The organism is Nocardia barduliensis (assembly GCF_013315795.1).
GTDB classification, from domain to species: Bacteria; Actinomycetota; Actinomycetes; order Mycobacteriales; family Mycobacteriaceae; genus Nocardia; species Nocardia barduliensis.
The window spans coordinates 1-57,671 of sequence record NZ_JABLTE010000028.1 but is presented as its reverse complement, the minus strand read 5'-3'; the positions used below and the strand labels follow the sequence as shown (position 1 = coordinate 57,671).

General features: G+C 68.7%; 46 protein-coding genes (1 of these 46 running past the window's edge). 32 read left to right on the top strand and 14 right to left on the bottom strand.

What is annotated here, in order from left to right; translation table 11 throughout:
- The 3 genes in view from HOV91_RS14645 to HOV91_RS14635 are tightly spaced (at most 5 nt apart) and all read left to right on the top strand, a layout consistent with a single transcriptional unit that may run on beyond the window.
- A protein-coding gene (locus tag HOV91_RS14645; RefSeq protein ID WP_174185930.1) for an ATP-binding cassette domain-containing protein crosses the window boundary here: on the top strand, nt 1-714 show its 3' portion. Its footprint begins 270 nt before the window's first position; only the last 714 of its 984 coding nucleotides appear in the window; its start codon lies beyond the left edge, outside the window; the stop codon is at nt 712-714.
- The gene (locus tag HOV91_RS14640; RefSeq protein ID WP_174185929.1) at nt 711-1,535 is read left to right on the top strand and encodes an ABC transporter permease; all 825 of its coding nucleotides are present in this window, start codon (nt 711-713) and stop codon (nt 1,533-1,535) included. Before HOV91_RS14645 ends, HOV91_RS14640 begins: the two co-directional genes overlap by 4 nt.
- A 5-nt stretch (nt 1,536-1,540) precedes the next feature.
- The gene (locus tag HOV91_RS14635; protein WP_438822663.1) at nt 1,541-2,410 is read left to right on the top strand and encodes an ABC transporter permease; all 870 of its coding nucleotides are present in this window, start codon (nt 1,541-1,543) and stop codon (nt 2,408-2,410) included.
- A gap of 30 nt (nt 2,411-2,440) precedes the next feature.
- On the opposite strand, the gene HOV91_RS14630 is transcribed toward HOV91_RS14635, so the two are convergent.
- Nucleotides 2,441-3,631, bottom strand: a complete 1,191-nt coding sequence (locus HOV91_RS14630) for a lycopene cyclase family protein (protein WP_174185927.1) — start codon at nt 3,629-3,631, stop codon at nt 2,441-2,443.
- Between the two features lie 232 nt (nt 3,632-3,863).
- Between HOV91_RS14630 and HOV91_RS14625 the strand changes: the two genes are divergently transcribed.
- Genes HOV91_RS14625 through HOV91_RS14615 form a run of 3 tightly spaced genes read left to right on the top strand, consistent with a single transcriptional unit; the run spans nt 3,864 to nt 6,518 of the window.
- A complete protein-coding gene (locus HOV91_RS14625; protein WP_174185926.1) occupies nt 3,864-4,868 on the top strand; it encodes an alpha/beta hydrolase in 1,005 nt (334 codons plus the stop codon).
- Nucleotides 4,869-4,881: 13 nt separating this feature from the next.
- Nucleotides 4,882-5,817: an esterase/lipase family protein gene (locus HOV91_RS14620; RefSeq protein WP_174185925.1), complete on the top strand. Its 936-nt coding sequence runs from the start codon at nt 4,882-4,884 to the stop codon at nt 5,815-5,817.
- Nucleotides 5,818-5,864: 47 nt separating this feature from the next.
- A complete protein-coding gene (locus HOV91_RS14615; protein ID WP_174185924.1) occupies nt 5,865-6,518 on the top strand; it encodes an ATP-binding cassette domain-containing protein in 654 nt (217 codons plus the stop codon).
- Nucleotides 6,519-6,596: 78 nt separating this feature from the next.
- On the opposite strand, the gene HOV91_RS14610 is transcribed toward HOV91_RS14615, so the two are convergent.
- On the bottom strand, nt 6,597-7,073 hold the full coding sequence (locus HOV91_RS14610; protein WP_174185923.1) for a hotdog fold domain-containing protein: 477 nt from the start codon (nt 7,071-7,073) through the stop codon (nt 6,597-6,599).
- A gap of 519 nt (nt 7,074-7,592) precedes the next feature.
- Here HOV91_RS14610 and rpsJ point away from each other — a divergent pair.
- From rpsJ to HOV91_RS14550, 12 genes are all read left to right on the top strand, one after another.
- Nucleotides 7,593-7,898, top strand: coding sequence for a 30S ribosomal protein S10 (rpsJ, locus tag HOV91_RS14605; protein ID WP_003938093.1), 306 nt, complete (start codon nt 7,593-7,595; stop codon nt 7,896-7,898).
- 14 nt (nt 7,899-7,912) lie between these two features.
- Complete coding sequence (rplC, locus tag HOV91_RS14600; protein WP_043719739.1) at nt 7,913-8,578, top strand: 50S ribosomal protein L3; 666 nt, start codon at nt 7,913-7,915, stop codon at nt 8,576-8,578.
- A complete protein-coding gene (gene rplD / locus HOV91_RS14595; protein WP_174185922.1) occupies nt 8,575-9,264 on the top strand; it encodes a 50S ribosomal protein L4 in 690 nt (229 codons plus the stop codon). The genes rplC and rplD overlap by 4 nt, the downstream gene beginning before the upstream one ends.
- Nucleotides 9,261-9,566: a 50S ribosomal protein L23 gene (rplW, locus tag HOV91_RS14590; protein ID WP_014981657.1), complete on the top strand. Its 306-nt coding sequence runs from the start codon at nt 9,261-9,263 to the stop codon at nt 9,564-9,566. Before rplD ends, rplW begins: the two co-directional genes overlap by 4 nt.
- 33 nt (nt 9,567-9,599) lie before the next feature.
- Nucleotides 9,600-10,436 (top strand): 50S ribosomal protein L2, encoded by an 837-nt coding sequence (rplB, locus tag HOV91_RS14585; RefSeq protein ID WP_043687244.1) that lies wholly within the window; start codon nt 9,600-9,602, stop codon nt 10,434-10,436.
- A 15-nt stretch (nt 10,437-10,451) separates the two neighbouring features.
- Nucleotides 10,452-10,733 (top strand): 30S ribosomal protein S19, encoded by a 282-nt coding sequence (rpsS, locus tag HOV91_RS14580; RefSeq protein ID WP_043719741.1) that lies wholly within the window; start codon nt 10,452-10,454, stop codon nt 10,731-10,733.
- Nucleotides 10,730-11,158, top strand: coding sequence for a 50S ribosomal protein L22 (rplV, locus tag HOV91_RS14575; RefSeq protein ID WP_174185921.1), 429 nt, complete (start codon nt 10,730-10,732; stop codon nt 11,156-11,158). The genes rpsS and rplV overlap by 4 nt, the downstream gene beginning before the upstream one ends.
- Nucleotides 11,159-11,953 (top strand): 30S ribosomal protein S3, encoded by a 795-nt coding sequence (rpsC, locus tag HOV91_RS14570; RefSeq protein ID WP_043687258.1) that lies wholly within the window; start codon nt 11,159-11,161, stop codon nt 11,951-11,953.
- A gap of 3 nt (nt 11,954-11,956) precedes the next feature.
- Nucleotides 11,957-12,373 carry a 50S ribosomal protein L16 gene (gene rplP, locus HOV91_RS14565; protein WP_040864842.1) on the top strand — a complete coding sequence of 139 codons (417 nt, stop codon included), beginning with the start codon at nt 11,957-11,959 and terminating at the stop codon, nt 12,371-12,373.
- On the top strand, nt 12,373-12,612 hold the full coding sequence (rpmC, locus tag HOV91_RS14560) for a 50S ribosomal protein L29 (RefSeq protein WP_040864843.1): 240 nt from the start codon (nt 12,373-12,375) through the stop codon (nt 12,610-12,612). Before rplP ends, rpmC begins: the two co-directional genes overlap by 1 nt.
- Nucleotides 12,609-12,881, top strand: a complete 273-nt coding sequence (gene rpsQ / locus HOV91_RS14555; protein WP_043719750.1) for a 30S ribosomal protein S17 — start codon at nt 12,609-12,611, stop codon at nt 12,879-12,881. The genes rpmC and rpsQ overlap by 4 nt, the downstream gene beginning before the upstream one ends.
- A gap of 263 nt (nt 12,882-13,144) precedes the next feature.
- On the top strand, nt 13,145-13,927 hold the full coding sequence (locus tag HOV91_RS14550) for a phosphatase (RefSeq protein WP_174185937.1): 783 nt from the start codon (nt 13,145-13,147) through the stop codon (nt 13,925-13,927).
- 2 nt (nt 13,928-13,929) lie between these two features.
- Here the strand turns inward: HOV91_RS14550 and HOV91_RS14545 are convergent, their stop codons facing one another.
- Nucleotides 13,930-14,853, bottom strand: a complete 924-nt coding sequence (locus HOV91_RS14545; protein ID WP_174185920.1) for an NAD-dependent epimerase/dehydratase family protein — start codon at nt 14,851-14,853, stop codon at nt 13,930-13,932.
- A 266-nt stretch (nt 14,854-15,119) separates the two neighbouring features.
- Here HOV91_RS14545 and HOV91_RS14540 point away from each other — a divergent pair, with 266 nt between their 5' ends.
- Nucleotides 15,120-15,599: an EXLDI protein gene (locus tag HOV91_RS14540; protein WP_174185919.1), complete on the top strand. Its 480-nt coding sequence runs from the start codon at nt 15,120-15,122 to the stop codon at nt 15,597-15,599.
- A 38-nt stretch (nt 15,600-15,637) separates the two neighbouring features.
- Nucleotides 15,638-17,821, top strand: a complete 2,184-nt coding sequence (locus HOV91_RS14535; RefSeq protein WP_174185918.1) for an MMPL family transporter — start codon at nt 15,638-15,640, stop codon at nt 17,819-17,821.
- A gap of 180 nt (nt 17,822-18,001) precedes the next feature.
- Here HOV91_RS14535 and HOV91_RS14530 read toward each other — a convergent pair whose 3' ends face one another.
- The 6 genes from HOV91_RS14530 to HOV91_RS14505 all read right to left on the bottom strand — a co-directional run bounded on the left by HOV91_RS14530 (nt 18,002) and on the right by HOV91_RS14505 (nt 24,139).
- The gene (locus HOV91_RS14530) at nt 18,002-20,728 is read right to left on the bottom strand and encodes a hypothetical protein (RefSeq protein ID WP_174185917.1); all 2,727 of its coding nucleotides are present in this window, start codon (nt 20,726-20,728) and stop codon (nt 18,002-18,004) included.
- 336 nt (nt 20,729-21,064) lie between these two features.
- A complete protein-coding gene (locus HOV91_RS14525) occupies nt 21,065-21,808 on the bottom strand; it encodes a CPBP family intramembrane glutamic endopeptidase (protein WP_174185916.1) in 744 nt (247 codons plus the stop codon).
- A 53-nt stretch (nt 21,809-21,861) separates the two neighbouring features.
- Nucleotides 21,862-22,791, bottom strand: coding sequence for an RluA family pseudouridine synthase (locus HOV91_RS14520; protein WP_174185915.1), 930 nt, complete (start codon nt 22,789-22,791; stop codon nt 21,862-21,864).
- A gap of 49 nt (nt 22,792-22,840) precedes the next feature.
- Nucleotides 22,841-23,422, bottom strand: coding sequence for a putative glycolipid-binding domain-containing protein (locus tag HOV91_RS14515; protein WP_174185914.1), 582 nt, complete (start codon nt 23,420-23,422; stop codon nt 22,841-22,843).
- A gap of 4 nt (nt 23,423-23,426) precedes the next feature.
- Nucleotides 23,427-23,879, bottom strand: a complete 453-nt coding sequence (locus tag HOV91_RS14510; protein WP_174185913.1) for a TIGR03667 family PPOX class F420-dependent oxidoreductase — start codon at nt 23,877-23,879, stop codon at nt 23,427-23,429.
- A gap of 122 nt (nt 23,880-24,001) precedes the next feature.
- Nucleotides 24,002-24,139 carry a hypothetical protein gene (locus tag HOV91_RS14505; RefSeq protein ID WP_174185896.1) on the bottom strand — a complete coding sequence of 46 codons (138 nt, stop codon included), beginning with the start codon at nt 24,137-24,139 and terminating at the stop codon, nt 24,002-24,004.
- A 409-nt stretch (nt 24,140-24,548) separates the two neighbouring features.
- Here HOV91_RS14505 and HOV91_RS14500 point away from each other — a divergent pair, with 409 nt between their 5' ends.
- A complete protein-coding gene (locus tag HOV91_RS14500) occupies nt 24,549-26,393 on the top strand; it encodes an ABC transporter ATP-binding protein (RefSeq protein WP_174185912.1) in 1,845 nt (614 codons plus the stop codon).
- Nucleotides 26,390-28,126, top strand: coding sequence for an ABC transporter ATP-binding protein (locus HOV91_RS14495; protein WP_174185911.1), 1,737 nt, complete (start codon nt 26,390-26,392; stop codon nt 28,124-28,126). The genes HOV91_RS14500 and HOV91_RS14495 overlap by 4 nt, the downstream gene beginning before the upstream one ends.
- A gap of 72 nt (nt 28,127-28,198) precedes the next feature.
- On the opposite strand, the gene HOV91_RS14490 is transcribed toward HOV91_RS14495, so the two are convergent.
- On the bottom strand, nt 28,199-28,906 hold the full coding sequence (locus HOV91_RS14490) for a siderophore-interacting protein (protein ID WP_174185910.1): 708 nt from the start codon (nt 28,904-28,906) through the stop codon (nt 28,199-28,201).
- 112 nt (nt 28,907-29,018) lie between these two features.
- Nucleotides 29,019-29,489: an MTB12 C-terminal domain-containing protein gene (locus tag HOV91_RS14485; protein ID WP_174185909.1), complete on the bottom strand. Its 471-nt coding sequence runs from the start codon at nt 29,487-29,489 to the stop codon at nt 29,019-29,021.
- Nucleotides 29,490-29,642: 153 nt separating this feature from the next.
- On the opposite strand from HOV91_RS14485, the gene HOV91_RS14480 reads away from it, so the two are divergent.
- From HOV91_RS14480 to HOV91_RS14435, 9 genes are all read left to right on the top strand, one after another.
- On the top strand, nt 29,643-30,929 hold the full coding sequence (locus tag HOV91_RS14480; protein ID WP_312884614.1) for a SidA/IucD/PvdA family monooxygenase: 1,287 nt from the start codon (nt 29,643-29,645) through the stop codon (nt 30,927-30,929).
- A gap of 72 nt (nt 30,930-31,001) precedes the next feature.
- Nucleotides 31,002-31,937: a methionyl-tRNA formyltransferase gene (locus HOV91_RS14475; RefSeq protein ID WP_174185907.1), complete on the top strand. Its 936-nt coding sequence runs from the start codon at nt 31,002-31,004 to the stop codon at nt 31,935-31,937.
- Between the two features lie 72 nt (nt 31,938-32,009).
- Nucleotides 32,010-37,079, top strand: coding sequence for a non-ribosomal peptide synthetase (locus tag HOV91_RS14470; RefSeq protein WP_174185906.1), 5,070 nt, complete (start codon nt 32,010-32,012; stop codon nt 37,077-37,079).
- 333 nt (nt 37,080-37,412) lie between these two features.
- A complete protein-coding gene (locus HOV91_RS14465) occupies nt 37,413-41,993 on the top strand; it encodes a non-ribosomal peptide synthetase (protein WP_174185905.1) in 4,581 nt (1,526 codons plus the stop codon).
- Nucleotides 41,994-42,113: 120 nt separating this feature from the next.
- Nucleotides 42,114-42,872, top strand: coding sequence for a thioesterase II family protein (locus HOV91_RS14460; RefSeq protein WP_174185904.1), 759 nt, complete (start codon nt 42,114-42,116; stop codon nt 42,870-42,872).
- A 16-nt stretch (nt 42,873-42,888) separates the two neighbouring features.
- Complete coding sequence (locus tag HOV91_RS14455) at nt 42,889-44,211, top strand: beta-ketoacyl [acyl carrier protein] synthase domain-containing protein (RefSeq protein ID WP_174185903.1); 1,323 nt, start codon at nt 42,889-42,891, stop codon at nt 44,209-44,211.
- Nucleotides 44,204-48,535, top strand: coding sequence for a nocobactin polyketide synthase NbtC (nbtC, locus tag HOV91_RS14450; RefSeq protein ID WP_438822662.1), 4,332 nt, complete (start codon nt 44,204-44,206; stop codon nt 48,533-48,535). The genes HOV91_RS14455 and nbtC overlap by 8 nt, the downstream gene beginning before the upstream one ends.
- A gap of 40 nt (nt 48,536-48,575) precedes the next feature.
- Nucleotides 48,576-52,076 carry a non-ribosomal peptide synthetase gene (locus HOV91_RS14440; protein WP_174185902.1) on the top strand — a complete coding sequence of 1,167 codons (3,501 nt, stop codon included), beginning with the start codon at nt 48,576-48,578 and terminating at the stop codon, nt 52,074-52,076.
- Nucleotides 52,077-52,200: 124 nt separating this feature from the next.
- Nucleotides 52,201-53,289, top strand: a complete 1,089-nt coding sequence (locus tag HOV91_RS14435) for a DUF6545 domain-containing protein (protein WP_174185901.1) — start codon at nt 52,201-52,203, stop codon at nt 53,287-53,289.
- Here the strand turns inward: HOV91_RS14435 and HOV91_RS14430 are convergent.
- Both HOV91_RS14430 and HOV91_RS14425 read right to left on the bottom strand, forming a co-directional pair.
- The gene (locus tag HOV91_RS14430) at nt 53,264-54,643 is read right to left on the bottom strand and encodes a SagB family peptide dehydrogenase (protein WP_174185900.1); all 1,380 of its coding nucleotides are present in this window, start codon (nt 54,641-54,643) and stop codon (nt 53,264-53,266) included. The two genes, HOV91_RS14435 and HOV91_RS14430, sit on opposite strands and share 26 nt — an antisense overlap.
- Before the next feature lie 13 nt (nt 54,644-54,656).
- The gene (locus HOV91_RS14425; protein WP_174185899.1) at nt 54,657-55,637 is read right to left on the bottom strand and encodes an ABC transporter substrate-binding protein; all 981 of its coding nucleotides are present in this window, start codon (nt 55,635-55,637) and stop codon (nt 54,657-54,659) included.
- A 276-nt stretch (nt 55,638-55,913) separates the two neighbouring features.
- On the opposite strand from HOV91_RS14425, the gene HOV91_RS14420 reads away from it, so the two are divergent.
- A complete protein-coding gene (locus HOV91_RS14420) occupies nt 55,914-57,047 on the top strand; it encodes a DUF6545 domain-containing protein (protein WP_174185898.1) in 1,134 nt (377 codons plus the stop codon).
- On the opposite strand, the gene HOV91_RS14415 is transcribed toward HOV91_RS14420, so the two are convergent.
- Nucleotides 56,996-57,436 (bottom strand): nuclear transport factor 2 family protein, encoded by a 441-nt coding sequence (locus HOV91_RS14415; protein WP_174185897.1) that lies wholly within the window; start codon nt 57,434-57,436, stop codon nt 56,996-56,998. The two genes, HOV91_RS14420 and HOV91_RS14415, sit on opposite strands and share 52 nt — an antisense overlap.
- Nucleotides 57,437-57,671 lie beyond the last annotated feature (235 nt).

The window sequence follows — 57,671 nt, the reverse complement described above, 5'->3', positions numbered from 1 at the left end:
ATGATGACCGGTCAGTACGCGGCGCTGGACGAGAACCTCTCCGGCCGGGAGAACCTGGAACTGTTCGGCAGGCTGATGGGCTTGGGCAAGTCCGCGGCCCGCAAGCGCGCCGACACCCTGCTGGAGGAGTTCGACTTGGTGAGCGCGGGCCGCCGTGCCGTGCGCCACTACTCCGGCGGCATGCGCCGCCGCGTCGACATCGCCTGCGGCCTGGTGGTGCGTCCCGAGGTGGTATTCCTGGACGAGCCGACCACCGGCCTCGACCCGCGCAGCCGCCAGGGCGTCTGGGACCTGGTGACCGCGCTCAAGACGCAAGGCATCACGGTGCTGCTGACCACGCAGTACCTGGAGGAAGCCGACGTGCTCAGCGACAACATCATCGTCATCGACAAGGGCACGGTGATCGCCGAGGGCACCGCCGACGAACTCAAGGAGAAGACCGGCGGCAGCTACTGCGAAGTCGTGCCACTCGACCCGAAGAAGCTGCGCACCGCCGCGTACGCGCTCGGCGACCTGGTGCCGCCCGCGGTCATGGCCGACCTCGACGGCGGCGATCGGCTGTCCATCCCCGCGCCGGAGGGCGCCGCCACGCTCACCGAGGCGTTGCGCAGGCTCGACAGCGCGGGCGTCGACCTGGCCGACATCGCGCTGCGCCGCCCCTCGCTCGACGACGTGTTCCTGTCCATCACCGGTCACTCGGGCGGGCGCGCGTGACCACTGCGACCGCGCCGGAGCACCCCGGGGCCGAGGTGAGCCTGTTCGCCGAGCTACCGGCGGCGCGGCTGTCGTCGTTCGCGCAGTGGCGCGCGCTGACCGGCCGGATCATCTGGACCATGGCCACCAAGGGCGAGCTGATCGTCGCGATGGTCACGCCGCTGGTGTTCACCCTCGGCTTCTACCTGCCGCTGCGCTACGTGATGAAGTTCCAGGGCGTCGACTACGCCCAGTACGTCATGCCGATCATCGTGTTGCAGACCATGGCCTTCACCATGATGTCCAACGCGCAGCTGGCCGCCTTCGAGGCGATGACCGGGCTGAGCACCCGCCTGCAGACCATGCCGATCGGGACGCTGGTGCCGTTCACCGCGCGCATCTGCGCGGGGCTGGTCCGCTCGGTCACCTCGCTCACCGCGGCGGTGCTCTTCGGGCACCTGATCGGCTTCCGCTTCGACGCGGGGCTCGGCCAAGCCGTGCTGTTCTGCACGTTCTCCCTCGGCGTCGGCACGGTGCTGGCGATCGGCGCGGACGCGCTCGGCAGCCTGACCAAGAGTCCGGAGTCGCTGAGTCAGGCGCTGACCCTGCCGACGCTGATCTTCGGCATGCTCTCCTGCGGGTTCGTGCCGGAACGCAACTTCCCGGAGTGGATTCGTCCCTTCGTGCGCAACCAGCCGATCTCCCAGTTCTCCTTCGCCCTGCGCGACATGGCGGCCGACGGCGTGACCTGGCAGGTGTTGTGGGTGCCGCTGGTGTGGCTGATCGGGCTCGCCGCGGCATTCGTTCCTTTGGCGATCTGGGCGAGCGTGAGGCGGTCATGAGTTCGATGGAATCGACCGTGGAGCGCACCGCCCAGCAGGCCGACGAGGCCGAGATCCGCGCGAGCGAACCGCTGCCGGTGGTCCGGGCGAAGCCGGAAGGCTCGCTGGTCACCTGGGCGGTGCAGAGCCTGATCCAGTGCAAGCGGCTGCTGCTGGTCTGGGCGCGCGATCCGGCCACGACCATCCAGACGCTGGTGTACCCGGCGCTGACCTTGCTGATGTTCTACATCGTGCTGAACAAGCCGGTCTCCGGGGCCACCGGCATGCCCGCCGTGTACGGAACCGTTCCGCTGCTGACGCTGGTCGCCGCGATGTCCGGTGCGGTGGTCAGCGCGCTCGGCTTCAAGACCGAGAAGATGACCGGGCTGCTCGGCCGGTTCTGGACGATGCCGGTGCATCGTGCGGCCGGATTCACCGGCCGACTGCTCGCGGAGGCGGTCCGCGTCCTGGTCACCACCCTGTTCGTCGTGGCGGTGGGACTGCTGCTCGGCTTCCGTTTCGATCAGGGGCCAGCGGCGGCGGTGGCGTTGATCGGCATCCCGGTCCTGTTCGGGGTCGCCTTCGCCGTACTGGTCACCGCGCTGGCCACCGTGTCCGAGGGCGTGATGCTGGTGAACATCATCGGCATCATCAACACGCTGCTGATGTTCTTCAACTCCGGTTTCGTGCCGGTCTTCGCCTACCCGATCTGGTTGCAGGACGTGGTGGCCAACCAGCCGATGAGCTGTGCCATCGATGCGATGCGCGGCTTGTCCTACGGTGGCGCGGTCGCCGAGCCGCTGATCAAGACGCTCGCCTGGACGCTCGGGATGATCGTCGTGTTCGCCTATCCCGCGGTCCGCGGATACCGGCGGGCCGCGGAGACGGGGCCTTAACCGCGAGCCCGCGCCGTGCGCCGGTGCTGGTCACCGGCTTTCGGCCGCCTCCCGCGGTTCGGCGAAGTCGTAATCCAGCCAGCGATCCCGGTTGGTCCAGCCCACCAGGTCGTAGCGCCAGCGGAACGGCCAGGTGTGCGCGACCGTGCCGAACAGCACGCCGCCCAGCGCGATGTAGTCGTCATGCGCGGACAGCAGCGCGCGCCGTCCGCGCGGGGAGGCGCTGAAGAACGCGTCGAACATGGCGATGGACTGTTCGGTGGTGAGCCTGCCGAGGCCGTAGAGGCCGCGCATGCGCATCCAATACACCAGTCGCGCGCGCGGCGGCCACAGCGCGGCGATCGGGTCGCGGCCCTGGCGCAACGCGGTGATCGCGGTGTCCACCAGAGCCAGCGAGTCGGCGACGCTGTAGCCCGTGCACGGGTGCATCATGCCGCCGCGGGACCCGAACGGAACAGCGCGCGCCGTACCCCGGCGCGGCGGCGGCTGGTCGAGCGGGTAGTGCGCCGCCTCGCTCGATTCGGCGCCGGTGAGGCGGATGCCGTGCGCGGCTAAGCGGTGGAGCGTGCGTTTGCGCAATTCGCGCTGCGGCATGCCGCCTCGGAGGCCGAGGCTGGTCTCCTCGAAGATCACCGTGCCGTCGCCCAGTGGCACGGCGTAGAGGAACGACGGCGGCTCGTCCGGGCCCGCGCCGTTCTCCGGTCGCCAGTCCAGCAATAGCCCCTCGCCATCGGCGACCATCGGCGCGGCGGTCTCGGCGTCTACGAAGATGCCGTGCGCGCTCGCCGCCCGGCGCCGCCCGAGCGCGGGCAGCCCGCGAGCGTCGAACACGGCGGCGGCCCGGTGCACCGTGCCGTCGGTGAGTTCCACTTCGTGCGCGTCCACCCGGGTGGCGCGGCCCGCGACGACGGTGGCGTCGTCGAGCGCCAGCGCCGCGTGCAGACCGGGCTTGGACAGCACGCAGTAGGGGCGGTCGATGCGGTGTTCGGTCTTCGTCCAGACCGTGGGCGCCGGGATGGTGGTCGCGACGGCCGTGGACGGCAGCCAGTCCGGCAGTTCGTCCACCCAGCAGGAGAACGTGGGCGGCCACAGCCGGTCCGGGCGGGGGTCGACGGCGGTGACCGACAGCCCGGCGCGCATCGCGCGGTGCGCCAGCGCCCGCCCTGTGGGACCGAGCCCGACCACGCACACATCGACTTCCCGGCCCGCGCTGACACCCATAGGGGCATTCAATCCGCTCGGCCGATACGAGCGCAACCATCCGAAGCGCACCTGCCCAAGTAATTCGGGTCTCGCCATATCGGAATAAATCGGCGTCGGGACGGGAGAATTCCACTTCCGCGCGTGCCCCCAGAATCAGTGGCCCAGCAACTTCAGTCGTGAAATGGATTGCGGCGCACCATACCGTGGGCTCGGAGCGCGAAGCGTTCCGGGATTCGGGATAAGGGGAGTCATGAGAGGAAGCCACTTCCGCCGGCTGGTGTTGTCGGCGGTGGTCGTCGGTGCCGCCGCATCGACGGTCGTGTCGGTGCAGGCGTCTGCGGCGCCCGCGGAGTCTTCGATCGTGTCCGTGCAGGAGCACGATGCGCGGAACCTGACATTGACGGTGCATTCCGCCGCCATGGATCTCGATATTCCGGTGGAAGTGCAGCGTGCCGCGGATACGAGCGTGCCGCGTCCGGTGCTGTACATGCTGCTCGGCGCGGCCGGTGGCATCGACGGCTCCACGTGGGCGACGAAAACCGATGCGATGCAATTCCTCGCGGACAAGAACGTGCACGCGGTCACGCCGATCGGCGGCATGTTCAGCTATTACGCGGACTGGCAGAAGGACGATCCCAGGCTCGGGCGCCAGAAGTGGAAGACCTTCCTGAGCAGCGAACTGCCGCCGCTGATCGACAGCTATCTGGCCACAAGCGGGCGCAACGCCGTCGCGGGCTTCTCCATGTCGGCGACGACGACGCTGGCGCTCGCGGCGACCACCGGTGACCTGTTCTCCAGCGTCGCGGCCTACAGCGGTTGCGCCCAGACCAGCGATCCGATCGGCCGCGAGTTCGTCCGGCTCACCGTCGAAGAGTGGGGCCTGGCCGAGCTCGACAACATGTGGGGACCCGCGGGAGACCCGCAATGGAAGGCCAACGACCCGTACGTGCATGCCGAGGGGCTGCGCGGGAAATCGATATACATCGCCAGTGGAAACGGCATGCCGGGTGTCTACGACCAGTACGGCGGAAAATACTCGCTGAACGGCCCGTGGGGTTTCGCCAATCAACTCGTGGTCGGCGGCGTCATCGAGGCGGCCACCAATTACTGCTCGCACAACATGAAAGACCGGTTGGACAGCCTCGGCATCCCCGCGCGATACAACTTCCGGCCCGAAGGCACCCATTCCTGGGGCTATTGGGAGGACGCGCTGAAGGACTCCTGGCCGACCCTGGCCGCCCCTTTGGGAATCTGATCGGGAATTCGAGATGCCTCTTCGCTTCCGGGCCGCGCGAGTCGCGGGCCTGATGATGGTCGCGGTCTGCGCCGCGCTGCTGCACGCGCCGAACGCGGCCGCCGTCCCGGAGACGCCACCACTGGACGGCGCCAACGATTGGTCCTGCCTGCCCACCCAGGCACGGCCGGAACCGGTGGTGCTCGTGCACGGTTCGGGTACCGATATCGGCCGCAGTTTCGCCCTGCTCGCGCCCGCCATCCGGGCCGAGGGGCACTGCGTGTTCGCCGCGAATCTCGGAGCGGCGCCCGGCGTCGTCGACGCGGTGAGCGGGCAGACCGGTTCCAGTTCGACCGGCATCGGGCCGATCGGCGCCGCTCTGCTGGGACGCGCGCTCTACGGCGTGGCCGACATCGACCGGATGGCGAGCGAACTCGCCGAAGTCGTGCGTTCCGTCCGGGAGACGACCGGTGCGAGCCGGGTGGCGCTGGTCGGCCACTCCACCGGCGGCACCGTGATCCGGCAGTACCTGCGGGCCCGCGGCGCGGACGCGGTCGCGCAGGTGGTGACGCTCGGCACGCCGTATCGCGGCACGACCTGGGACGGGTTGCGCGCGGGCTACCCCGACCTGGCCTCGCTCGGCCTGGGCAACGCGCAGATCGCGGCGCAGGTCTTCGGGACCCCGGGCCAGCAGCAGGTGGTCGGGTCACCGCTGCTGAACCGGTTGAACGCGGGGGGCGAGACCGTGCCCGGTCTCCGGTACACGGCCATCGCCTCCCGCGCCGACCAGGTGATCACGCCGCAGGACACCGCCCTGCTCGCCGCCCCCGCCGCCGCCGACCGGAACCTCTGGCTCCAGGACGGCTGCCCCGGCAACACCGCCGACCACAGCGGCATGCTCGAAGACCCGCGCGCCGCCGCCGCCGTCCTCTCGGCGCTCGCCGGTGATCTGCGCGCGTTGCCCTGCTGATCCACCGCCGCCGGACAAGATCGTCAACACGAAAACGGAGTAACTCGGTGGGTCTCGGCATTACTTGTAGCGGGCTCCGCCGCGAATTCGCGGGAGTCGCCGTAGTCGACGATGTGACGTTCGAAGCGCCTGCGGGCCGAGTCACCGCGGTAGTCGGTCCGAACGGTGCGGGAAAGACGACTTTGTTGTCGATGCTCGCCGGTCGGTTGCGACCGCACCGTGGGTATCTGCGCGTGGAGGACGCGGACCCCAGTGTCGAGCCGTGGGTGGTCCGATCGAAAGTCGGCTGGGTGCCCGACGTGCACGAAGGCAACGAGACCTGGACCGTCGCACAGACTTTGGAATACTCGGCGAAAATCGCGGGTCACAGTGCGGAGGCGGCCGCGCGCCTCGTCGATCGGGGTACGCGTCTGGCACGCTTACGCGACCTGTCCGCCAAACCCGTTCTCCGGCTTTCCCGGAGCGAGAAGAAGTGGATGGGCCTGGCCAGGGCGCTGGTCTCCGATCCGGCGGCGCTCGTGCTGGACAACCCGATGGCGGACCTGGATGACGGCGGCCGCCGCTATCTCGCCGAAACGCTGCGCGCTCTGGCGCGGCAGGACATGACGATCGTCGTCTCGGCATGTGCGAAAGACCGGCTCGCCGGCTGCGCGGAGCGGACTTTGCATATCGACCAGGGTCGAGTCGTCGCGACCGAATGACCTACGTACCCGGACAGGACGGTCCAGGGCCGGAATTCGAAACCGGGCCCCGGAGATGGACCGCCGGGTCGGCCGCGACTACTTGGGCGTGACCCAAGTGGTGATGTCGGCGTGCACGACCTCGAGTCCGTGCTTGTCGTAGATCGAGACCGGCACCAGCAGCTCCCGGCCCTCGGTGATGCTCGCGAAATCGGGGATCTCCGGCAGCTTCGCCACGGCCCGCAGCCCCGTCTCGGCCTTGGCCAGGTACTGGACGTTCATCGCCTTCGGAATCCACCGGTGCGTCGCGGGCACCGTCGCCTCGCTCAGCATGCCCATCGCGACCTCGGCCAGATTGCACGCCGCGATGGCGTGAAAAGTGCCCAGATGGTTGTGGATGCCGAACCACTTCGGCGACGTCACCTCGCACAGCCCCGGCTCGAGCCGGACGACATTCGGAAGCACCGTGCCGAAGTAGGGCACCCGAGCCACCATCCCGAGCGAGAACAGGGCATGTCCCAGCCGGTTGTCCGGCAGCTTCTTCCAGCCGCGGTAGGTCACGGTCTCTTTGGTCATGCGGGAATCTTACTCAAAAGTAAGTTAAGCGTGCGGGGGTGGGCGCGGCAGACCGATTTGAAGTGGCTCGTGGGCGTCGTGCATACTGTTCGGGTTGCCTTGCACCGGGCCGCGTCTGTTTCCCTGTGAAACGGGTGGTCGGGCGGGGCGAGCAGTACCCATCCTGTACCTCGCCGGGTTTCCGGCGTGGGTACGTCCGGGACGATGTTCCAGGTTCGAGACGCAGTGCGATCCGAGGCCGAGGAATGAGTGGAAGGGCGACACGCCCGACCGCGTGGACCGGAGAACCATGACAGATGAACAGCGGCGAGGATCGGGCATGCCCGGTCAGGAGTCTCCACTGTGTCGGATCTGCCCGATCGAGGGCCCCGCGTAGTCGCGCGGGCCGCCTCCTCCGGGTTCGACCCGCCCGGGCTGGGACGTCTTCGTGTGTTCGGGCTGTGCAAATGAGGGTGGTCCAGAGTGCTGGTGTAGCCGGCTTCCGGATCACGAAGGAAAGCGGAGAAAAGGACACTTAGCGTGGCGGGACAAAAGATCCGCATCAGGCTCAAGGCCTATGACCACGAGGCGATCGACGCATCGGCGCGCAAGATCGTGGAGACGGTGACCCGCACCGGGGCACGCGTCGTCGGCCCGGTGCCGTTGCCGACCGAGAAGAACGTGTACTGCGTCATCCGTTCGCCGCACAAGTACAAGGACTCGCGCGAGCACTTCGAGATGCGTACGCACAAGCGCCTCATCGACATCCTCGACCCGACGCCGAAGACGGTGGACGCGCTCATGCGCATCGACCTGCCGGCCAGCGTCGACGTCAACATTCAGTGACGGGGACTCGAGACATGACTGACAACAAGAACAGGCCGGCCGCCGGCATCCTGGGCACCAAGCTCGGCATGACCCAGGTCTTCGACGACAAGAACCGCGTCGTTCCCGTGACCGTCATCAAGGCCGGGCCGAACGTCGTCACCCAGATCCGCACCGTGGAGCGCGACGGCTACAGCGCCGTCCAGGTCGCTTTCGGCGCCATCGACCCGCGCAAGGTGAACAAGCCGGTCTCCGGCCAGTTCGCCAAGGCGGGCGTCACCCCGCGCCGCCACGTCGCCGAGATCCGCGTCGCGGACGCCTCCACCTTCGAGGTCGGCCAGGAGATCAACGCCGACGTGTTCGAAGAGGGCGCCTACGTCGACGTCACCGGCACCAGCAAGGGCAAGGGCTTCGCCGGCACCATGAAGCGCCACGGCTTCCGTGGTCAGGGCGCCTCGCACGGTGCCCAGGCCGTGCACCGCCGTCCGGGTTCGATCGGCGGCTGCGCCACCCCCGGCCGCGTGTTCAAGGGCATGCGCATGTCGGGCCGGATGGGTAACGACCGGGTCACCACGCAGAACCTGTCGGTGCACAAGGTGGATGCCGAGAACGGCCTGCTGCTGATCAAGGGAGCGATCCCGGGTCGCAAGGGCGGCGTCGTGATCGTCAAGAGCGCCGTGAAGGGTGGTGCGCACGCATGACGACCTCAGCTGTGAACACTGAGAAGAAGTCGGCAAATCTCACGCTGCCGGTCAAGGAGATCGGTGGCAAGACCAACGGCACCGTCGATCTCCCCGCGGAGATCTTCGACGTGACCGCCAACATCGCGCTGATGCACCAGGTCGTCGTGGCCCAGCAGGCCGCGGCCCGCCAGGGCACGCACGCCACCAAGACCCGTGGCCAGGTTCGCGGCGGTGGCAAGAAGCCGTACCGGCAGAAGGGCACCGGTCGCGCCCGCCAGGGTTCGACCCGCGCGCCCCAGTTCACCGGCGGTGGCACCGTGCACGGCCCGCAGCCGCGCGACTACACCCAGCGCCTGCCCAAGAAGATGAAGGCCGCCGCCCTGCGTGGCGCCCTGTCCGACCGGGCGCGCAACGAGCGCATCCACGTGATCACCGAACTGGTGTCGGGCCAGGCCCCGTCCACCAAGACCGCCAAGAGCTTCCTGGCCGAGCTGTCGGACCGCAAGAAGTTCCTGGTCGTCGTCGGCCGCGAAGACGTCGCCGCGTGGAAGAGCGTGGCGAACCTGCAGAACGTGCACCCGATCGCCCCGGACCAGCTCAACACCTACGACGTGCTCAACAGCGACGACGTGGTGTTCAGCGTCGAGGCGCTCAACACGTTCGTGCACGGCCCGGCCGAGGCTGCACAGGAGGAGAGCAAGTGACCACCATCGCCGACCCCCGCGACATCCTGCTGGCGCCGGTCATCTCCGAGAAGTCCTACGGGCTGATCGAGGAGGGCACCTACACCTTCCTGGTGCACCCGGACTCGAACAAGACGCAGATCAAGATCGCCGTGGAGAAGGTCTTCGGTGTGAAGGTGACCAGCGTCAACACCGCCAACCGTCAGGGCAAGCGCAAGCGGACCCGCTTCGGTTACGGCAAGCGCAAGGACACCAAGCGCGCGCTCGTGACCATCTCGGCCGACAGCAAGCCCATCGAGATCTTCGGAGGCCCGGTCGCGTAAGCGCCCGGGAATCCAGAAAGCAGAGAAGAACTCATGGCAATCCGTAAGTACAAGCCGACTACGCCGGGCCGTCGTGGCGCCAGCGTCTCGGACTTCGCCGAGATCACCCGGTCGGAGCCGGAGAAGTCGCTGCTGCGTCCGCTGACCAAGTCCGGCGGCCGCAACGCCCACGGCCGGATCACCACCCGGCACCGCGGCGGCGGGCACAAGCGCGCCTACCGTCTGATCGACTTCCGTCGCCTGGACAAGGACGGCATCCCGGCCAAGGTCGCGCACATCGAGTACGACCCGAACCGCACCGCCAACATCGCGCTGCTGCACTTCGTGGACGGCGAGAAGCGCTACATCATCGCCCCCAAGGGCGTGACGCAAGGCACCCGCATCGAGTCCGGCCCGACGGCTGACATCAAGCCGGGCAACAACCTGCCGCTGCGCAACATCCCGACCGGTACCACCATCCACGCGGTGGAGCTGCGTCCGGGCGGCGGCGCCAAGCTGGCCCGCTCGGCCGGTATGAGCATCCAGCTGCTGGGTAAGGAAGGCCCCTACGCCACGCTGCGTATGCCCTCCGGTGAGATCCGTCGCGTCGACGTGCGCTGCCGCGCCACCGTCGGCGAGGTCGGCAACGCCGAGCAGTCGAACATCAACTGGGGCAAGGCCGGCCGCATGCGCTGGAAGGGCCGCCGCCCCACGGTCCGTGGTGTCGTCATGAACCCGGTCGACCACCCGCATGGTGGTGGTGAGGGCAAGACCTCCGGTGGTCGCCACCCGGTCTCGCCGTGGGGTCAGCCGGAAGGCCGCACCCGCAAGCCCAACCGTCCGAGCGACAAGCTCATCGTCCGCCGTCGCAAGACCGGCAAGAAGCGCTGAAGGAGGAGGTAAGAAATGCCACGCAGCCTCAAGAAAGGCCCGTTCGTCGATGACCACCTCCTGAAGAAGGTGGACGTGCAGAACGAGAAGGGCACCAAGCAGGTCATCAAGACCTGGTCGCGTCGTTCGACCATCATCCCCGATTTCATCGGGCACACGTTCGCGGTGCACGACGGCCGCAAGCACGTGCCGGTGTTCATCTCGGACAACATGGTCGGGCACAAGCTCGGTGAGTTCGCGCCGACCAGGACGTTCAAGAGCCACGTCAAGGAAGACCGGAAGAGCAAGCGGCGATGAGCGAAGCGAAGAGCAATCAAACACTGCTGACGACTCCGTCGAACCCGACTGCGCGCGCGACCGCCAAGCACGTTCGCGTGACCCCGATGAAGGCACGCCGTGTCGTGGACCTGGTCCGCGGCAAGCGCGTCGAGGACGCCCTCGCCCTGCTGAAGTTCGCGCCCCAGGCCGCGAGCGAGCCGGTCGCCAAGGTCGTCGCCAGTGCCGCGGCCAACGCCGAGAACAATCTCGGCCTGAACCCGGCCACGCTGGTCATCTCGACGGCCTACGTCGACGAGGGTGCGACCCTGAAGCGGTTCCAGCCGCGTGCCCAGGGCCGCGCGTTCCGCATCCGCAAGCGCACCAGCCACATCACCATCGAGGTCGAGAGCATCCCCACCGCCGGTGGATCCCCTCGTAACCGCCGGAAGGGAGGGGCAAAGTAAATGGGACAGAAGATCAATCCCCATGGCTTCCGCCTCGGTATCACCACCGACTGGAAGTCGCGTTGGTACGCGGACAAGCAGTACGCGGACTACGTGAAGGAAGACGTCGCGATCCGCAAGCTGCTGGCCACCGGCATGGAGCGGGCGGGCATCTCCAAGGTCGAGATCGAGCGCACCCGTGACCGCGTGCGGGTGGACATCCACACCGCGCGTCCGGGCATCGTGATCGGCCGCCGCGGCGCCGAGGCCGACCGCATCCGCGCCGAGCTGGAGAAGCTCACCGGCAAGCAGGTGCAGCTGAACATCCTCGAGGTCAAGAACCCCGAGTCGGATGCGCAGTTGGTCGCCCAGGCCGTCGCGGAGCAGCTGTCCAACCGTGTCGCGTTCCGTCGCGCGATGCGCAAGGCCATCCAGTCGGCCATGCGTTCGCCGAACGTCAAGGGCATCCGGGTGCAGTGCTCGGGCCGCCTCGGCGGCGCGGAAATGTCGCGCTCGGAGTTCTACCGCGAGGGTCGGGTGCCGCTGCACACGCTGCGCGCCGACATCGACTACGGCCTCTACGAGGCCAAGACCACCTTCGGTCGCATCGGTGTGAAGGTCTGGATCTACAAGGGCGACATCGTCGGTGGCAAGCGTGAGCTGGCCGCCGCTGCCGCCGCGCCCGAGCGTCCGCGCCGGGAGCGGCCGAGCCGCCCGCGTCGGTCCGGTTCCACCGGCACCACGGCGACCAGCACCGAGGCCGGGCGCGCCGCCACCGCGGTGGCCGACGCTCCGGCAGAGACACAGGAGGGCTGACGCATGCTGATGCCTCGCAAGGTGAAGCACCGCAAGCAGCATCACCCGGGTCGTTCCGGCATGGCCAAGGGCGGCACTTCGGTGGCGTTCGGCGAGTTCGGCATCCAGGCGCTGGAGCCGGCGTACGTCACCAACCGGCAGATCGAGTCGGCGCGTATCGCGATGACTCGCCACATCCGCCGTGGCGGCAAGATCTGGATCAACATCTACCCGGATCGTCCGCTGACCAAGAAGCCCGCCGAGACCCGCATGGGTTCGGGTAAGGGTTCGCCGGAGTGGTGGGTCGCGAACGTCAAGCCCGGTCGGGTGATGTTCGAGATGAGCTACCCGAACGAGGAGACCGCTCGTGAGGCCCTGCGCCGCGCGATGCACAAGCTCCCGATGAAGTGCCGGATCGTGACCAGGGAGGAGCAGTTCTGATGGCTACCGGAACACCGGCCGCAGAGCTCCGCGAGCTCACCGAAGAGGAGTTGGTGGCCAAGCTGCGCGACTCCAAGGAAGAGCTGTTCAACCTGCGCTTCCAGATGGCGACGGGTCAGCTGGACAACAACCGTCGTCTGCGCGTCGTCCGTCACGAGATCGCGCGCATCTACACGGTCATGCGTGAGCGCGAGCTCGGTCTGGCCACCGGACCCGCTGGCAAGGGAGATGCCGCATGAGCGACAAAGCAGAAGGGCAGCGCGGCACCCGCAAGGTGCGTGTCGGTTACGTTGTCTCGGACAAGATGAACAAGACGATCGTCGTGGAGCTGGAAGACCGTAACCGGCACCCGCTCTACGGCAAGATCATTCGCACCACCTCGAAGGTGAAGGCGCACGACGAGAACGAGATCGCCGGCATCGGTGACCGCGTTCAGCTGATGGAGACCCGTCCGCTGTCGGCCACCAAGCGCTGGCGTCTGGTCGAGGTCCTGGAGAAGGCCAAGTAAGCCTTCCCCACGGCGTGAAACCCGAAGGCCCGCCTCCCGTTCCGGGAAGCGGGCCTTCGCCGTGCCGGGGTGGCGCCCGAAATCGGCGAATGCCGTTGGAACCGATCCCGATGGGTACTGTCGTGTTGTGCCGCGGGCAGCGGACGGCCACACGTCCACCGGGCTCCAGGCATGACCGGAACGGTGATCGGTCGCAGCTCGCGGCCGATGTGGAGGTGTGAGCGGTGGGGAATGTGACTCGACCAGGCCGACCCGATGACCGGATGCTGCTGCGGGAGCATCTGCTGAAGACGCGAATCGCGGGGGACGTCGCGACTCCGCGGGAGGGGAACCTCTCGAATTATCGGAAGATGGTCGAGAAGAATCCGAGGTACCAGTTCGGGCTGGAACTGCGGGATCGGACCTTCGACGAGACCTTGGCGATGATGGCGCGACTGTGCGGGGTCAGTTCCGACCCCCGTCATCTGCGCGGGCCCGACACCATCGACGCGGACCTGACCCTCGACGCGCTCGACGCGATGGGCGCGCGGATCGGGCTCGCGGCTCGTCGTCGGGAGACCGTGCTCCTGGCGACCGGGCATCCGGACACGCTCATGGGCGTCTATCGCGCCGTCGAGGATGCCTTGCGCGCGGCGGGTTGCGTGGTGCCGACGCCTGCCACCGGATGGTCCTACCAGGTTCTTACCTCCACCGGGCCGCAGTATCGCGAGATCGTCTACAGCTCAGGGGTTGCCGCGCTCGGCAACGACGGTCAGCTGAAACACACTCATGACCCGCACCCGATGCGCGCGGTGTTGCGGGAATTGCGCGACGCCGACCCCAGCCGCTGGCCCGACCTGGTCATCGCCGATCACGGCTGGGCCGGGGCGGCGGGGGAGGCGGGCATCGAGACCGTCGGATTCGCCGACAGCAACGACCCCGCGCTGTTCGCCGGTCAGGACGAGGGCAAGATCGCCGTCACAGTTCCCCTCGACGACGGTGTGCACCCCGACTACTACCAGCCGCTGACCGCTTACCTGCTCGACCGGGCCGGCCTGGGACAGTGACCTCAACCGGGCTCGGGCGAGTTCCATCGGTCGTCACGTGCCGCATGCCAGGTGTCGCGGACGATGGTCTCCAGATCGGAATGCCGCGGATACCAGCCTAGTTCGGCGGCCGCCTTGGCGGGATCACTGATCAGCGCGGCCGGTTCGGGCGCGGGTGGCCGGTGTACCAGGCGGATTCGACGGCCGGTTCGCCGCTCGACCGCGGCTACGACGTCGAGGATGCTGCTGCCGTGGCCGCTGCCGATGAGGTACTGCTCGAAACCGCCCGGCGGTGAGGTGTTCCCGACGCACGCGACGAATGCGGCTGCGGCGTCGACGACGTGCAGATAGTCGCGAACCGCGCTGCCGTCGCCGTTGACTTCCAATGCCGAACCATTCGTCGCGGCGGCGAACGTGCGGGGGATCAAGCGCGTGGGGTCGGGGTCGGCGCCGCCCGCCACGTTCATCAAGCGCAGCACAGTAGCGGACAAGCGGCCGGTGTGCGCCTGGGCGCGGATGGCCCACTCGGCCGCCGACTTGCTCGCGGCGTACGGGTGCGGCGGCGCGTCGGGTAGCCGCTCTGTCATCGGCTGGCGCTCGGGGGCGCCGTAGATCGAGCCGGTCGAGGCGAAGACGATCCGAGCGACTCCCGCCGCGGCCATCGCGTCCAGCAAGGCGACGGTCCCGCCGGTGTTCACGCGAAAGTACCGCAGCGGATCGGCCACCGACTCTCGCGCACGGGTGAGCCCGGCCAGATGGCAGACCGCCGCGACGCCATCGAGCACCTCCCGAAGCGTGGCTTCGTTCAGCAGGTCGGCGACCCGAGTCGTAGCCCCACCGGCCGCCGCGCCCCGCACCATCGCGATCGGCTCGTGCCCCGCTCTGCCCAGCAGATCGACAACCGCTCGGCCCAGATAGCCATTTGCTCCAGTGACGAGGACGCGCACCCCACGATCCTGTCATCGCGGAGTCCATCCGCACCCTCGACCGACGCGCCTTGCGTCCCCTGGGCCGTTACTCCGGTTCCGGAGGCGTCACCTGAGACCGGCTGGGCGTGTGGGCTTGCGCTATACGTATACATCTACTTATAGTGAGACAGCGGCTCCGGCTATCTGAGAACATCGAATCCGTACATGGAGAGGTGGATTCCAGACGGGCCGGTTGGCGGTAGACGCATGCCTGAATGCGCACTCATCTATGAAACGGGGAAATCATGACCACCGATCCGAACGCTCGGAGCGAAGCGGACGCCGTCGATGAGTCGGCCCACGGCGTCGCCTTGGTGAAGGAGTCCGCCGCACCGGGCGAGGCGGACGAAATTCGCGAGATCGTGTTGCGGGTGGGGCCGGGCGGCGGGCGCAGGCAGCGCTTCTTCGGCAGGCTGCTGGGTGAATCCCGGGAGTACACCAAGGTCGGGATGAACGTGGTGCGGGTCTATGTGAGCCGCAAAGGCAAGTTCGTGGTGCATCGGCACGAGACGAACTGGCGCGAAATATCCGTCGCGGTCGACTGGACCGAATGGAAGAATTGGCGCGAGCTGCTCAGGGTCGGCAGCGGCGAGCGTGAGTGGGGTGACTACACGGTGGAGATCGTGGACTCGCCCACCGAACTGCAAGGCCGGATTCCGGAGCACATCTACCGAACGGTCGTCGATGTGGCCGAGAACCCGACCGCGCAGGACCTGCCGATCTGACCGCCGCTTTCACGAATCCGGAAAGGATTTATTCGCAGATGTTCGCACGACTGGGGGCCGTGGTGGTCCACAATCCGTGGAAGGTGATCGGCCTGTGGGTGCTGCTCGCCATCGCGGTGGTGGCCTCGGCGCCGGAATTGAAATCAACCACCGACCAATCCGCTTTTCTTCCCTCCCATTACGAGTCGATTCAAGCGCTGGAGTTGCAGCAGAAGGCGTTCCCGGAGAGCTCTGCCCCGGCGGCGATCATCGTGTTCGCCCGGGAGGACGGCACGGCGTTGACCGAGGCGGACGCGGCATCGGTCGTAGCGATCGGCAACGACCTGCGCAACGCGCAGATCAAGGACGTCACCGCGATGCAACCGACGCCGCCGTCGGAGAACCGCCTGATCCAGATCATCGCGGTGCAGATGACGAAGGTGACGAGTCCGAACGACACCACGCAGGGCGACGCTGTCAAGGCGCTGCGCGCGCAGCTGAAGGAACGCGTCGCGAGCACCGATCTGAAGGCGGGCATCACCGGTCAGGCTGCGCAGGTGCTGGACCAGACGGAATCCAGCGAGAAGGGCATGGCGATCATCGGCGTCGCCACCATCGTGCTGATCCTCGTGCTGTTGCTGGTCATCTTCCGCAGCCCGGTGATCGCGTTGCTGCCGATCGTGGTGATCGGCGCGATCTCCAGCATGGTCGGCGGATTGATCGCCATGGTGGCCAAGGCATTCGATCTGCAGATCGACTCCTCGGTCAATGCCATCCTGGTGGTGGTGCTGTTCGGTGTCGGCACCGACTACATCCTGTTCCTGATGTTCCGCTATCGCGAGCGGTTGCGTGCGGGCGAGGACTCGAAGACCGCCATGGTCAGTGCGGTCACCCGGGTCGGTGAGGCGATCACCTCCGCGGCCGGCGCGGTGATCATCGCGTTCATGGCCCTGGCGCTGTCCTCGCTCGGTTTGTTCCGTGCGCTGGGTCCGGCGTTGGCGATCGCCGTGGCGGTCGCGCTGGCGGCGGGGCTGACGCTGGTGCCCGCGGTGGTCTCGCTGCTGGGCACCAAGGTGTTCTGGCCCTCCAAGGCCTGGCGCAGCGAGCCGAAGGGCGCGCGGTTCGCCGCGGTCGGCAACGCCCTCGGCCGACGGCCCGGTGTCTTCGCCGTCGCCTCCGGCGGTGTGCTGGTGGTGCTGGGCGTCTTCGCCTTCGGCTTCCACCCGACGTTCGATCTCAGCTCCGGATCGACCTCGGAGGCGTCGGAATCCGTCGTCTACAGCAAGGAACTGGTCAAGGGCATGCCTGCCGGGACCACCCAGCCTTCGGATGTGCTGTTGCAGTCCGGCGAGGCGTTGAGCGCCGATCAGCTCACCGCCTACCGCAACGCCCTGGCCGGTGTCCCCGGTGTGGGACAGGTGGCCGAGCCGCAGCTGTCCGCGGACAGGACGATCGCCGACTTCGCCGTGACGCTCAATGCCGCGCCGGAATCGGACGCGGCGCTGGAGACGGTGAAAGGCCCGCTGCGGGATACCGCGCACTCCGCGGCCCCTGCCGGTGCGACGGCGGCTGTCGGTGGCTTGACCTCCGTGTTCGTCGACTTCCAAGACGCGATGGCGCGGGACTACGCGATCGTGTTCCCGGTGGCGGCGATCCTGATCATGATCGTGCTGGGGCTGCTGCTGCGCAGTTTGGTTGCGCCGTGGTACCTGATGGCGTCGGTGTTCCTCGGATTCGCCGCCACGCTGGGCGCCGCGGTGGTGGTGTTCCAGCACGTCCAGGGCGAGTCCGGGCTGATCTTCACGTTGCCGGTGATCATGTACCTGTTCGTGGTCGCGCTCGGCACCGACTACAACATCCTCATGGTCGCCCGGCTGCGGGAAGAAGCACGCGAGGGCAACGAACCGAAACAAGCCGCCGCCCTGGCCGTGCGGCACACCGGCCCGACCATCGCGGCGGCCGGGTTGATTCTGGCGGGCACGTTCGCGTCGATGATGCTGGCGGGCAACAACGTCCTCGCGCAGATGGGTTTCGCCATCTCGGTGGGCATCGCGATCGCGGCCTTCGTCATGGCGATGTTCTTCACGCCCGCGCTCACGGCGCTCATCGGGCACAAGGCGTGGTGGCCGGGCCACGGTGACCAGAAGCCCGACGGTTCGGCACCGGTTGCCCGCGCTGCCGGGTCTTCGGCCGCCGAGAGCCGGGGACAGGAGCCGCTGAACACCGGCGACCGGCGCGGCTGAGTACATCGGAAACAGAGCTGTGCACCCGAAACCTCGGGTGCACAGCTTTTTCGTGCGTGTCCTCGGGGCGCCGGAAGCGTTGAGCTAGGGAGGGCTACGCCTCCCCGGCTGTCGGGAGCTGGTCCGCTTCTCCAGCGGGCCGGAGAAAGCGGTCCGCCGTTGGGCGCGCGATCGGGAGGCTCAGCCGATGGCGGCGTAGGGACGATGGACCTTGATCGCCGAGTCCAGAACGCGAGTGACCGCCGAGCGGGAGACACCGAGTTCGTTCGCGATGGCGGGGGTCGAACCGCCCTGATCCGCGAGCGTCAGAATCTCCCTGACCTCCTCGATGGGGAGGTTGGACAGGCGTCGGTTGGTGATGGCCCGTGCGATCGCGGAGATCTCGTCGTCGTCGGTGTCGGCTTCCTCCGGCTCGGTGGGGAATTCGTCGTCGTCCTCGTCGTCGGCATCGAGGATCGGCGTCGGTTCGACGCGCGGGTATACCGGCTCCGGGGTTTCCTCTAGCGCCAGTTGTTCGCTCTCCGCGTCGGCGGAGCGGTCGCTCTGCTCGGCGGACAGCGACTTTCCGCGTTTCGCCGCGCGCGGGGCGGTGGCGTTCGGATGCACCTGCGCGGCCGTGTCGGTGGTCGCGGGCATGGGCTCGGCGGCTCCGGATCCGTGGTGCCGGGCGGCGTCGTTGCCATGACGCGCGCGATCGATCGGGCCTTGGCCTCGATCGTGATTCGCATGCGCCGGTGCCACATTGATCACCCGTGCCACGGACGGCTCGTCCAATTCGAATCCGTCGTGCAGGTCGGCGAGTGAGATCTGCTGGGGCGCGGATGGGTGGGCGAGGTCGAGACGCGGCCCTTCGCCGAGGGAAACGGGGGCTTCCGCTCGGCTGAGCGCTGCTTGCTGTGGAGCGACTGGGAAACGCTGCGCGGTGCTTCGGGTCAGGTGTTCGGCGGCGCCGTCCGAGACCTTCTCGGCGATCAAATGATTCGGTGCCGGAGCCGTTACTTCCTGGCCGTTGACGTGCCCGTGCTGTCCATTGCTGGTGGGGTTGACGGCCGCGCCGTTGAGACTTGAAACGCTGTCGACCTGCGAAACGTGCGCATCGGCGGTCGTGGAGAACTCGGCGGGATGCGCATCGGCGGTCGGGCGAACGGTGTGGCCGTCGGTCGGGAACGAGTGCGCGTTGCCGTTGGTGGGGATTGCGATGTGGCCGTGGGTGGCCGGCTGACCGATGTGCCCGTCGGTCGGGAAGGACTGGGCGCTGCTCTCGGCGGGGATCTGAACGGTATGGCCGTTGGTGGCCGGATGAACGGTGTGGCCGTTGACCTGCGCGTTGCCGAGGGTGTGCGTCTCGCTGGTATGGCCGTTGCTGTTCGGGCGAATGGTGTGCCCGTCGATCCGCGGGGAATTCGCGTTGCCATTGGTCTGGGCGGGGTGGCCGTCGGCATGATCCGCGCGCCCGTTGACCTGTCGGGGATGCACGTTGTCGTTTGCGGACGTCTCGAGGGTGTGGCCGTTGGTGGCTGGATGAACGGTGCGCCCGTTGACCTGCGGGGAGTGCGAGTTGCCGTTGGCGGGTGATTCGACGGGGTGGCCGTTGGGGGCGGGGCGAACGGTATGTCCGTTGTTGCGCGGGTGGTACGCCTTGCCGTTGAGGGAGGTTTCGCTGATCTTCCTGTCGATCGGCAGGACGGTGTGGCCGTTGACAAGGAGGTCGTGCGTGTGACCGTTCACGACGGCCTCGACCGGGTGACCGTTCGGAGTCCGCGGATCAGCGGCACCGTTCGGTCGGCCCGCACGGCCGTTGAAGGACCACTCGTCAGTCGGGTCTGAAGTGGTGGAGCGGGCGCGCAGGGCGCCGTTTCTCACCATCGCGACCGGGAGCTGATCCACTTCGGGCTGACCGAAACCCTGACCGCCGACCGGCGCGGTGACGGCGTGACCGTTGGTCGCCGACGGCTCTCCACGGTCGGTGCCCGCCGTGACGTGCGTGTCCGACGCGGCGGACTCGTCGCGCCGGATCTCCCGACGATGGGCCAGTGTGTCGGATCGACCGCCGTTGGCCGTGCCAGCTCCCTCGAGCGAGTGGAAACCACCGCCATCCGGCGTGCCGGGGGCATGGTGGGCGTCGATCCGGATCGTCTGCGGCTCCCGGTCGACAACCGGTGCGCCGTCGATCAGCACCGCGTAGCGCGCGGAAACCCAGGCATGCAGCCAGATCACGACGCCGACCATCACGGGAGCGATCGCGTACTCGACGGCGCGACCGAGGTTGCCCGCGGCGAGATGCGGTCCGGTGTTCAGGGCGACGGTGGTACCGAGCAGCGCCGCCTCGAAGAAGATCACCTTGCCGCGCGCCAGTTCCCGGCCCCACCGTGCCGCCGTCGTCGCCGCCACCATGATCGTGATGATCGGTATGGAGATCATCGCCTCGATGCCGTAGCTCAACCAGTACAGCGGATCCGACATATCGCCGCTCGGCACCAGATTGTGCTGCACGTTGACACCGGCCCACACCATGCCGAGCACGACGACGGCGATCAGGGCGCGCGAGGACCATTCCGCCCGCCGATACAGCTGCGCCAGTCGCGCGTCCTCGCTGGAGGCCCGTCGCCGCGCCGCCAGGGCGCGCCGGTGCCAGCGGGCGTCGGCGTCCTCGGAGCGGCGCAACGCCGCGGCGGACTTCCGATCACGCCGCTCGGCGGCCAGTTCCGCCTCGATCGCCCGGCGCCGCTGCTCGCGGCGCTGCGCGCGAATCCATTCCGCCAGCTCGCGCTCCGCGGCGATCTCGCGTTCGGACAGCACTTCCAGCAGCGCCGGGTCGAGCTGTAGCGGCAATTTGCCGCGCGCGGTCTCGACTTGCTGTGCCAGCGCGGCAATCTCGGAACGACCGTTCGAGGGTTCGTCGGGCATCGCGAGCCTTCCCAAGAGCAGGTGTCATGTCGAGGTGGTGGAGACATGATTGCTCGAACATATGTGTGATCGGAGTGAGACTAAACCGACCTCTCGTCGTGGTCAATGCGATGCACACTGCGCCGGTGGCGACACGCCGAGCTGTCGAAATCGGCGTCGCGGCTCGAATATTTGGGTGAGCGGCCCTTTTGCCGACGCACCCGCGTGTCGAAACTCAGTTCGAATTCGCGCCGCGCCGACGCGGAGACTTTTGCCGCTTCAGGTCGATCACTCCTGCGTGACCGATAGCGGTTTCCGGTATGTCGGCCGAGACGACGTGGACCCGGCGTCGCGGAATCAGGCAAGCGTGGTGTGCCAGACGAGGGCGGCCGCCAGCGCACCCGCGCCGTTGACCGACCAGTGCAGGGCGATCGGAGCGAGCAGACTGCCGCTGCGGTGGCGCAGCCAGGTGAACACCACCCCGGCCGCCGCCGTCGCCACGACGGCGAGCAGGATCCCGATGATCTGCCCGGCGAGGCCGCCGCCGACGATGCCGCTCAGCCCTTGGTTGCCCGAGGTCAAGCCGAACGAGGAGGCGATGTGCCAGAGGCCGAACAGCAGGGAGCCCGCCGCGAAGACGCCGCGCGCACCGTACGCGCGGTGCAGCGTGCCGTGCAGCACACCGCGGAAGGCCAGTTCCTCGGGGATCACCGTTTGCAGCGGGATGACGATCATCGAGGCGATCAGGGCGCCCGAGATGGTCGCGTAGCGATCGGCCAGGAAGAAGGGCCGGGTCAGCGGGAGCGCCGCCCCGATCGCGACGACCGTGAGGACCAGCGCCACCGCGCCGAGTGCGTAGCGCGAACCGCGCCGCCAGTGCCGAGGCGAAAGGCCCAGCTCCGACCAGCCGAGACCGCGCCTGCGGACCAGTGCGAGCAGCGCGATCGCCGCGGCGGGCACGGTCACGATGCTCGCCCAAGCGGTGGTGAAGTGCGCGATCAGGTTGGTGCCCGCCAGGACGACCACCACGACGGCGACATCGATGTAGGCGTGCATTCTGCCGCGTTGCTGGACTGTTGCTGCTAGGTCTGGATCGGACATCCCGGCCCAGTGTACGGACCTGCAACAGGTTCGCTACGCGCCGCCCCGCGCCGTCAACCCGCCCACCCGTGCGGATCGGTCCAGGCCTGCAACGTGCGGGTGGTCTCGAAGCGGCGCGGCTCGCGGGTGACCGGATCGGTGAACTCGAGCGAGGAGGCCAGCAACTGTAGTGGCCTGGTGAAGTCATGGACGGGTTTGTCGGTGAGCACCGGGTAGAAATCGTCGCCGAGGATGGGAATGCCGAGGCTGTTCATGTGCAGGCGTAGCTGGTGGGTCCGGCCGGTGTGCGGGCGCAGCCGGTAGCGGCCCAGCCCGTCGCGGTGCTCGAGCAGTTCGATCTCGGTTTCCGCGTTGGGTTCGCCCGGTACCTCCTGGGCCGCGAGCACCTGCTTCTGCTTGACGATCCGGCTGCGCACCACGCGGGGCAGGGTGAGATCGGGGTCGAACCGGGCGATCGCCTCGTACTCTTTGCGCACGGTGCGCTTGTGGAACATGGTCTGGTACGCGCCGCGGCGGGCCGGGTCGACCACGAACAGCAGCAGGCCCGCCGTGACGCGGTCGAGCCGATGTGCCGGGACCAGATCCGGTAGGTCCAGCTCCCGGCGCAACCGCACCAGTGCGGTCTGCAAGATGTGCTGACCTCGCGGGATCGTGGCAAGGAAGTGTGGTTTGTCCACCACCAGCAGATTGTCGTCGCGATGCACGACGGGGATGTCGAAGGGGACCACCGTCTCCTCGGGGAGATCGCGATGGAACCAGACCGCGCCGCCCGGTACGTACGGCGCGTCGGGGGCGATCGGCCCGTCCAAGTCCACGATGCCGCCCGCGTGCAGCAGTTCATCGATCCGTGTGGCGGGGACCCGGGGGAGGCGCTCCACCAGATGGTCCCGGATGGTCGCCCAGTGGCCCTGCTCCGGTAGTCGCAGCCGGGCCGGGTCCAAGCCGTGCCGCTTCGGCAACGGCGGTTGTTGCCGCCTTCTCATCGGTATCGACCCTAGCCGCCGACTCGACGCGGGCCGCGCCGGCCGCGCCTCAGTGGGCCCGGATCGCGATGCCCGGATAGTCGAGCACCAGGCCCGACTTGTCGTACGCCAAGGTGCACGCGAAATCGAACTCCGGGGCCGCGTAGTCGAACCGCGGTCCGTGCTCGCCGTCGACGATGCGGTGGTAACGCTGTTCCAGCCGCGCCACCGCGGCGCCGGAGGCGTACACGTAGGCCGCGGGTGCGTCCGCGGCCTCCCCGGCCTCCGGCGCCGACCTGCGCACGGGCAGGGCGTTGGTCAGCGCGGAGGACTCCAGGTCCACGTCGAGGCAGCCGTCGAGCAGCGGCGCGGGCATGCCGTCCAGCAACCAGGACCCCGCGCCGTCGGCCTCCAGCACCAGCGTGTTCCAGCCGCCCGGTTTGCGCACGGCCACCTGGGCCCGGCGGGTGTGCCATTCGGTGTCGAGCGCGATCCGGTAGTCCACCGCCCATGCCGCGCCGTCCTCGACGGCTGTCGTGCAGCCGTCGATCAGCACGCCCTGCTCGGTGACCCGGAAATAGGCCACCTCGAACCCCTCGCGAGCGGTCCGATGCCGCCAGGCGGCGGTGGGCGGCGGCGGCGCGAACATCATCGGCTCAGAATCCGCGCAATCGATCCGGGGTGATGCGCAGCGCGACCGAGTATTCGGCGTAGAACTGCTCATCGGTCATGTCGAGCGAGCGAAGGCCCTCGGCGTACTTCGCGGTGAAAGCGGCGATTTCGGCCGCATCGGGCCACTGTTCGGCCACCCGCGCGGTGCCGGTGAGCACGACGACGTCCCCGCCGGTCTCCGTGCTGTTCAGGTTCAGGGCGACGCGCGGATTGCGCTGGATATTGCGCACCTTCGGTTTGCCGGGCTGGCTGAAAATGAGGAATTCACCGTCGCGCCACTGGAACCAGACAGGGTTCGGTTGCGGTGTGCCGGTGGGGCCGACGGTGGTCAGCCAGAGGACGGACTCGCGGTTCAGCCGTTCGGCGACTTTCGCGCCGAATTCGGTCTCGGTGTCGACGACGGGGGCGGCGGATCGATCGGATGCCGTTGTGGTCATGGCAGGGACAACGCCGTGGCGCACCGCGCGATTCCATCCCGCGCACCGAAACCGATCCGGCACGCGGGAACCGGACTTCGCCCGTCCCGGTATTCGCGGGCACGTTCGCCGAACGCGTTCCATTACGGTGTGGCCCGCTCGTCCAGCACCATCAAGCGAGCCTCGACCAGCGTCCTGCGTGCGCGGCGCCGCACCCGGCACAGTTCCACGCTGCAATCCAGGTGTACCTGCATGGCCCGGTGCGCTTGTCCCGCGGTCAATTCACCGGGATCGCGCGTGCAATTCGACAGAACCGAAAACAACTCCGTGCCATACATATCGATACTCCTGCGCTCCGATGGTTCGCTTTCGCTCGAAGTTAGCGATGCGTACGGGCTATCGGACCAGGATGCGCCGCCGTTCACGGAGGTTTTCCCGGCGCGTCGGGAGTTCGAAAACCGCTGGTCCGTAAGGCGTTTCGCACATTGACGAGATAAGTCGAGAAGGACAACGCCAGGTGGGCCGCCGACCCTGGCGTCCGGCATCGGCATCGAGCGACGCCGACGGTGCGCCGCGCTGCCGTGGCGGCACGCCCCTACCGCATCTTAGTAAGTTAGCCTAACCTTCCTTTGTGATGACGATGGGTGGACGCCGGCGCACTGCGCCGGGAAGGTCGGGAGGCGAGGTCAGATGACGGTCGAGGTCGCGCCGCCTGCGGCGGAAACGGGAAACCGGCCGCCCAAGGCGGTGGCGAAAGAACGCAAGCGGCAGGAGGCGCAAGCGCGCAAGGAGATCCTCGCGCCCGTGCGCGGCCCGCTGAACGTCGCGAGCATCGTGATGGCGGTCGCGTCGGTGTGCACGGTCGTGCCGTTCGTGCTGATCGTGGAGGCCTGTAGCGAACTGCTCGACGAGCAGGTGGACTCCGATCGGGTGTGGCGTCTGCTGACGATCGCGGTGCTGGTGCTCGTGGTGCGCGCCTTGCTCCAAGCCGGTGCGCTGACCTGGACGCATCTGCTCGACGGAAAGTATCAGCTCGATGTGCGCCGCGCGCTGGCGGACAAGCTGACCCGGGTGCCGCTGGGCTGGTTCGGCGACCGCAACTCCACCGAGGTGAAAAAGTACCTCCAGGACGATGTGGAGGCGCTGCACTATCTCGTGGCGCACGCCAGGCTGGAGTTCGTGGGTGCGCTCGTCGTCCCGCTCGTCACCCTCGGGTACCTGTTCGGCGTCGACTGGCGGCTCACCCTGGTACTGCTGATCCCGCTGGTGGTCTACGCCGTCGCGCTCAGCAGGATGATGGATCAGGACAGTCGTGACCGGCTCGCCATCTACACCCGGTGGGAGAATCGCGTTCAGGAGAGCACTGTCGAATTCGTCGACGGCATCCAGGTGGTGCGCGCCTTCGGTCAGGCGGGCAAGGCGCACACCGAATACCAGGAGGCGGTGGACGCCCAGGCCCGCGCCTTCGCCCGGTGGAAGACGCCCATGATCCGGTTGCAGGCGGTCTCCGACATCGTCATCACGCCGGTCTTCATGATGCTGGTGATCGTCCTGTCCGGGCTCGCCGCGGTCGGACTCGACTGGGTGGAACCGCTGGATGTGCTGCCGTTCCTGCTCGTCGGACTCGGTCTCGGCGGTTCGCTGCTCGGGCTCGGCTTCGGCGGGCAGGCATTGCGCGCGGCGGGCGCCGCCGCGGTGCGCCTGCACGAATTGCAGCAGACACCCGAGTTGGCGACCGGGACGGCGGCGGAATCGGGAGTGCGGGATCAGGCGGGAGTGGTCCGCTTCGAGTCGGTGACCTTCGGCTACCGCGAGGACCGCCAGGTGCTGCGCGGGATCGATCTCGAACTTGCCCCCGGCACCATCACCGCGCTGGTCGGGCCGAGCGGCTCCGGCAAATCCACGCTGGCCAAGCTGTTGCCCCGGTTCTACGACGTGACCGGAGGCCGGATCACGATCGGCGGCCGCGATATTCGCGACTACTCCACCGAGCAGTTGTATCGCACGGTCGGTTTCGTCTTCCAGGATGTCCGTCTGATTCGCGGCTCGATTCGGGACAACCTCGCGATGGCCAGGGCGGACGCCACCGACGACGAACTCGAGCGCGCCGCGCGGGCCGCGCAGATCCACGACAAGATCGTGTCGCTGCCGCGCGGCTACGACTCCGAGATCGGTGTCGACGCGACGCTTTCCGGCGGCGAAGCACAGCGGCTGTCGATCGCCCGCGCGCTGCTCGCCGACAGCCCCGTGCTCGTGCTCGACGAGGCAACCGCCTTCGCCGATCCCGAGTCCGAGGCCGCGGTGCAGGACGCGCTGGCGGCGCTGGTCGCCGGACGCACCGTCCTGGTGATCGCGCACCGCCTGCACACCATCACCGGCGTCGACCGAATCCTGGTGCTGGAGAACGGACTGCTGGTCGAACAGGGCGACCACCGGAGCCTGCGTGACGCGGGCGGCACCTATCAGCGTCTTTGGGAGATCAACGAGGCGGCGCTGGACGCGGTCGCGCTCGTCGAAAGCGAGGAGACTCGATGATTCGCAAGCTGCTCGGGCTCGTTCCCGCCGAATACGCGGGGCTCACGCCCACGTTGCTGGCGGTGATAATCGGGCAGGCGCTGAGCCAGTCCGTCGCCTACCTGCTGCTCGTCCCGGTGCTCGAGTCGTTGTTCGACGGCGACCTGGACCGGGCGTGGACGTGGGCGCTGCTGATGACGGTCGCCGTCGCGGCCATGGCGATCTTCGGTTACTTCCAGACCGCGGTGGGGTTGCGCATCGCGGTCGGCATGCAGCGCGGTCTCCAGACCAGGATCGGTGACCATCTCAACGCCTTGCCGCTCGGCTGGTTCGAGACCCGCAGCGCGGGTCCGCTGTCGCGAATGGCGGTGGAGAACGTGCGGGAAATCCAAGGCGCGGTGGCGTATCTGCTGGCCCGCGTGCTCAACGGCATCGTCGTTCCGCTCGGTGTCGCGGTGGGCATGCTGCTCATCGATTGGCGGATCTCGTTGGCGATGCTGCTGGCGGCCCCGGTGTTGTTCCTGGTGAACGGCCTGGCCTCGCGCGCCTACCGCAGCTCCGACGAACAGGCGCACGCCGCCGCGGCCGAGGCCGACGCCCGGGTGCTCGAATTCGCCCAGGCGCAACCGGTGCTGCGGGCCTTCGGCGCCGTCGGCGCGGGCAACCGGGCACTGGACGCGGCGCTGCGCAGGCAGCGGTCGGCGACCGCGCGCCAGGTGTTCACCGCCGTCCCGGGTTTGATCGTGTTCGCGCTGTCGGTGCAGGCGGTCTTCCTGGTGCTGGCCTATGTCGTGGTCGGCAGGGCTACCGGAGGGGCGATCTCGGCGGCCGCGGCGATCGCGCTGGTCGCGGTCAGTTCCCGGTTCATCGAACCGTTGAATCAGGCGGCCCAGCTGGGCAACGGGCTGCGCGCGGCGGCCGCCGCGGTCGGCCGGGTCGGCGATCTGCTGGCCGAACCCGTTCTGCCCGAGGCGCAGTCCCCGGTGACTCCGGGCGTGCCCTCGGTGGTCTTCGACAATGTGAGCTTCGGCTACCGTCCGGGCGAGCCGGTGCTCAGCGACGTGACCTTCAGTGTGCCGTCCGGTACCACGACGGCGATCGTCGGACCCAGCGGTGCGGGGAAGACCACCCTGCTGCGGCTGGCCGCCCGGTTCTACGACGTGGACTCCGGTCGCGTCGTGGTCGGCGAACACGATGTGCGCGAGCAGCCTTCGGCGACGCTGTTGAGCCAGCTGGCCCTGGTTTTCCAGAACGTCTACCTGTTCGATCGTTCGGTCGCCGACAACATCAGGATCGGCAAGCCGGAGGCGACCGACGCGGAGGTGTGGCGTGCCGCGCAGGCCGCCAGCGTGGACGAGATCGTCGAGCGTTTGCCCGAGGGGTTGGCCACGCCGGTCGGCGAGGGCGGCGCGGCGTTGTCCGGTGGTGAGCGGCAGCGGGTTTCGATAGCTCGGGCACTGCTCAAGGACGCCCCGATCGTGCTGCTGGACGAGGCGACCAGTGCGCTCGATCCGCACAGCGAGGCGGTGGTGGTGCGCGGTGTGCACGAAGTGACCAGGGGCAAGACGGTGATCGTCGTCGCGCATCGCCTGGCCACCATCGCGCACGCGGATCAGATCCTGTTCGTCGACGGCGGCCGGATCGTCGAACGCGGCACGCATGCCGAACTGCTGGCGCGCGGGGGTCGCTACGCCGACTTCTGGAACGAACGCTCCCGCGCCGCGGGGTGGCGTCTGGAACCCGCCGCGGTCTGACGGTCCGGATAGACCTCGCCGCCCGCTACCTCTGGCAGCGGGCGGCGTTGTCGTCTCGGGCCTCGGCGTGGACTACTTCCAGTAGGCCTGTGCCTTGATCGCCGTCTTGGGCAGGCCGTGGGTGTTCTTGAGGGTCTTCACGATCGAGCGGGTGGTGGAGAAGTCGCAGGCCACCCAGCCGAACGCGTCTTTGGCGCAGGTGATCTCCTGGGCCTGCTCCCGCAGCAGCCTGCCGTTGTCCACCCGCTGCAACCAGGTCACCTGATGATGCGGCTTGTTGCGAACGGGAAGCGTCCGATCGGATTCGTACTGCCATTCCAGCCAGACCCGGGCCGGGGCATCGCCGATGGCGTCGAGGAGCGAATTGATCGCGGGCAGCGAGGCGGTGTCGCCGAAGACGACGTATTCACTCGGCGGGGTCTCCGGCAGCTCGAACTTCGAGCCGAGCACGCTGGCGTCGAGCGGGTCGCCGACGGCGGCGTTCCTGGCCCAGTCCGCGGCCGGACCGTGGTGCAGGGCGAATTCCATCCAGAACCGGTCGCCCTCGGGATCGGGGTCGACGAGGGTGAACGCCCGGTGATGCAGCTTGTCGCTTCCCTCCTGGGGAATCCACACGCGAATCCACTGGGTGGGATGCACGGGATGTTCGGCCAGCAGCCCACCGGCATCGAAGCCGAGTCGTACGAATTTGTCCGTAACCTCTTCGGTCGATGTCACAGTGAGCCGGTAGTCCTTGCCGCCCCACGCCTTGACCACGACGCCGCTGAATCCTCTGCTCATGCAACTGAGGTTAGCCTAAGAATACTTGGCGGTCACGCCGTAGGACGCATTCGGTCCGAAACGCGGAAGTGCCCCGCATGACGCGGGGCACTTCGCCTGTCGCGGTGAGTGTTCAGCAGCCCGTGCCGACGAAGTTGCCGATGTTGCACACCGACTCCTGGGTCAGCTTCCAGGTGCCGTCGACCTGCCGCCAGGACAGGTCGAAGTACCACGGTTCGTAGCCCTCGGTCGAGGTCAGGAGTTTGGCGCGGAGCAGGTCGCCGTCGTTGGTCACCGGGCCGACGACATCCCACCGCCAGCTCGCGGGGGCGACCGCGATCAGCGCCGCGGCGCGATCGAAGGCGGGCAGGCCCGCCTCGCCGGTCTCCAGTTCGGCGGCCCTGGCCGCGCGCGAGGCCCCCGCGTTGAAGAGGATGGCCACCTTGGCGCGCAGCTCGCCGGTGCCGGGCGCTTTGGTGTGCAGGGGGGTGACGAGCGGGGCGGCCTGGGCGACCGTGGTGGTGGCGACCGTACCGAGGGCGCCGGTCAGGACCGAGGCGGCAACCGCGAGCGCGCCGAGGGTCTTTCGGCTGATTCCGATCATCTGTTCTTTCCAATCATTCGGGTGTGCGCTCACCCATGGCCGAGTCGAGCGCGCGCCTTCACTGTAAGGTAAGCCTATGCAAACATAGACGCGCAGGTTCGGTCGATGTGGGCGTGCCCACGGGTGCGGCGCGAGTCGAGAGTGGGAGTAGCAGTGGGAACGCTTGTTGTCATCGGTGCGGGTCCGAAGGCGTTGGCGGTGGCGGCCAAGGCGCATGTTCTGCGCGAACTCGGGCTGCCAGCGCCGCGCGTCGTAGTGGTGGAAGCCCAGGCGGTAGGCGCCAATTGGCTGCCGAGCGGTGGCTGGACCGACGGGCAGCATCGGCTCGGCACCAGTCCGGAGAAGGACATCGGCTTCCCCTATCACTCCACCTGGGCGCGGGGTCGCAACCGGGCCATCAACGAGGCCATGATGGCCTACAGCTGGACCTCTTTCCTGATCGATCAGGGCACCTACGCCGAGTGGATCGACCGCGGCAGGCCGAGTCCCCAGCATCATGTCTGGGCGAAGTACCTGCAGTGGATCGCTCGGGCGATCGATCTCGAAATCGTCCTCGGCACAGTGCGGTCCATCGCGGCCGCGGCCGAAGGGTGGCAGGTCACCGCGGTCGACGGCGCGGGCGACGCGACCGAGATCGAGGCCGACGGTCTCATGATCACCGGGCCGGGCCGCAGTGCGAAAGCGCTGGCCAAGCATCCCAAGGTGCTGAGCATCGCGGAATTCTGGGATCTGGCGGGCAAGCGCAGCCTTCCCGTCGCCTCCCGGGTCGCCGTGATCGGCGGCGGCGAGACCGCGGGTTCGGCGCTGGACGAACTGATCCGCCACGGCATGCTGTCGATCTCGGTGATCTCGCCGATGGCGACGATCTACACCCGTGGCGAGAGCTATTTCGAGAACTCCCTTTTCAGCGATCCGATCAAGTGGGGGTCGCTGAGTATCGACGAGCGCAGGGATGTCATCAGGCGGACCGACCGCGGGGTGTTCTCGGTCCGGGTGCAGGAGAGTCTGCTCGCCGACAACCGCGTGCATCACATGCAGGGCCGGGTGGTGCGGGTGGCGGATCAGGACGGCGCCGTCGCGCTGACGTTGCGCAACGAGATGCGCCCGGATCAGGTGCACACCGCCGACCTGGTGATCGACGCGACCGGCGGCCGGCCGCTGTGGTTCCTCGAGTTGTTCGACGCGAATGCCGCGGACCTGCTCGAGCTCGCGGTCGGCGGCGAACTGACCCAGGCTCGGATCGAGACCTCCATCGGTTACGACCTCGCGGTGTCGGGCCTGGACAGCAAGTTGTACCTGCCGAATCTGGCGGCCCTCGCCCAGGGGCCGGGCTTCCCGAATCTCAGCTGCCTGGGGGCGCTTTCGGACCGGGTGCTGCAAACGGCGACGGTCCGGCAGGCCGCGGCGCGCCGCGCGGCCCCGGCATTGCCGGTCGAGTGATCAGGTCGGCCCGCACGCCCAGTCGACATAGGCTAGGCTAACCTTGGTAATTTGAGGGAAGGTTTTCGGTTCATGCGTATCGTGTCGTTCGGTTTCCAGACGTGGGGGCGCAAGACATTGCAAGCCCTGATCGACTCGGAACACGAGGTGGTGCTCGCGGTCACGCATCCGGCGAGCGAGCAGTCCTACAAGGCGATCTTCTCGGATTCGGTCGAGGAACTGGCGCGCGAACACGGGATTCCGGTGCACCTCACCGAACGGGCGGACGCGGCGACCATCGATCTCGTCAAGCGGGCCGAACCGGATGTCATCGTGGTGAACAGCTGGTACACCTGGATGCCCGCGGAACTGTACAACCTGCCGCCGCACGGCACCCTGAACCTGCACGATTCGCTGCTGCCGAAGTTCACCGGCTTCTCCCCGGTGCTGTGGGCGCTGATCAGCGGCGCCACCGAAACCGGCCTGACCGTGCACCGCATGGACGAGGGCTTGGACACCGGCGACATCCTCGTGCAGCGCTCGATTCCCATCGGCCCCACCGACACCGGTACCGATCTGGTGCTGCGCGGGATGGAGCTGATTCCCGGCGCGCTCGGCGAGGCGCTGGCCGCGCTGGATTCCGGCACCGCGGTGTGGCGGCCGCAGAACAAGGCCGAGCGCACCTACTTCCACAAGCGCTCCGAGCGTGACAGCCGGATCGATTGGACTTGGCAGGCGGAGGATCTGGAGCGTTTCGTGCGCGCGCTCTCCGCGCCGTATCCCCGCGCGTTCACCCACTACCGCGGCGAGCGCGTCGAGGTACTGGCCGCGCGGGTCTCCGAAGCGCGCTACGGCGGCACGCCGGGCCGCGTCATCGTGCAGGAGGGCGGCGGCGCGGTGGTGACGGGAGCCGACGCCCACCGCGGCGCCAACCGCGCGCTGGTGATCACCCGGGTGCGCACCGCGGCGGGCGTCGAACACGACGGAGCCGAGTTCTTCGCGCGCGGCGGTTATCTCACCGATCAGTGACCTGATCGCTCGACCACCGCCGGTCCGGCAGGCCCGGACCGCAAGCCCGACAGCACGATTCGAAGGACGGACATGGCAGACGACATTCTCGAGCGCCGCAAGCAGCTACTACAGAGACGTTTGCGCGAGCAGGGTGTGCAGGCGTCGCCGCGGGAGCAGGCCGTACCGGCCCGACGCGCAGGCGAGCCGAGCGCGCTGTCGGCGGCCCAGCAGCGGATGTGGTTCATCCAGCGGCTCGATCCGCACGACACCACGCTGAACGTCTGCGTGGCCTACCGGCTCGACGGATTGGAAGATCCGCAGCGGTTGCAGGCCGCGTTCGCGACCGTCGTCGCCAGGCACGAGGTGCTGCGCACCACCTATCACGCCGGTGAAGACGGCCGGCCGTACCAGGTCTCGCGCGACGATGCCGCGCTCACCTGGCAGCGGCACGACCTCACCGATCTGCCCGACAGCGTCCGGGAGCGGCGGGTCGAGGTCCTCGCGCGGCGCGAATTCGCCCGCCCCTTCGACCTGTCCGCCGATCTGCCGTTGCGGCCGACGCTGATCCGGGTCGGCGCGCAGGCCTACGTGCTCGTCCTCGTGGTCCACCACATCGGGTGGGACGACGACTCGTGGCCGGTGTTCTTCACCGAATTGAACGCGGCCTACCGCGGCGCGGCCGCCCTGCCCGAGGTCGCGGCGCAGTACGTCGACGTCGAAGTGCTCGGGCGATCCGAAGCCGACGACAGCGCGGGCCTGGAATTCTGGCGCGACGCGCTGACCCCCCTGCCGGAACGGCTGGAACTGCCGAGCAGGCGGGCGGGCGGAGCCGGTGCCAAGAACGCCGACCGTGTGGTGCGCGAGCTCCCCGAGGAGCTGATGCGACTGGTGGCGTCCACCGGACGCGCGCACTCGGCGACCCCGTCCATGGTGCTGCTCGCGGGTTTCCAAGCGCTGGTGCATCGCTACACCGCGGCCACGGATTTCCTGGTTTCCATGCCGGTGACCAACCGGCGCGACGCCAAGGCGGAGGCGCTGATCGGATATTTCGGCAACACGCTGCTGATCCGCGCGATGCCGCGTGGCGCGGAGACCTTCGCCGCGCTGCTGGACCGGACGCGGGAGACGGTGGTCGGCGCGCTCACCCACCAGGACGTCGGCGTCGATCGCGTGATCCAGGCGGTGGGCCCCGAGCGGGTGGCGGGCAGCGACGCCATGGCGCAGCTGGTGCAGGTCAGCTTCAGCGTGCGCGGCGCGGCCAACGGATTCGACCTGCCGGGTATCGAAGCGAGCGAACTGGACCTGGGCAGCGTCACCGCGCAGGAGCCGCTGGGGCTGATGGTCGTGCAGGACGGCGCGGGCGCGCGCGTGGAGGCCACCTACCAGGTGGACGAACTCGAACGGTCGCTGGTCGTCCAACTGCTCGACCACTACGTGCAGCTGCTCGACAGCGCGCTGCGCGATCCCGCGCGGCTGATCCGCGATCTGGACCTGCTGGGTGCGGCCGAACGCAACCATCTGCTCGCGCTCTCGCACGGCACGCTGGTGGACGAGCAGCCGACCACCATGATCGCCATGTTCGAACGGCAGGTCGGCGCGACGCCGGAGCACGTCGCGATGGCCTCCGACGAGGTCGAGCTGTCCTACCGCGCCCTCAACGAACGCGCGAACCGGTTGGCGCACTGGCTGATCCGGCAGGGTGTCGGCCCCGAAGACCTGGTCGCGCTGCGCATGGCCACCTCGGTCGAATTCGTGGTCGCGATCCTGGCGGTGCAGAAGGCGGGCGCGGCGTACCTGCCCATCGATCCCGCCTATCCGGCCGAGCGGACCGAGTACCTGCTCGACGACGCCCGTCCCAAGCTCACCCTGGACATGGTGACGGTGTCCGCGGCCGAACAGGAAGCGGCGGCACTGCCCGAGCGCGACCCGGTCGACGCCGACCGCACTGCGCCGCTGCACCCGTCCAACACCGCCTACGTCATCTACACCTCCGGCTCCACCGGCAAGCCGAAAGGCGTTCCGGTGCCGCACGAGGCGATCGCCGAGCACCTGTCGGGCTTCAACGCGGAGTGGGATCTCACCCCGCAGGACCGGGTGTTGCAGTCGACCTCGGTGAGTTTCGACGCCTCCCTGCTCGACATCTTCGTCACGCTCACCGCCGGTGCCCGCGTGGTGATCCCGAAGCCGAACGCCTACCGCGACATTCCCTACGTCGCGGATCTGGTCACCCGGCACGGCGTCACGGTGCTGCACATGGTGCCGTCGATGCTGGCCACCTTCCTCGTGCTGCCCGAGGTGAACGACTGGCGCACGCTGCGGCGCGTCCCGGTCGGCGGCGAGGCGCTCGCGGGCGAGGTGGCCGACCGGTTCGCCGACCGGTTCGACGCCGAACTGCGCAACCACTACGGCCCCACCGAGGCGGTGGTGTGTTCGGCGCACATGGAGGTCGAAGGCCCGCAGGGCAACGGCATCGTGCCGATCGGGCTGCCGAACCGCAACGTGTACCTCTACCTGCTCGACGACGCCATGCAGCTGGTGCCTTCGGGAGTGGTGGGCGAGATCTACCTCGGCGGACGCCAGCTCGCCCGCGGGTACCTGCACCGGCCGGGCCTGACCGCGGAACGCTTCGTCGCCGATCCCTTCCTGCCGGGCGGGCGGCTCTACCGCACCGGCGACCTGGCCCGCCGCAACGCCGCGGGGGAGATCGAATTCATCGGCCGCGCCGACGAACAGGTCAAGGTGCGCGGGCACCGGATCGAACTCGGCGAGGTGGAGGCCACCGTCACCGACCATCCGGCGGTCGCGCACTGCGTGGTGATCGTCGCGGAGCACGAGATGCTCGGTCCGGTCCTGGCCGCCTACGTCGTGCCGGTTCCGGGGGCCGAGGTCGATCTGGACGAGGTCCGCGCGCATGTCGCGGCGACGCTGCCGGAGTACATGGTCCCCTCGGCCTTCGCGGTCATCGATGAGGTGCCGCTCACCGCGCACGGCAAGCTGGACAAGCGAGCGCTGCCCGCGCCCGCGTTCGCCGAGGCCCGCGCGTACCGGGAGCCGCGGACGCCGACCGAGGCCCGCATCGCCGGACTGTTCGCCACGCTGTTCACCCGCGAGCGGGTCGGCGCCGACGACTCGTTCTTCGAACTCGGCGGCCATTCGCTGCTCGCGGCGCGGCTGATCACCATGATCCGCGCCGAGTTCGGCATCGAGATCGATATGCGCGTCCCGTTCGACAAGCCGACCGTCACCGCGCTGGCCGCCCATCTGGTCGCCGCGTTCCGCGACGAGTTCGACATCGACCTCGACGAGGTCGACGCGTTCGACGAGGACGAGGCCGCCGAGCCCGCGCCGGTGGTCGAAGCGCGCGCGTCGAAACCCGAATTGGTGCGCAGGCAACGGCCGGAACGTATCCCGCTGTCCTACTCCCAGCGGGTCTACTGGCTCCAGCGCCGGCTCGAGGGCGCGATCGACGGCGAGAACGTCAGCTACCCGGTCCGCTTCGACGGCCCGCTCGACGTGGACGCGCTGCGGGCCGCCATCGATGACGTGGTCGCCCGGCACGAATCGCTGCGGACCACCTTCCCCGAATACGAGGGGACGCCGTACCAGCTGGTGGCTGATCCCGCGCCGGTGCCGGTTCCGCTCGTGGACATCAGCGCGGCGGACGATGTCGACGCCCGGTTGGCCGAGGAACTGGCCGCGGACTGGGATTACGTCTTCGATCTCGCGGCGGAGCCCATGGTGCGGCTGCGGGTGCTGCGACTGGACGCGAGTACGCATGTGCTGTCCATCCTGATGCACCACATCATCGCCGACATGCGGTCGTGCCAGATCTTCCTGGACGATCTGACCGCCGCCTACCGCGCCCGATCGAACGGGGCCGCGCCGGACTGGGCCGAATTGCCCATCCAGTTCGCCGATTTCGCGATCTGGCAGCGGGAGATCTTCGACCGCGGCCCCAACCGCGAGGTCAGTGCCTACGGACAGGCGCAGCTGGACTACTGGCGCAAGACGCTCGACGGTCTGCCCGACGAGATCGCCGTCGCCCACGACCACCCGCGTCCGCCCGTGCTCGGCCGTAACGGACTCAGCGCGGCCCGGGTGCTGCCCGCGGCGACCTGGAACCAGCTGCGGGCCAGGGCCGAGGAGGTCGGCGCGACCGAATTCATGCTCTGCCAGGCGGTCAGCGCCGCGGTGGTCAATATCCTCGGCGGTGGCGAGGACGTGGCGATCGGCGCGGCGGTGGCCAACCGGATCGGCCAGACCACCGACGAACTCGTCGGCCTGTTCGCCAACGTGGTGGTGATGCGCCACAACGTGTCGGGCAATCCGACGCCGCGCACCATGCTCGAGCGCGTGCGCCATGCGGCGCTCGACGCGATCAGTCACCAGGGCGTGCCCTTCGAGCGTCTGGTGGAGTCGCTGAATCCGGCCCGCTCGCTGTCGCGTAATCCGTTGTTCCAGGTGATGATGCACTTCCGGCACCGCCCCGTGCCCGTGCCCTTCACGGCCGACGGCTCGACCATGCTCACCGGCATCGCCGGGTACTACGACGTCTCCTTCATGGACTTCCACCTCGACTACTCGGTGGACACCAACGGTGACCTCGTCGCCCGGGTGGTGGTCAATCCGGATCTGTACCTCGCGGAGACCGGAGAGATCTTCGCCGACGTGCTGGTTGGTGTGCTGCGCGCCTTCGCCGAACAGCCCGATCTGGCCTTCGGCGAGCTCGACGTCCTGCCGGAGGGCTGGGACACCAGCCGCTCGGTGGTCCGGCACGCCGCGGCGCCCGCGCTCGAATCCGGGTACGTGGCACCGGAGACCGAGACCGAGCGCACGTTGGCGGCGATCCTGGAGGAACTGCTCGACATCACCGAGGTCGGCCGCGAGGACGGGTTCTTCGGCCTCGGCGGTGACAGCGTCATCGCCATCAAGTGGGCGGCCCGAGCCGCGGAGGCCGGTCTGCCGTTGAGCCCGCAGATGATCTTCGAGTACTTCACGATCGCGGAATTGGCCGCGGCGGTGGACGAGGCCATCGCGAATCCGCCCGCGATATCGCCCGACGACGCGGTAGAAGAGCAGGAGCACGCGCCGATGTCCGCCTCCGGGCTCGACGCCGACGCCCTGGCCGCGCTCCAGAGTTCGTGGGCGGCGCAACGCTGATCGCGCTGTCGCGGCAAGGATCTCGACCGCCCCTCGCTCCCACGGTCACCCGTGTGGGGCGAGGGGCGGTGGGGTCTCCGGAGACATGCGCACGGTTGGCATTAGGTAAGCCAAACCACATCTCTATATCTCGGCGGCGGTGTGGGTTACCATCACTTTCGAGTTAGGCAAGCCTTGCCTTGTGGCGAGGCGGAAGCCGTATCGACGACAGCCGCGGCGCGCGGGCATCCACGGGTGCCGCGAGCAATCCGTGGCGTCGGCGATACGCCGCTGGTGGACGCCGGAATTCCGGGCGGAACGACGCGGCGAAGGCAGCGAGGCAGGAGAACGGGTATGAGTGAGGCCATTGCGGAGATCGAAGATGTGCTGGCGCTCAGCCCATTGCAGGAGGGGCTGTTCTCGCTGTCCCAGCTGACCGGCGCCGGGCAGGATGTGTACACGATCCCGTTCGTCGTCGACATCGACGGCCCGCTGGACGCCGCACTGCTGCGCCGCTGCCTCGAGACGCTGCTGCGCCGTCACCCGAATCTGCGCGCGGTGTTCTGGGATCGCGACGTGCCCAAGCCGGTCCAGATCGTGCCGCGCCGGGTCGAACTGCCGTGGACCGAACGCGCCGCGCGGCCGGAGGAACTGGACGACGTCGAAGCCGAGGAACTGGCCCGCCCGTTCGACCTCGGCAAGGGACCGTCGCTGCGCGCCACGCTCGTGACGCTGCCGCCGGGCGAGGACGGCGCCGCACGGTGGCGGTTGATCATGACGATCCACCACATCCTGCTGGACGGCTGGTCGCTCGGCTTGCTGTTCGGAGAGCTGCGCGCGCTGTATCTGGCCGGGGGATCGGCGGACGCGCTTCCCGGGGTGCGGCCCTACCGGGACTACATCGGCTGGCTCGGCGCCAAGGACATGTCGGCGGCGCAGCGTTGGTGGGGCGAGCAATTGGCCGGACTCAGCGGCCCGCTGATGATCGCCGACGGCGGAACCAGCATGGGACTCGCCCGGGGAGCGACGTCGGCGACTGCCGAGGTCACCCGGTTCATCCTGGCCGCGGACGAGACCGCGCGACTGCGTGGCTGGGCGCGACAGCACGGACTGACGCTGAATTCCGTCGTGCAGTTCGCCTGGACGATCCTGCTGTCGCGGCTGACCGATCGCCGCGACGTCGTCTACGGCACCATCGTGACCGGTCGTCCGGAGCAGATCTCAGGCGTGGAACGCATGATCGGCCTGTTCCTGAACACCATCCCGGTGGTGTTCAGCACGGATCCGGCGGCGTCGGTGGCGGCCGAATGCGCACGGTTGCAACGGGAGTCGGCGGCCATGCGCGACGTCGGCTACCTGAGTCTGTCGTCGGTGCAGCGTGCGGCCGGATACAGCGCGCTGTTCGACACCATGTTCGTGTTCCAGAACGCGCCCATGGAGGACGCGGTCGGCGCGAACACCGTGGGTGAGGTCACCTTCCGCCCGCTGATGGCCAAGAACCTGACGCACTACCCGCTCACCGTGGTCTCGCACGTCCACGGTGCCGAACTGGCCGTCGTCGTCGAGGCCGTGCGGGAATCGGTGCCGTATCTGCCCGACGACATCGGCGCGGCCATGCTCGCCGTGCTGCGGCGCCTGCCCGACTCGACGGATCTGCGCACCGATGACCTGGACGTGCTGCCTGATGCGGCGCGCGCCGAGGCCCGCCTGTTCGAAACCGCCCCCGAAGTGCCCGAATACGACCGAGCGGCGACAGTTTTCGACTTGTTCGAGCGTCAGGTGAGCGCCACCCCCGACGCGGTCGCGCTCACCACCGACACCTCCGCGCTGACCTATCGGGAGCTGTCCGAACGGGCGAAGGGACTGGCCGGTGCGCTACTCGCGCGCGGTGTCGGACCGGAAGACGTCGTAGCCGTTCATCTGCCGCGCGGTGAGCGCGCGATCATCGCGGTGCTCGCCACGCTCGCCGCGGGCGCGGCCTATGTGCCGGTCGACGTCACGCTGCCCGCGGCGCGTGTGGAATCCATCCTCCGGCAGGCCGATCCGAAGCTGATACTCGTCAGTGACGGCCACGGCGCCGATCTGGACCCGGCGATCGTGCTGGACCTGGACGATCCCGATCTCGCCGGACGCGTTGCCGCCGAACTGCCCGCGGTCGTGCGGAACCCGGCCCGCAGCGCCTACGTCATCTTCACCTCGGGCTCGACCGGCGAACCCAAGGGTGTGGTCAATTCTCATGCCGCCCTTGTCGCGTACTTCGCCGACCACCGGGAACGGGTGTACCGGCCCGCGGTGCGGAGGCTGGGGCGTCCACTGCGGATCGCGCACGCCTGGTCGCTGAGCTTCGACGCCTCGTGGCAGCCGATGGTCGGATTGCTCGACGGCCACGGTCTGCACCTGTTCGACGACGCGGCCATGCGCGACGCGCAGCGCTTGGTGGACGGCATGCGGCGGCACGGCATCGACATGATCGATACCACCCCCTCGATGTTCCGGCAGCTGGTGGCCGCCGGATTACTCGACCGGCCGCCCGCCGTGCTCGCCCTCGGCGGCGAGGCCATCGATACGCAGCTGTGGGAGCGCCTGCGCGGCCTGCCCGACGTGGCCGTGCACAACTGCTACGGGCCGACCGAGACCACCGTCGAAGCGGTGGTCGCCGACGTCACCGCGCCCGGCGCCCCGGGCCTCGATGTGCCGACGATCGGCAGGCCGACCGCGGGAACAACGGCGTACGTCCTGGATTCCAGGCTCCGCCCGGTGCCGGTCGGCGTGGTCGGTGAGTTGTATCTCGCCGGTCCGCAGCTGGCTCGCGGCTATGTCGGCCGCTCCGGCGGCACCGCCGCGCGTTTCGTCGCCGACCCCTTCGCCGGGGGCAGGCGGATGTACCGCACCGGCGACCTGGTGCGCAGGCTGCCCGGCGGCAACCTCGGCTACCTGGGGCGTGCCGATGACCAGGTGAAGATCCGCGGCTACCGCATCGAGATCGGCGAGGTCGAAACGGCTCTGCGGACCCTGCCGGGGATCGCCGCCGCGGCTGCGACCGTGGTGCGCCGCGGTGACGCGGTGACGCTGGTGGGCTTCGTGGTGAGCGAACCGGGCCGCGCCGCCGATCCGGTCGCGCTGCGGTCGGCGCTGGCCGATCGCCTGCCCGCGTACATGATTCCCGCGCGGCTGGTGGTGCTGCCGCGGCTTCCGGTGAACGCCAACGGCAAACTCGACGTGCGCGAACTCGCCGCGCTCGCCGAGCGTTCGCTCGCGGGGGAGGGCGCCGCGGCCTCCCCCGAGCCGGCCACGGCGACCGAACGGGCCCTCACGACGGTGCTCACCGAGGTGTTCGACGGCCGCGCGCCCGGTGTGGCGGAGGACTTCTTCGCCCTCGGTATGGACAGCATCGTCGCGATCTCGCTGGTGAACAAGGCGCGCAGGCACGGCATCGCGATCGACGTGCGCATGGTGCTCGCGGCCCCGACGATCCGCGATCTCGCCGCCGCGATCGACAGCCGGGCGGGCGAGGTGTCGGCGCGGGTGCCGAGCGGAGACGACTACGGACCGGTACTGCCGTTGCCCATCGTCTCGTGGATGCACCGGCAGCCCCGATACCGGCGGCTGGCCCAGCACGTGCTGCTCGCCCTGCCCGACGGCATATCCGGTCCGGACCTCGAAGCGGTGCTGCAGGCGGTGCTGGACGGGCACGACACGCTGCGCTCCCGGCTGGACGAGACCGCGGACGGCCCGCGCCTCGTCACCCGCGAACCAGGATGCGTGTCCGCGTCGGACGTGCTCACCAAGCGCGAATTCGACCACGCGTCGGAGACTTTCGACGCCGTACTGGCCTCGGCAAGCCGCCTCGCGATCGACGATCTCGACCCGGCCGCCGGGGAGATGGTGCGCGCGGTGTGGTTCCCGGGCGCTCCCGGTGGTGACATCCTCTTCCTCGCCGTGCACCACCTCGCGGTGGACGTGGTGTCCTGGGGCATCCTGCTGGCCGATATGGCCGCGGCGTGGGACCAGGTCGTCGCCGGCGCGGTGCCGAAGGCGATCGCCGAACCCACCTCCTACCGGCGCTGGTGTCAGCTGATGTGGGAGCGGGCCGAGCAGCCGGAGGTGCTCGCCCAGCGCGACTACTGGGTCGAGCAGGTGAGTGGTCCCGATCCGGCCGTCGGCCTGCGCAAACCGCTTCCCACCGATACCTGGTCGTCGCTGCGGCTCACGTCGGCGACCGTTCCCTCATCGACCACCGCGCACATCCTCACCACCCTGACCAGGGCCGACGGCGTGCGGGAGTTCCTGCTGTCGGCATTGACGATGACGCTGGTGTCCTGGCGGCGCGAGCGCGGCCAGGATCACCACGGGGGAACGCTCATCGGGCTGGAGAGCCATGGCAGGGCCGACGCGGTCGTGGGGGCGGACACCTCCGGCACCGTCGGCTGGTTCTCGGCCACCTACCCGGTTCGGCTCGGCGCGGGTGCGAACGCGATCGACGTGCAGCGGGCGCAGGAGCAACCGGCGCTGGCCCGCACGCTGCTGGATTCCGTTGCCGCGCACATCGCGTCGGTACCGGAACAGGGACTCGATTTCGGACTGCTGCAGTCGGTGCTCGCGGTCCCGGAGTTGTCCGGTACGCCCGAACCCCAGGTGGAGTTCAACTACTTGGGTCGGGTTGACCTCGGTGGGCAGACCGACCGCACGTGGTCGATGATCACCGATCCGGCGCTGGCCGCGGCCGTGCCGATCGCCCCGGAACCCGATCTGCCGCTGCGCTATGGCCTCGGCTTGATCGCCGCGGTCCACACCACCGAGGACGGACCGCAGCTGAGGGTCACCTGGCGCTGGAGTGCGGCGCTGTTCACACAGTCCGATATCGACCGCTTGGCCGAGCTCTGGGATCGCAGCGTGGCGGTACTGGTGGCCGCGCTCGATCGGTACGCACCATAAAGTTATGGTAGCCTTACCTAAGATATAGCCGATAACTGCTGCGTTGCACCATGTATCGAACGGATCGCGGGTTTGCTTCCGCTGGAGTTGTCGGCGGGAGTTTCGAAAGTGGGTAGCACTATGCAGCACAAACCGGGATGGATCAGAAAGTTTCACAAGCCGGATTCGCCCGAGCGGCTGCCATTGTTGATCTTTCCGCACGCCGGTGCGGGAGCGTCCGCGTATCGCACTCTCTCCAAAGCGTTCAGCGCGCATTACGACGTCATCATCTTCCAATATCCCGGACGTCAGGATCGCGCGGGCGAACCGGCTTTGACCTCGCTTCAGGATATCGCCGCGGGCGCTTTCGCGGAATTTCGGTTGTCGCCCTACAACCGTGACGCGCCGATCGTCGTATTCGGGCACAGCATGGGCGCGCTCGTCTCCTTCGAATTCGTCCGGCTCGCGCTCGCCGCCGGCGTAGACGTACGGCAGCTGACGGTTTCGGCGGCGGTGGCGCCGTCGCGGGCCGAATATCGCAAGCCGACACCGGAAGACGACGACGAACTGCTCGACCACCTCGTCATGCTCGAGGGCATCAATTCCGACGTGCTCGCCAGCCGGGAGATCATGCGGCTCTCGCTACCTGCCATCAAGGCCGATCACAAGGCCTCCGAGGCGTACCGGTGCCCGGAGACGGCGCGGGTCGCCACCCGGATCCACGCGATCGGCGGTGACCGCGACCCCATCGTCTCGATGGCGGACCTGCACGGCTGGCACCGCCACGGCGACGACGTCGAGGTCACGATGTTCGAGGGCGGGCACTTCTATCTGAACAACCACGTCCCAGCCATCGCGGAATTGCTTGCCCAGCAAGCGCATCCCGCACCGGCGGTATGAAATACGAGGATCAGCGGTGACATCAGCAACGGCGCAGGACGTCGATCACATCGTCATTTCCGGAATGGCCGTCGAGGCGCCGGGCGGAATCGACAGTCCCGGATCGTTCTGGTCCGCGCTGGAAGCGTCGAAGGAATTGGTCGGACGGTTTCCGCGCGACCGCGGCTGGCCGATCGAGGATTTGCTGTCGTTATCGCAACTCGACGGCTGGAGCAACGTCTGCGATGCGGGCGGATTCCTCGACGACGCAGCGGAATTCGACCCCGCCTTCTTCGGCATCGGCCAGCGGGAGGCGATCGCGACGGATCCACAGCAGCGAGTCGCACTGCGCGTCGCATGGCGGGCGCTGGAGAATACGGGTTTGAATCCGGGTGCGCTCGGCGGCGAGGACGCCGGATGTTTCATCGGCTGCTCGCCGATGGAATACGGCCCGCGGGCTTCGGAGGTCAACGAATACAGCGGAGTCCGGACCATCGGTTATGGATTGCTGAGTGTCGCTGGGCGCGTGTCGCATTGCTTCGGCCTGACCGGGCCGTCGATGACCGTCGACGCCGCGTGCGCCTCCTCGCTGACCGCGGTTCATCTCGCCGCGGCCGCGGTGCGCGACGGGGATTGCGAATGGGCGCTGGCCGGTGCGGTGTGCGTCATGGGGTCACCGATGGCGTTCTACGAATTCGCCAAGCAGAACGCGCTGTCGACCGATGGTCACTGCCGGTCCTACTCCGATGACGCCACCGGCACGCTGTGGGGCGAGGGCGCGGGCATAGTCATCGTCGAACGCGAATCGCGCGCACGGCGACTCGGGCATCGCGTCTACGGCCGCCTGCTCGCCTCCAACCACAACCACAACGGCAAGGGAAAGCCGATCCTGGTGCCGCGCACCGACGCTCAGGAACGGCTGATCCGCAAGACCATCGCGAAGTCGGGTATCGACCCGGCCGACGTGGGCATGATCGAGGGACACGGCACCGCCACCCGCGCGGGCGATCCCGTCGAACTGCGCGCACTCCAGAACACCTACGGCGCCGCGGGTTCCGGACCACTGCTCGGTTCGGTGAAATCCAACGCCGGTCACGCGCAGGCCGCCGCGGGAATGCTGGGCCTGATCAAGCTGCTCCTCGCGGGCAGGCACGGACGAATCCCGGCGACCCTGTTCGCCGACAAGCCCACCAGCCGGGTGGATTGGGACCGGTCGAGTCTGCGCCTGGCCACCGAGCTACAGCCATGGGAACCGAAGAACGGCGTCCGCTACGGGGCGGTGTCCTCGTTCGGTGCGGGGGGTTCCAACGCGCACGCGATCATCGCGATGCCCGTTCACGAGGAGAACGACGATGTCTAGCTATCGACTGCCCGACGGGTCCATTCCGGTTCTCCTGTCCGCGGATACGCCCGCTACGCTGCGCGAAGAAGCCGCCTCCATCCTCTCCTACGTCTCGGATCGCCCCGCCGTCACCGCCGAGCGTGTGGCGGACATGCTGTTGCGCACGCGGGTCGCGCGGCGGCACCGCGCCCTGCTGATGGTGACCGGCCGCGACGATCTCGACGCGGCGCTGACGGCGGTGCGCGACGGATACGACCACCCGGCCGTGGTCGCCACCGCCGAGCCCGCCGCGGCGCGCAAGCTCGCCTATGTGCTCCCCGGCCAGGGCAGCCAGCGCCCGGGCATGGGCAAACTCTTCTACGACCGGGTGCAGGCGTTCCGCGCCGAGGTCGATCGCTGCGACGCGATCTTCCGTGACCTGTTCGGCGAATCTCCGCTGCCCTACCTGCTCGACGCCGACGCCGAAGCCGACGACAACGCCAGAATCGTCCAGCCCGCGCTGTTCATGCAGATGGTCGGTCTCGGCGCGCTGTGGCGCTCGGTCGGCATCGAGCCCGACGTCACGATCGGGCACAGCCAAGGGGAGATCGCCGCCGCCTACCTGTCCGGGACGATGACCCTCGCCGACGCGATCGTCGTCGTCGGTACCAGGGCGCGGGCCGTCGACCAGATCGCCTCCGACCGCTACGCCATGGCGGTTGCCGCGGCCGACCGCGACGAGTGCGAGGACGTGCTGGCGCGTCGGTCCGGGTGGGCGCAGGTCTCGGTGGTGAACTCGCCCCGCATGGTGGGGATCTCCGGTGACCGGGACACCGTGCAGGCGGTCGTGGACGTGCTCGCCGAACGCGGCCGGTTCGCCCGGGTGATCCGGGTCCGCTACCCCGCGCACACCAGTCTGCTCAACGAGTTCCGCGACGTGATCCGCGACGCCGTGCACAGCAGGCTGGACAATGCCCGCTTCCTCGACTCGGAGATCGCCTGTCTCGGCGCGACGCTCGGTGATGCGATCACCTCCGACCTGCCGGTCGACGAGTACTGGTTCTGGAATCTGCGCAACCCGGTCCGCTTCGACCGCGCCGTAGCGGCCGCGGTCGAGCGGGAGGTCGACACCTTCGTCGAACTCGCCGAACACCCGACATTGCAGCTGGCCGTCGAGGAGAACCTCGCCGAATTCGCGTCCGATCGCGCCACTACGGTGCGCGGGACGTCGAGCCGCACGGCAACCGATCTGAGCGAATTCACCAGGAATCTCGCGGTTCTCGCGGTCAACGACCTGAACTACCGCTGGGAGAGCCTGCGGGTCGACTCCGACGCCCCGGCTCGGCTGCCGCTGGCGGACTTCCCGAATGTGCGGATGAACGAGATGACGCTGTGGCTACCCCACGACGTCACCGCCGGACACGCCAGGTCCGCCACGCGCAGTGCCCCCGCCCGTCCGGAACCGGTCGCCGTGTCGGAGACCGCCCCGAAACCGCAACTGCTGGTGGAAGAGTGGGTCCGGTTGGTGCGGCGATCGATGACCGCGCCACGCGCGCTCGGCATCGTCGATCACACCGGGCAGTGCGCCGATCTCGCTGCCGCTCTAGTGGATTACGCGACTCGGCAGGGGTTGGGCGGACGACTGCTCGATATCGGCGCGGGTAGCGGCGAGGGCGATCTGGACACCGTCGTGGTGCTGCTGCCCGCTCTTCCCGAGCTGGACGGTTCCGCCGCGATCGCCGAGGTCGCGGAGTTCCTCGGCGGGCGGCGCTGGTGGTCCAAGCCCGATGCGGGAGTGACCGAGTACTGGCTGCTCACCGTCGCCGGTGAGGCGGTCGTCCCCGGTGACGCGCCGCCGCATCCGGTCCACGCGGCCGCGAGCGCGGGGTTCCGTTCGGCGAGTCCGGAATACCCCGGCGTCGCCTTCCGGCACCTGGATCTCGCTGCCGATCAGGCGAATGCGCAGGCGGTACCGTCGATAGTCACCGCGCTGCACACGGCCGAGGAGCCCGAACTCGCGCTGCGCGAGGGCAATCTGTACGCCAAGCGCCTCGTCGAAGCCGACCGCTCCGCGCTGCTGCGCGGACCGTCGAAGCCGGAGAACGTCGTCATCACCGGTGGCACCGGCAGTCTCGGGCTGGAGTTCTGCGAGCACGTGGTGCGCGCCGGAGCGCGGCGGGTGACGCTGGTGAGCCGCTCGGGCGAGACGGAAGCGGTCACGCGGCGCCTGCGCGCCATCCGCGCGCTGGGGCAGGCCGAGATCACCGTCCTGTCCTGCGATATCGGGGACCGCGCGTCCGTCGCGCGGCTGGCCGACCGGCTTCGCGACACACCCGCGCATCTCGTCGTCCACGCGGCGGCGGACAACACGGTGATCGGCGAACTCGAGCTCACCGAGATCAGCCACGCGCAGGTCGAACAAGCCTTGTCCGGGAAGGTCGCGGGCATCGGGCATGTCCTCGACGCTTTGACCAAGGCCGACGACTGCGAGATCGTCCTGTGCTCATCCCTCGCCGCCACGCTCGGCGGACGCGGCACGGTCGTGTACGCCGCGGCCAACCGGATGGTCGACGCGATCGCGCGGCGCCTGGCCGCGGGCGGTCTGCGGTGCGCGTCGGTGCAGTGGGGCCAGTGGGACGTCTTCACGGGCCAGGGCCACGCCGACCTCGCGAAACTGGCCGAGGTCGGTTACCTCCCCATGGCGTCGCCGGATGCGATCGCACTCGGCCTCGGTGGCCTGCGCGGCAACGCGGTCGTCGCCGCCTTCGACTGGGATCGCGGGCGCACCGTGCTCGGCGCCTTCGGGTACGGACCTGTCCTCGCCGAGCTGCGGACGCCGGTGGAGGTCGCCGCCCCCGCCACGATCGCGGTCGCGGACCCCGGCGCAGGCGTGACCAATCCGTCGGTGGCGAGCGCCGACGTGCCGGGCCGCATGGCGCGGCTGCTCGCCGAGATCATCGGCGCCGACGACGTGGACACGATCGACCGGACCAGGTCGCTGGTCGCCCTCGGCCTGGACTCCCTGCAAGCTCTGGAACTGCGCAGGCGCGTCAAGAGCGAATTCCGCGCCGACGTGCCGGTGGCCGATCTCATCGGCGGCGCCTCGCTCGACGACGTGGTCCGGCTCATCGGAGCCGAGGCGGGAGCCGCCGCGCCGCAAAGGGGCGGCACCGAGGTGGCGCCACCGACGCGGTCGGCGCCGGCGGTGCGGAGTCTGCCCTCCGGTGCGATGGCGAGTGCGGCCGATCGTGTCGCCCGGGCGAAAGAGGCCGCCCAGCACGCCGTACCGAATGATTTCGACGCCGAACGCTTCCGGTCCGCGCGTCACGATATGGATCTGTTCGGACTGCGCGCCATGCTGACAGCGCTGGAACCGGTGCTGTCCGCTACCGAGATCCGCGCCGTGGACGACATCGCCACACGCATGCGGTTCGCTCCGCGGCACCGGTGGCTGCTGCGGCAGTGGTTACAGGCCCTGGCCGCGAACGGCTGTGTCGAGGGCGATGTGGACCACGGCTATCGGTACGTGCGGCCGGTGCAGGCCCCGGCCAGGCCGAGTCTGATCGAGGTCTGCGCGGACCTGGGGTATCCGCGAGCGCTCGCGACCTTCCTGCAAGCCTCCGACGACCACCTGACCGAACTCGCCCAGGACAGCATGCGCGTCCAGGAACTGCTGTTCCCCAACGGCGACATGACCACGGCCGAGGCCGCCTACCGGGACAACCTCAGCAGCCGCTACCTGAACCTGGCGGCGGGCCGGGCGGTCGCCGATCTGGTCGACGGCCTGCGCGGCGACCGGTCGCCGGTGCGTGTGCTGGAACTGGGCGCGGGCATCGGCGGCACCACCGACGACGTGACGGCGGCGCTGTCCGGACTGCCGGTGGAGTACCACTTCACCGACGTGTCCACCTTCTTCCTCGAGGCCGCGAAGCGACGGTTCGCCGACTATCCGTGGATGCGGTACGGCATCGTCGACATGAACGCGGATCTGGGGAAGCAACCGCGCTACGACATCGTGATCGCCGCGAACGTGCTGCACAACGCCTACGACATCGCCGTGACCCTCGGGCAGCTGCACGACCTGCTGAATCCCGGTGGCGCGGTGGTGATCATCGAGACCTGCCACGCGCACTGCGAGCAGCTGACCTCCGTGCACTTCCTGATGTCACCGCGCGAGGGTCAGCCGCACGCCGGCCTGACCGACGTGCGCGCGGGCACCGACCGGATCTTCCTGACCGAGCACGAATGGCGGGATCAACTGGTCGCGGCGGGTCTCACACCCGAGCTGGTCCTGCCCGAGGGCGACCACCCGGTCGCCCAGCTCGACCAGCGAGTGTTCCTCGCCGTACGCGGCCGGGGGTGACGGACCGATCATGTCGGATCAGGCAAGGAGTGACAGCGGAATGGAGTCGGCACAGCGGCCGGGCGACGGCAGGGTCGGCATCAGCAGGGAAGAGATCAGGGCCGCGGTGGCCGGCCAGCTCGGAGTCGCCACCGGCGACATCGCCGATCACGACGATCTCATCCAGTTGGGGCTCGACTCCATCCGCACGATGAAGCTGGCCGGTGGCTGGCGCAAACGCGGCGCCGACATCAACTTCGCCCAGCTCGCGGCCAGCCCGACGGTGGAAGCGTGGCATGGTCTGCTCGGTGCGGAGGAAGGCGGCCCGCAGGTGGAGCGGGCCGCCGAACCCGCCTCCGCCGAGCCGGATGCCGACGACGCGCCGTTCCCGCTGGCCACCATGCAGCACGCCTACTGGATCGGCCGGTCCGACGAGCAGGAACTCGGCGGCGTCGCGGCCCACCTGTACGTCGAATTCGACGGTGGCCGGATCGATCCCGCGCGGCTCGAGCGCGCGGTGGCCGATCTGGTCGCGGCGCACCCGATGCTGCGCACCCGGTTCCTGCCCGACGGCACTCAGCAGACCATGCCCGAGCCGGGCAGGCCGGTCTTCGCGGTGGTCGACCTGCGCTCGCACGAGCCGGAAGCGGCCGAAGCCGCGCTGACCGAATTGCGTGACCGGAAGACCCATCAGCGCCTGGCCATCGAGGACGGTCAGGTCATCGACATCACGCTCACCCTGCGCGACGAGCACAGCACCCGCCTGCATCTCGACGTCGACATGCTGGCCGGTGACGCGATGAGCTACCGGGTGCTGATCTGCGAACTCGCCGAGCTCTACCACGGTGCGACCGTGCCAGCTCCCGGTTACACCTATCGGCGCTACCGCACCGAGCGGCAGGAGGACACCGCCGACCGTGCGCGCGACCGGCAGTGGTGGCAGCAGCGGTTGCCGGAACTGCCCGGCGCGCCGGAGCTTCCCACCGTGCCGGTCGGAGAGCGCGGAGAGCCGCACCGCACCGTGCGCTATGACCACTGGCTCGCGCCGGAGGCCAAACAGCGCCTGTTCGCCGCGGCCCATCAGCGCGGGATCACTCCGGCCATGGCGCTGGCGGCGGTCTTCGCCGAAACCATCGGGGGCTGGTCGGCGCAGAGCCGGTTCCTGCTGAATGTCCCGCTGTTCCATCGCGAACCGGTGCATCCGGAAATCGACCGGGTGATCGGTGATTTCACCTCGTCGATCATGCTGGAGGTGGACGTCACCGAGAACATGTCGGTGGCCGACCGGGCCCGCGCCCTGCAACGCAGCATGCACGAGAGCGGCGCGCACACCGCCTATTCCGGGCTCGAGGTGCTGCGCGATTTGGGCAGGCACCGCGGCGAGCCGGTGCTGGCGCCCGTGGTGTACACCAGCGCGCTGAATCTGGGTGAGCTGTTCGCCGACCGGGTGACCGAAACCTTCGGCGAGCCGGTGTGGATCATCTCGCAGGGCCCGCAGGTACTGCTGGACGCGCAGGTCACCGAGGTGCGCGGCGGGCTGCTGCTCAACTGGGACGTCCGTGAGTCGGCCTTCCCGCCGGGCATGATCGACGCCATGTTCGCCCGCTACACCCAGGCCATCGGCCGCCTCGGCGAGGGCGACGCGGGCTGGAATGCCGAGGCGGCCGTGCGGCTGCCGGTCGCCCAGGCCGAGGTGCGCGCGGCGGTCAACGCCACCGATGGGCCGGTCAGTGGCCGCTGCCTGCACCAAGGCTTCTTCGACCACGCCGCCGCGAATCCCACCGCCCCGGCGGTCGTGTGGGGCCTCGGCGCGCAGACCGGCGGATGGAGCTACGGGGAACTCGCGGCGCACGCGCTCGCCGTCGCCGGTGCGCTGCACCGTGAGGGGGTGCGGCCCGGCGACGCCGTAGCGGTCCAGCTGCCGAAGGGGCCGGATCAGATCCTCGCGGTGCTCGGTGTGCTGGCCGCAGGCGCGACCTACGTGCCCATCGGTTTCGATCAGCCGGTCGGCAGGCGTGCCGAAATCCTGCGGACCGGTGCGATCGTCGCGGCGGTGACCGTTCCCGGCGCTGACATGGGTCTGCCGATCCCGTGCGTCGGCATCGATGCGGCGCGTGAGTATCCGGCCCCGCTGGCCGCGCCGATCCTCCCGGACACCGAAGCGATCGCCTACGTGATCTTCACCTCCGGATCCACCGGTGTGCCCAAAGGCGTCGACGTGCCGCACCGAGGCGCGATGAACACCATCGACGCGGTCAACGAGTGGTTCGAGGTCGGTAGCGGCGATCGTGTCCTGGCGTTGTCGGCCTTGGAGTTCGACGCGTCGGTCTACGACATCTTCGGCATGTTCTCGGTGGGCGGCTCGGTGGTCGCGGTCGACGCCGAGCAACGGGCCGAGGCCACGACCTGGGTGGATCTGCTTCGCAGGCACCGGGTCTCGATCCTCAACTGTGTGCCGAGCATGCTGGACATGATCCTGGAGATCGGCGGCGATCAGCTCGGCGATTCGTTGCGTGCGGTCACCCTCGGTGGCGACTGGGTCGGCGCCGATCTGGCGCGCAGGCTGGCCGCGCAGGTACCGGGCTGCCGCTTCTCCGGATTGGGCGGGGCCACCGAGACCTCGATCCACAACACCATCTGCGAGGTGGTGGGGGAGCCGCCGGCGGAGTGGGCGACGGTGCCGTTCGGCGTTCCGCTGCGCAATGTCCGATGCCGCGTGGTCTCACCGGCGGGCCGGGACTGTCCCGACTGGGTGCCCGGTGAATTCTGGGTCGGCGGGGCGAACGTCGCGGCGGGCTACCGGAACGACCCGGAACGCACCGCCGAGCGATTCGTGGAATACGAGGGCATCCGGTGGTACAAGACCGGCGATATGGCTCGGTACTGGCCGGACGGGACCATCGAATTCCTCGGTCGCGCCGACCATCAGGTGCAGATCCGGGGCTATCGGGTCGAACTCGGCGAGGTGGAGAGCGCGTTGCGCACGGTGCCCGGCGTGCGTCATGCCGTGGCGGCGGTGGTCGGTGCGGGCGCGCCCAAACTGGTGGCGGCCGTCGCGGGTGAGCGGGACGGCATCGGCGACATCACCGCCGCCGTCGCGGATCTGCTGCCCGCCTACATGATTCCGACCCGAGTCGAGTTCCTGGAGCGGATGCCGCTGACCGGGAACGGCAAGTTGGACCGGCGGGCGGTGGTCGCGCTGCTCGAACCCGGCGCGGGAGAGGTCGAGAACAGCGCACCGCGCAACGATGTCGAGGCCGCCCTCGCCGATATCGTGGCCGGGGTCCTCGGTGTGGACGCCGTCGGAGTGCACGACGATTTCTTCGGTCTCGGCGGTGACTCGGTGCTGGCCACCACCGTCATCGCGCGGGTGCGGGAATGGCTGGAGACCGACCACGCGCTGGTAGCCGACGTCTTCGCGACGCGAACCGTGGCGGGCTTGGCCGAGCGACTCACCGAACGGGAAGCGGCTCGTGGCCTACCGAAGCGGCTGTCCGCGGTCGCCCGCCTCTATCTAGAGGTCGCGGCGATGAGCGACGAGGAGATCCTGGCCCAGGCGTGAGGGCGGGGCGGCCGGTGGCGAAGGGCGAGTGGCCGAGTCGCCGGTCGGCCCCTATCGTTCGATCCGTGAACGATCCGGCCGTGCACGACGACATCGGGACCGCCGCCGACGGGGTTCCGCGGAAATGACAGCGGTACCGCTGGTTCCGACGGTGGCGGTCACGTGTCTCGCCGTTCTCGTGGCGGTCCTGCGCTGGATATTCGTCCGGGACAGCGTGACCGATCGCCTGATCAACCGGGCGTTGGCGTGCGCGGGGATCGGCATGCTCCTGGCGGTCGTGTCGCTTCGATTCGCCGCCCCGACGGTCGTCACGCACTTGGGCGCGATGATCGGATTCCTGACCGCGGGCAGTGTGTACGGCGTCGCACGACTACTGGCGGGCGCGGATCCGCGCGACGCTCATCGGCGGCAGCGCCGATACGACCTGATCGCGGTGGCGGCGGCGGCGATCACCGTGCTGATCGATGTGGCGATCGCCCTTGACCTGCTGCCGGCCGAGACCTCGTCGCGGTGGTACGCCTTCAGCGCCGGCGCGAGCTGCCTGCCGCTGGCCATGGCGGGTTTCCTGCTGATCCGCGCGGGGATCGGCGAGATCCGTTCCGCCCAGACAGCGATCGCCCAGCGGGCCACCTACGTCGCCTTGATGGGCGTGGGCGCCTTCTGGATCTGTTACGCGGTACTCGTGCTCGTGCGAAGCCTCATGGGGGTCTCGCCGACCGATCAGGGCGAAGTGTGGTCGCTGAGCGGATTCGCCTTCTTCGCCATCATCACGGCGTTGCTGGCGATTCCGCTGGTGCGCATGCTGCTGGTCCGGCTGGGATGGGATCGCGACAGCCGCGATTGCCGGACACTGCAACCGCTGTGGGCCGACCTGACCGCCGTGGTCCCGCATATCGTGCTGGTCGACGACGCCTACCGCCGCGGCCCGGCGCTGCGCCGCTACCGGATGGCGATCGAGATACGCGACGCGCTGCTGCAACTGCGCAGGCATGCGTCCGACTATCCATCCGACGACATCCGCAGCCACACACTGCGTATGGTCCACGCGGCGGAAGCCGGACTCGTCGCCGCCTCGGGCACGGACGTCACCGCCAGCCACGACCTCGAACTGCGGTACCTACTGGATATGGCGGCCCGGTGGCCGAAGGCGAAACGCGCCTATCGCGCCGCCGACCGGTCGGCGCGGGTCAGCGCCGCGCAGGGGAGCCGATGATGACGCTGCCGACGCTGCATTCCTCGAGTTCGTCGACCCCGGCGGCGGTCACGAACGCCGCGGTGTCGCCGAACCCCTGGGCGCACGCGCCAAGACCCATGGCGGTCGCCGCCAGGTAGATCGTCTGCATCAGCACGCCGACGTGTTTGAGGATGACGGCGTAGGAGACCTGCTCGTAGGTCCACATCACCCGTCCGGAGCGCGCGCCCATGACGAGGAGCACCTGCGGTTCGGCGCCGTCGGACAGCGTTGCCGAGGTGGACTTCACCAATTTCGCCACCGCCGGACTGTCGGCGGCGGCCACCGGACGCAGCACGTGCTCGACCGAGTCGTAGTGGTACATGCCCGGCGCGAGCCCCGCGACATTGCGTACCACCGGATACAGCTCGAGTTCGTAGACGCTGCCCCCGCTGGGGTAGGGCTTCGACACCAGTTCCTCGCCCTCGACCTCCGAGCGGGTGCTCCTGGTGCGGGCGGTGCGATACAGCAGCTCACCCAGCTGCGTCACGGTGATCGGGGCGGCGTCGTCGAAGGCGCGGGTGGAGACCCGGTCCTCGAGCACCGCGGTCAGCGGTGGGTCCGTCTCGCGGAGCGCGGCGAGGTCGGGTGTAGGCAGCGTGACCGGCTCGCCCGGATAGGCCGCCTTGCGGGCGGGCGGCTGGGAGAACTGGCCCTTCGCCCATTTGGTCGGACCGAAATGCTCCCACGTGACGGTGCGTTCCCCGAGGGTGCTGCGCCGATGGAACCACAGGTCCGGCGCACTCCAGCTGCGGGTGGTGAACGCGCGCTCCTCGGCGTCGGGGTCGGCGACGAGGAATCCACAGCGGAACAGATCGTCGGCGAACTGCGTCTTCACCGCGATCGGCAGGGTGCTGTCGGCCGCGCCGGGCCCGTCGAGCAACGCGAGCAGCCGCGGATCGTGGATGCGCACGTCGCACCACGACAGCGGATGCTCGAGCACGAACCCGTCCGGATCACGATGCAGCACAGCGAACTTCGACAGCGTCGCCGACCACGCCGGCCTGCTGTCGAGCTGCGGGCGCGGGCGGCCGAACGGATGCACGCTGTAGAGGTCGCGGCCGCCGTCGCGGACGGTCACGGCCAGCCAGCCCTCCGCGGCCAGCCGTTGCATCAGCTCGGCGACGTCGTCGCCATCCGCGGCCCGGGACAGTTCGGCCACGGTCGCCGGTCCCCGGTTGAGGGTCTTGAGCGCGAGCAGTTGTCCTTTCGCCAGGCCGGTGAGTTTCTCCTTGTGCGGAGGATTGAGCAGCACCGCACCGGCGGGCGTGGTCAGGCAGGTTGCCCCCGCCCGCAACGCGAGCCGGGTCTGATCGGAGAAGGTGAGGGTGGGCACGGCAGGCGGCTCTTTACTTGGCGACCACGGCCAGCGCCGGGGTGAGCTTGTCGAGGATGTAGGGCACCGACAGCGCGGTCGGCTGGTTCACCGCGGTGATCTCCTGGGTGGTCAAGAACACCACCGAACCCTTCTTCACAGCGGGGAGGTCGGCGTATCCGGGCAGCTGGCGGTACTTTTCGTCCATGTTCCCGGAGTAGCCCGCCAGCAGCAGATCGGCGGTGACCTCATCGATGCGTTCGGTCGAGAGCGCGAGGCGGCCCCCGGTGGAGGGCTGGTCGAGCAGATTGCGCGGAATGTTCATGCCGAGCTGCCCGAAGACGCGGGCCGAGCCGTCGTTGGGGTCGGTGAGCACCATCAGCTGGGAGGGGCTGCCCAGCCAGGTGCTGGCGAAGGTCTTGCCCTTCAGCCCGGGGTTGGCCGCGACGATCCCCGCGATCTTGTCGTCGACGCTCGCGATCACCTTGGCGGCGGCATCCTGCTTACCGAGGATCTTGCCCAGGGTGGTGACCTGGTCCTGCCACGCTCCGACCGTGTCCTTGCTCAGACCGGGCACGGTGGGCGCGACGCGGGACAGTTCGTCGTAGGTCTTCTGATCCGCGATGAACGGATCGACCAGGATCAGGTCCGGCTCCAGCGCGGCGACCTGCTCGGAGATGGCGGCGGTGCTGCTGATCGACTTCGCCGAGCCGAGCTTGTCCGGCTGCCAGGGCGGGACCGACTTCGAGGCGATGGCGACATTGTCGATGTAGCCGACCGGGACGGTATCGAGCGCCAAGGTGGTGTCGAGCCATTGGTTGCCGAGGGCGACGATCTTCTTCGGGGTGCCCTCGACAGTGGTCTCGCCCCTGGCATGGGTGATCGTGACCGACTCGCCGCCGGAACCACCGTTGTCGGCGCTCGACCCGCACCCCGCCAGGCCCAGTGCGAGCGCGCCCGCCAGTGCCGCAACCGCCGTGCGCGCCAACCCGCGCCGGTTCCGAACAGCCTTCATCGTTGCACCCTCCTTCGTCGAGGAACGCCCTCGATCCGGCTCCACGGAGCCCGACTCAGAATAAGTCAGCCAAGGCTAACCTATCTACTCGAGCTGGCCGACGTCCCTTGTGCTCAGGGAGTTGCCCGGCCCCTCGGGCGAACTCGGCAGAACTGGCCGAGGCCGCGGAGATCGCTGGTCCGGGTGTGTCGACGGCCGCAGTGCCCGCGCCTGATCCGGCCGATCGAAGCGGTTCGCGGTGGCCGCGCGCGGGTCCGGGAATCTACAGTCGCCCCGGTGGACTCTGCACCGGTCTCGTTGGTCATCGCGGTCGTAGTCTTCGTCCTGCCCATGATGATCGGGCGGTGGCTCTTGGTCAACGAGACGACCTCCGACCGGCTGATCAACCGCATCTGGGGCTGGGACCTGGGCGGGGTTCTGCTGTACCAAATTACGGCAGCGCTGGGTCAGCCATATTTCGCTCAGTGTCTCTACCTGGGATTGAGCATGATGGCGCTTTCGGGTTTCTACGGGCTGGCTCGGCTTCTCGACAGCGCCGACGCGACGGGAGCGCGAGAGCGCCAGCGCCGATACGATTCGGTAGCGGTTGCCGTCGCCGCGTTGCTGATCATCGGCGCACCGATCGCGCACAGCATGTTCCGCATCGACTGCGTGGAAGTCGTCTGGGCCGCGTCGGCGTTGCCCGGATGCTTTTCAGGCCTGCTTTTCGGTCGTGCTTGCGTCCGTGAACTGCGCGTCCCTGGCTCCCCGGCGAGGGAGAAGTTCACTTACGCCCTGTTACTGGCGTTCGCGATCTATTGGACGATCTCATGGCCGATTCTGCTCATTCGAGCACTCGTCGGGACGCCACCGAGCCAACCCGGCACCGTGTGGGCCGTGGTGGCCTTCCTCATGTTGGCCGCCATCACGCTGCTGACCGCGATACCGCTGGTCACTGTGCTGGTGGCGCGAGCAGGCTGGGACCGCACCGGCCGTATCTGCCGGCGCCTGCGCCCGCTGTGGCGCGAATTGACCACCGCGGTGCCGGAAGTCGTCCTGCTCGACGACCCCGCCGCACCGCGAGATTCCGCCTCGCTGCTCTACCGGATGACCGTCGAGATCTGGGACGCGCTGCTGCACCTGAAGCTGTACGCGACCGACGCTCATCAGCGCGGCCCCGTCGGTCCGACCGAGAACCAGGTGCGCGCATACGCACTCCGAGTGGCGCGGGCCGTCCAGGCGAAGCGTCACGGCAGCGCGCCCGCGGCGAATACCTCCGCTCATGGCGAGGCACACGCTCAGAAACGCGATCGGGCCGCGGATTTGGAGTTCTTGATCCGATTGGCGCGCGAATGGCCGAACGCCGTAGCGACGGTCGGCTACGGAGCCGATACGTCACACGCGGCCGCCACCGCGGCGGTATCCCAATAGAAGGGCCGCACCTCGGCGATGCGGCCGTCCACGAAGGTGAGTGTCTGCAGAATCGCGAAGGCGAGTTCGCGGCCGGTCGCGCGCGCTCGTGCGTGCACTTCGGTGTGTACCACGGCAGTCTCCCCGGTCGCGAGGAAGCGTTGATCGCGCAGATCGAATACCTCCCAAGTGTCGCTCATCGCGCGGAAGAACCGCTCCAGACCCTCATGACCACGCCAGATTCCGCCGTAGGGCAGATGCTCGGCCTGATGGAGCACCACCGAAGGATGGAAGTACGGAGCGAGCAGTTCGAACGAGGCGTTGCCCGGCCCGCCTGCCGCGAGATATTCCGCTTCCGCGGCGTACATCGCGGTCAACACGGTCATCGATGTGCTCGTGGACGAAGTCATGCGGCCAGTGTGGCTTTTCGGCCGGAGCGGGACCGGCGGCAATTGGACTTCGCGATGCGTGCACGCCTGTTCCCGCGCTCGCGTCGCACGCGCGGGTGGCGATCGAATGGCCTGCTGCCGTGATGGGAGTCGAATGGTGATCGTGGCCGCGCCCAAACCGCCATTTCATCACCGCCGGTGAGTGATCCACACCCGGGACGTTGTCCACAGGGGCTGGTTGGGTGGGGATGAGGGG

Coding starts and splice junctions, on each gene's coding strand:
- rpsQ (WP_043719750.1), top strand. CDS start 12,609: ATGAGCGACAAAGCAGAAGGGCAGCGCGGCACCCGCAAGGTGCGTGTC.
- rpsC (WP_043687258.1), top strand. CDS start 11,159: ATGGGACAGAAGATCAATCCCCATGGCTTCCGCCTCGGTATCACCACC.
- HOV91_RS14415 (WP_174185897.1), bottom strand. CDS start 57,436: ATGACTTCGTCCACGAGCACATCGATGACCGTGTTGACCGCGATGTAC.
- HOV91_RS14620 (WP_174185925.1), top strand. CDS start 4,882: ATGCCTCTTCGCTTCCGGGCCGCGCGAGTCGCGGGCCTGATGATGGTC.
- HOV91_RS14500 (WP_174185912.1), top strand. CDS start 24,549: ATGACGGTCGAGGTCGCGCCGCCTGCGGCGGAAACGGGAAACCGGCCG.
- HOV91_RS14465 (WP_174185905.1), top strand. CDS start 37,413: ATGAGTGAGGCCATTGCGGAGATCGAAGATGTGCTGGCGCTCAGCCCA.
- HOV91_RS14510 (WP_174185913.1), bottom strand. CDS start 23,879: ATGACCACAACGGCATCCGATCGATCCGCCGCCCCCGTCGTCGACACC.
- HOV91_RS14515 (WP_174185914.1), bottom strand. CDS start 23,422: ATGATGTTCGCGCCGCCGCCGCCCACCGCCGCCTGGCGGCATCGGACC.
- HOV91_RS14550 (WP_174185937.1), top strand. CDS start 13,145: ATGCTGCTGCGGGAGCATCTGCTGAAGACGCGAATCGCGGGGGACGTC.
- HOV91_RS14440 (WP_174185902.1), top strand. CDS start 48,576: ATGGAGTCGGCACAGCGGCCGGGCGACGGCAGGGTCGGCATCAGCAGG.
- HOV91_RS14485 (WP_174185909.1), bottom strand. CDS start 29,489: ATGATCGGAATCAGCCGAAAGACCCTCGGCGCGCTCGCGGTTGCCGCC.
- HOV91_RS14490 (WP_174185910.1), bottom strand. CDS start 28,906: ATGAGCAGAGGATTCAGCGGCGTCGTGGTCAAGGCGTGGGGCGGCAAG.
- rplB (WP_043687244.1), top strand. CDS start 9,600: ATGGCAATCCGTAAGTACAAGCCGACTACGCCGGGCCGTCGTGGCGCC.
- rplP (WP_040864842.1), top strand. CDS start 11,957: ATGCTGATGCCTCGCAAGGTGAAGCACCGCAAGCAGCATCACCCGGGT.
- HOV91_RS14540 (WP_174185919.1), top strand. CDS start 15,120: ATGACCACCGATCCGAACGCTCGGAGCGAAGCGGACGCCGTCGATGAG.
- rplC (WP_043719739.1), top strand. CDS start 7,913: ATGACTGACAACAAGAACAGGCCGGCCGCCGGCATCCTGGGCACCAAG.
- rplV (WP_174185921.1), top strand. CDS start 10,730: ATGAGCGAAGCGAAGAGCAATCAAACACTGCTGACGACTCCGTCGAAC.
- HOV91_RS14460 (WP_174185904.1), top strand. CDS start 42,114: ATGCAGCACAAACCGGGATGGATCAGAAAGTTTCACAAGCCGGATTCG.
- rpsS (WP_043719741.1), top strand. CDS start 10,452: ATGCCACGCAGCCTCAAGAAAGGCCCGTTCGTCGATGACCACCTCCTG.
- HOV91_RS14520 (WP_174185915.1), bottom strand. CDS start 22,791: ATGAGAAGGCGGCAACAACCGCCGTTGCCGAAGCGGCACGGCTTGGAC.
- HOV91_RS14475 (WP_174185907.1), top strand. CDS start 31,002: ATGCGTATCGTGTCGTTCGGTTTCCAGACGTGGGGGCGCAAGACATTG.
- HOV91_RS14425 (WP_174185899.1), bottom strand. CDS start 55,637: ATGAAGGCTGTTCGGAACCGGCGCGGGTTGGCGCGCACGGCGGTTGCG.
- rpmC (WP_040864843.1), top strand. CDS start 12,373: ATGGCTACCGGAACACCGGCCGCAGAGCTCCGCGAGCTCACCGAAGAG.
- HOV91_RS14470 (WP_174185906.1), top strand. CDS start 32,010: ATGGCAGACGACATTCTCGAGCGCCGCAAGCAGCTACTACAGAGACGT.
- HOV91_RS14610 (WP_174185923.1), bottom strand. CDS start 7,073: ATGACCAAAGAGACCGTGACCTACCGCGGCTGGAAGAAGCTGCCGGAC.
- HOV91_RS14630 (WP_174185927.1), bottom strand. CDS start 3,631: ATGGGTGTCAGCGCGGGCCGGGAAGTCGATGTGTGCGTGGTCGGGCTC.
- HOV91_RS14525 (WP_174185916.1), bottom strand. CDS start 21,808: ATGTCCGATCCAGACCTAGCAGCAACAGTCCAGCAACGCGGCAGAATG.
- HOV91_RS14495 (WP_174185911.1), top strand. CDS start 26,390: ATGATTCGCAAGCTGCTCGGGCTCGTTCCCGCCGAATACGCGGGGCTC.
- HOV91_RS14435 (WP_174185901.1), top strand. CDS start 52,201: ATGACAGCGGTACCGCTGGTTCCGACGGTGGCGGTCACGTGTCTCGCC.
- HOV91_RS14530 (WP_174185917.1), bottom strand. CDS start 20,728: ATGCCCGACGAACCCTCGAACGGTCGTTCCGAGATTGCCGCGCTGGCA.
- HOV91_RS14635 (WP_438822663.1), top strand. CDS start 1,541: ATGGAATCGACCGTGGAGCGCACCGCCCAGCAGGCCGACGAGGCCGAG.
- nbtC (WP_438822662.1), top strand. CDS start 44,204: ATGTCTAGCTATCGACTGCCCGACGGGTCCATTCCGGTTCTCCTGTCC.
- rplD (WP_174185922.1), top strand. CDS start 8,575: ATGACGACCTCAGCTGTGAACACTGAGAAGAAGTCGGCAAATCTCACG.
- HOV91_RS14625 (WP_174185926.1), top strand. CDS start 3,864: ATGAGAGGAAGCCACTTCCGCCGGCTGGTGTTGTCGGCGGTGGTCGTC.
- HOV91_RS14535 (WP_174185918.1), top strand. CDS start 15,638: ATGTTCGCACGACTGGGGGCCGTGGTGGTCCACAATCCGTGGAAGGTG.